Annotated in this window: 64 protein-coding genes (2 of these 64 cut by a window edge); 39 read left to right on the forward strand and 25 right to left on the reverse strand. The window is 67.5% G+C overall.

Annotated elements, in window-relative coordinates; translation table 11 throughout:
* The 6 genes from ACYQ07_RS06435 to coxB all read right to left on the reverse strand — a co-directional run.
* A protein-coding gene (locus ACYQ07_RS06435; protein ID WP_459878964.1) for a GNAT family N-acetyltransferase crosses the window boundary here: on the reverse strand, positions 1–49 show its beginning. Its footprint begins 704 nt before the window's first position; 49 of the gene's 753 nt are visible here — the first part of the coding sequence; the start codon lies at positions 47–49; its stop codon lies off the left edge, out of view.
* Positions 50–223: 174 nt separating this feature from the next.
* Positions 224–496, reverse strand: a complete 273-nt coding sequence (locus tag ACYQ07_RS06440) for a cytochrome C oxidase subunit IV family protein (RefSeq protein ID WP_459878966.1) — start codon at positions 494–496, stop codon at positions 224–226.
* Between the two features lie 35 nt (positions 497–531).
* Positions 532–675 carry a hypothetical protein gene (locus ACYQ07_RS06445; RefSeq protein WP_459878968.1) on the reverse strand — a complete coding sequence of 48 codons (144 nt, stop codon included), beginning with the start codon at positions 673–675 and terminating at the stop codon, positions 532–534.
* A 79-nt stretch (positions 676–754) separates the two neighbouring features.
* Positions 755–1,258: a DUF7575 domain-containing protein gene (locus ACYQ07_RS06450; RefSeq protein WP_459878970.1), complete on the reverse strand. Its 504-nt coding sequence runs from the start codon at positions 1,256–1,258 to the stop codon at positions 755–757.
* Positions 1,259–1,454: 196 nt separating this feature from the next.
* Positions 1,455–3,965, reverse strand: coding sequence for a cbb3-type cytochrome c oxidase subunit I (locus ACYQ07_RS06455; RefSeq protein WP_459878972.1), 2,511 nt, complete (start codon positions 3,963–3,965; stop codon positions 1,455–1,457).
* The gene (coxB, locus tag ACYQ07_RS06460; protein WP_459878974.1) at positions 3,965–4,747 is read right to left on the reverse strand and encodes a cytochrome c oxidase subunit II; all 783 of its coding nucleotides are present in this window, start codon (positions 4,745–4,747) and stop codon (positions 3,965–3,967) included. The genes ACYQ07_RS06455 and coxB overlap by 1 nt, the downstream gene beginning before the upstream one ends.
* Before the next feature lie 137 nt (positions 4,748–4,884).
* On the opposite strand from coxB, the gene ACYQ07_RS06465 reads away from it, so the two are divergent.
* From ACYQ07_RS06465 to ACYQ07_RS06485, 5 genes are all read left to right on the forward strand, one after another.
* Positions 4,885–5,340, forward strand: a complete 456-nt coding sequence (locus ACYQ07_RS06465) for a hypothetical protein (protein WP_459878976.1) — start codon at positions 4,885–4,887, stop codon at positions 5,338–5,340.
* Between the two features lie 166 nt (positions 5,341–5,506).
* The gene (gene tnpA, locus ACYQ07_RS06470) at positions 5,507–5,896 is read left to right on the forward strand and encodes an IS200/IS605 family transposase (protein ID WP_459878978.1); all 390 of its coding nucleotides are present in this window, start codon (positions 5,507–5,509) and stop codon (positions 5,894–5,896) included.
* Positions 5,893–7,131 (forward strand): RNA-guided endonuclease InsQ/TnpB family protein, encoded by a 1,239-nt coding sequence (locus ACYQ07_RS06475; RefSeq protein WP_459878980.1) that lies wholly within the window; start codon positions 5,893–5,895, stop codon positions 7,129–7,131. Before tnpA ends, ACYQ07_RS06475 begins: the two co-directional genes overlap by 4 nt.
* Positions 7,132–7,476: 345 nt before the next feature.
* Positions 7,477–8,160, forward strand: a complete 684-nt coding sequence (nth, locus tag ACYQ07_RS06480; protein ID WP_459878982.1) for an endonuclease III — start codon at positions 7,477–7,479, stop codon at positions 8,158–8,160.
* A 127-nt stretch (positions 8,161–8,287) separates the two neighbouring features.
* Positions 8,288–8,530, forward strand: coding sequence for a hypothetical protein (locus ACYQ07_RS06485; protein WP_459878984.1), 243 nt, complete (start codon positions 8,288–8,290; stop codon positions 8,528–8,530).
* Positions 8,531–8,547: 17 nt separating this feature from the next.
* Here the strand turns inward: ACYQ07_RS06485 and ACYQ07_RS06490 are convergent, their stop codons facing one another.
* Positions 8,548–9,018 carry a DUF7321 family protein gene (locus tag ACYQ07_RS06490; protein WP_459878986.1) on the reverse strand — a complete coding sequence of 157 codons (471 nt, stop codon included), beginning with the start codon at positions 9,016–9,018 and terminating at the stop codon, positions 8,548–8,550.
* A 188-nt stretch (positions 9,019–9,206) separates the two neighbouring features.
* Here ACYQ07_RS06490 and ACYQ07_RS06495 point away from each other — a divergent pair, with 188 nt between their 5' ends.
* The 7 genes from ACYQ07_RS06495 to ACYQ07_RS06525 all read left to right on the forward strand — a co-directional run bounded on the left by ACYQ07_RS06495 (position 9,207) and on the right by ACYQ07_RS06525 (position 13,638).
* Positions 9,207–10,103, forward strand: a complete 897-nt coding sequence (locus ACYQ07_RS06495) for a DUF7319 domain-containing protein (protein ID WP_459878988.1) — start codon at positions 9,207–9,209, stop codon at positions 10,101–10,103.
* 85 nt (positions 10,104–10,188) lie between these two features.
* Positions 10,189–10,842, forward strand: coding sequence for a halocyanin domain-containing protein (locus ACYQ07_RS06500; RefSeq protein ID WP_459878990.1), 654 nt, complete (start codon positions 10,189–10,191; stop codon positions 10,840–10,842).
* The gene (locus ACYQ07_RS06505) at positions 10,839–11,228 is read left to right on the forward strand and encodes a DUF7318 family protein (protein WP_459878992.1); all 390 of its coding nucleotides are present in this window, start codon (positions 10,839–10,841) and stop codon (positions 11,226–11,228) included. The genes ACYQ07_RS06500 and ACYQ07_RS06505 overlap by 4 nt, the downstream gene beginning before the upstream one ends.
* 7 nt (positions 11,229–11,235) lie before the next feature.
* A complete protein-coding gene (locus ACYQ07_RS06510) occupies positions 11,236–12,045 on the forward strand; it encodes a cytochrome b (RefSeq protein ID WP_459878994.1) in 810 nt (269 codons plus the stop codon).
* 4 nt (positions 12,046–12,049) lie between these two features.
* The gene (locus ACYQ07_RS06515) at positions 12,050–12,838 is read left to right on the forward strand and encodes a cytochrome b family protein (RefSeq protein ID WP_459878996.1); all 789 of its coding nucleotides are present in this window, start codon (positions 12,050–12,052) and stop codon (positions 12,836–12,838) included.
* A gap of 94 nt (positions 12,839–12,932) precedes the next feature.
* The gene (locus ACYQ07_RS06520; RefSeq protein ID WP_459878998.1) at positions 12,933–13,364 is read left to right on the forward strand and encodes a DUF7315 family membrane protein; all 432 of its coding nucleotides are present in this window, start codon (positions 12,933–12,935) and stop codon (positions 13,362–13,364) included.
* Between the two features lie 4 nt (positions 13,365–13,368).
* Entirely contained in the window at positions 13,369–13,638 is a 270-nt protein-coding gene (locus tag ACYQ07_RS06525) for a DUF7314 family protein (protein ID WP_459879000.1), read from the forward strand.
* Between the two features lie 790 nt (positions 13,639–14,428).
* On the opposite strand, the gene ACYQ07_RS06530 is transcribed toward ACYQ07_RS06525, so the two are convergent.
* The 4 genes from ACYQ07_RS06530 to ACYQ07_RS06545 form a co-directional block, all read right to left on the reverse strand.
* Entirely contained in the window at positions 14,429–14,872 is a 444-nt protein-coding gene (locus ACYQ07_RS06530; protein WP_459879002.1) for a DUF7313 family protein, read from the reverse strand.
* A 49-nt stretch (positions 14,873–14,921) separates the two neighbouring features.
* Positions 14,922–15,620 carry an NAD(+)/NADH kinase gene (locus ACYQ07_RS06535; RefSeq protein WP_459879004.1) on the reverse strand — a complete coding sequence of 233 codons (699 nt, stop codon included), beginning with the start codon at positions 15,618–15,620 and terminating at the stop codon, positions 14,922–14,924.
* An 87-nt stretch (positions 15,621–15,707) separates the two neighbouring features.
* Positions 15,708–17,024, reverse strand: a complete 1,317-nt coding sequence (locus ACYQ07_RS06540; RefSeq protein ID WP_459879006.1) for a M28 family peptidase — start codon at positions 17,022–17,024, stop codon at positions 15,708–15,710.
* Positions 17,025–17,139: 115 nt separating this feature from the next.
* Positions 17,140–17,727: a DUF420 domain-containing protein gene (locus tag ACYQ07_RS06545; protein WP_459879008.1), complete on the reverse strand. Its 588-nt coding sequence runs from the start codon at positions 17,725–17,727 to the stop codon at positions 17,140–17,142.
* A gap of 124 nt (positions 17,728–17,851) precedes the next feature.
* Between ACYQ07_RS06545 and ACYQ07_RS06550 the strand changes: the two genes are divergently transcribed.
* The 6 genes from ACYQ07_RS06550 (at position 17,852) to ACYQ07_RS06575 (ending at position 22,770) form a co-directional block, all read left to right on the forward strand.
* Complete coding sequence (locus ACYQ07_RS06550) at positions 17,852–18,802, forward strand: calcium/sodium antiporter (RefSeq protein WP_459879010.1); 951 nt, start codon at positions 17,852–17,854, stop codon at positions 18,800–18,802.
* Positions 18,803–18,881: 79 nt separating this feature from the next.
* Complete coding sequence (locus ACYQ07_RS06555; RefSeq protein WP_459879012.1) at positions 18,882–20,363, forward strand: D-aminoacyl-tRNA deacylase; 1,482 nt, start codon at positions 18,882–18,884, stop codon at positions 20,361–20,363.
* Between the two features lie 155 nt (positions 20,364–20,518).
* Positions 20,519–21,676: a cell division protein FtsZ gene (gene ftsZ / locus ACYQ07_RS06560; RefSeq protein WP_459879014.1), complete on the forward strand. Its 1,158-nt coding sequence runs from the start codon at positions 20,519–20,521 to the stop codon at positions 21,674–21,676.
* 155 nt (positions 21,677–21,831) lie between these two features.
* Positions 21,832–22,080: a hypothetical protein gene (locus ACYQ07_RS06565; protein WP_459879016.1), complete on the forward strand. Its 249-nt coding sequence runs from the start codon at positions 21,832–21,834 to the stop codon at positions 22,078–22,080.
* Positions 22,081–22,138: 58 nt separating this feature from the next.
* Positions 22,139–22,318, forward strand: coding sequence for a protein translocase SEC61 complex subunit gamma (locus ACYQ07_RS06570; protein WP_459879018.1), 180 nt, complete (start codon positions 22,139–22,141; stop codon positions 22,316–22,318).
* Positions 22,318–22,770, forward strand: coding sequence for a transcription elongation factor Spt5 (locus ACYQ07_RS06575; RefSeq protein ID WP_459879020.1), 453 nt, complete (start codon positions 22,318–22,320; stop codon positions 22,768–22,770). Before ACYQ07_RS06570 ends, ACYQ07_RS06575 begins: the two co-directional genes overlap by 1 nt.
* Positions 22,771–22,821: 51 nt before the next feature.
* Here ACYQ07_RS06575 and ACYQ07_RS06580 read toward each other — a convergent pair whose 3' ends face one another.
* Positions 22,822–23,283 carry a DUF302 domain-containing protein gene (locus ACYQ07_RS06580; protein WP_459880253.1) on the reverse strand — a complete coding sequence of 154 codons (462 nt, stop codon included), beginning with the start codon at positions 23,281–23,283 and terminating at the stop codon, positions 22,822–22,824.
* Between the two features lie 85 nt (positions 23,284–23,368).
* On the reverse strand, positions 23,369–23,653 hold the full coding sequence (locus tag ACYQ07_RS06585) for a DUF5789 family protein (protein ID WP_459879022.1): 285 nt from the start codon (positions 23,651–23,653) through the stop codon (positions 23,369–23,371).
* A 143-nt stretch (positions 23,654–23,796) separates the two neighbouring features.
* On the opposite strand from ACYQ07_RS06585, the gene ACYQ07_RS06590 reads away from it, so the two are divergent.
* The gene (locus ACYQ07_RS06590; protein ID WP_459879024.1) at positions 23,797–24,828 is read left to right on the forward strand and encodes a cell division protein CdpA domain-containing protein; all 1,032 of its coding nucleotides are present in this window, start codon (positions 23,797–23,799) and stop codon (positions 24,826–24,828) included.
* 52 nt (positions 24,829–24,880) lie between these two features.
* Here ACYQ07_RS06590 and ACYQ07_RS06595 read toward each other — a convergent pair whose 3' ends face one another.
* A complete protein-coding gene (locus ACYQ07_RS06595; protein ID WP_459879026.1) occupies positions 24,881–25,408 on the reverse strand; it encodes a Mut7-C RNAse domain-containing protein in 528 nt (175 codons plus the stop codon).
* Positions 25,405–27,180, reverse strand: a complete 1,776-nt coding sequence (gene polX / locus ACYQ07_RS06600) for a DNA polymerase/3'-5' exonuclease PolX (protein WP_459879028.1) — start codon at positions 27,178–27,180, stop codon at positions 25,405–25,407. Before polX ends, ACYQ07_RS06595 begins: the two co-directional genes overlap by 4 nt.
* Positions 27,181–27,330: 150 nt before the next feature.
* Between polX and ACYQ07_RS06605 the strand changes: the two genes are divergently transcribed.
* The 4 genes from ACYQ07_RS06605 to ACYQ07_RS06620 all read left to right on the forward strand — a co-directional run bounded on the left by ACYQ07_RS06605 (position 27,331) and on the right by ACYQ07_RS06620 (position 30,944).
* Positions 27,331–28,059 (forward strand): metal-dependent transcriptional regulator, encoded by a 729-nt coding sequence (locus tag ACYQ07_RS06605; protein ID WP_459879030.1) that lies wholly within the window; start codon positions 27,331–27,333, stop codon positions 28,057–28,059.
* A gap of 130 nt (positions 28,060–28,189) precedes the next feature.
* A complete protein-coding gene (locus ACYQ07_RS06610; protein WP_459879032.1) occupies positions 28,190–28,885 on the forward strand; it encodes a LysE family translocator in 696 nt (231 codons plus the stop codon).
* An 80-nt stretch (positions 28,886–28,965) separates the two neighbouring features.
* A complete protein-coding gene (locus tag ACYQ07_RS06615; RefSeq protein WP_459879034.1) occupies positions 28,966–30,012 on the forward strand; it encodes an NAD(P)-dependent glycerol-1-phosphate dehydrogenase in 1,047 nt (348 codons plus the stop codon).
* Between the two features lie 86 nt (positions 30,013–30,098).
* Positions 30,099–30,944, forward strand: a complete 846-nt coding sequence (locus ACYQ07_RS06620) for a shikimate dehydrogenase (protein ID WP_459879036.1) — start codon at positions 30,099–30,101, stop codon at positions 30,942–30,944.
* A gap of 30 nt (positions 30,945–30,974) precedes the next feature.
* Here the strand turns inward: ACYQ07_RS06620 and ACYQ07_RS06625 are convergent, their stop codons facing one another.
* Entirely contained in the window at positions 30,975–31,433 is a 459-nt protein-coding gene (locus ACYQ07_RS06625) for a transporter (protein ID WP_459879038.1), read from the reverse strand.
* 153 nt (positions 31,434–31,586) lie between these two features.
* Between ACYQ07_RS06625 and ACYQ07_RS06630 the strand changes: the two genes are divergently transcribed.
* From ACYQ07_RS06630 to ACYQ07_RS06645, 4 genes are all read left to right on the forward strand, one after another.
* Positions 31,587–32,111: a helix-hairpin-helix domain-containing protein gene (locus ACYQ07_RS06630; protein WP_459879040.1), complete on the forward strand. Its 525-nt coding sequence runs from the start codon at positions 31,587–31,589 to the stop codon at positions 32,109–32,111.
* A gap of 97 nt (positions 32,112–32,208) precedes the next feature.
* Positions 32,209–33,846: an anthranilate synthase component I family protein gene (locus ACYQ07_RS06635; protein ID WP_459879042.1), complete on the forward strand. Its 1,638-nt coding sequence runs from the start codon at positions 32,209–32,211 to the stop codon at positions 33,844–33,846.
* Positions 33,839–34,483, forward strand: a complete 645-nt coding sequence (locus ACYQ07_RS06640) for an anthranilate synthase component II (protein WP_459879044.1) — start codon at positions 33,839–33,841, stop codon at positions 34,481–34,483. The genes ACYQ07_RS06635 and ACYQ07_RS06640 overlap by 8 nt, the downstream gene beginning before the upstream one ends.
* Complete coding sequence (locus ACYQ07_RS06645) at positions 34,480–35,403, forward strand: aminotransferase class IV (protein ID WP_459879046.1); 924 nt, start codon at positions 34,480–34,482, stop codon at positions 35,401–35,403. The genes ACYQ07_RS06640 and ACYQ07_RS06645 overlap by 4 nt, the downstream gene beginning before the upstream one ends.
* Positions 35,404–35,415: 12 nt before the next feature.
* Here the strand turns inward: ACYQ07_RS06645 and ACYQ07_RS06650 are convergent, their stop codons facing one another.
* Positions 35,416–35,796, reverse strand: coding sequence for a VOC family protein (locus tag ACYQ07_RS06650; RefSeq protein WP_459879048.1), 381 nt, complete (start codon positions 35,794–35,796; stop codon positions 35,416–35,418).
* Between the two features lie 78 nt (positions 35,797–35,874).
* Between ACYQ07_RS06650 and ACYQ07_RS06655 the strand changes: the two genes are divergently transcribed.
* A complete protein-coding gene (locus ACYQ07_RS06655; RefSeq protein WP_459879050.1) occupies positions 35,875–36,345 on the forward strand; it encodes a Rieske (2Fe-2S) protein in 471 nt (156 codons plus the stop codon).
* Between the two features lie 96 nt (positions 36,346–36,441).
* Here the strand turns inward: ACYQ07_RS06655 and ACYQ07_RS06660 are convergent, their stop codons facing one another.
* Positions 36,442–36,855 carry a DUF5788 family protein gene (locus tag ACYQ07_RS06660; RefSeq protein ID WP_459879052.1) on the reverse strand — a complete coding sequence of 138 codons (414 nt, stop codon included), beginning with the start codon at positions 36,853–36,855 and terminating at the stop codon, positions 36,442–36,444.
* A 734-nt stretch (positions 36,856–37,589) separates the two neighbouring features.
* A complete protein-coding gene (locus ACYQ07_RS06665; RefSeq protein WP_459879054.1) occupies positions 37,590–38,003 on the reverse strand; it encodes a MarR family transcriptional regulator in 414 nt (137 codons plus the stop codon).
* Positions 38,004–38,352: 349 nt separating this feature from the next.
* Between ACYQ07_RS06665 and ACYQ07_RS06670 the strand changes: the two genes are divergently transcribed.
* Both ACYQ07_RS06670 and ACYQ07_RS06675 read left to right on the forward strand, forming a co-directional pair.
* Positions 38,353–39,123: a YkgJ family cysteine cluster protein gene (locus ACYQ07_RS06670; protein WP_459879056.1), complete on the forward strand. Its 771-nt coding sequence runs from the start codon at positions 38,353–38,355 to the stop codon at positions 39,121–39,123.
* Between the two features lie 96 nt (positions 39,124–39,219).
* Complete coding sequence (locus ACYQ07_RS06675; protein WP_459879058.1) at positions 39,220–39,630, forward strand: TRAM domain-containing protein; 411 nt, start codon at positions 39,220–39,222, stop codon at positions 39,628–39,630.
* A 37-nt stretch (positions 39,631–39,667) separates the two neighbouring features.
* Here ACYQ07_RS06675 and ACYQ07_RS06680 read toward each other — a convergent pair whose 3' ends face one another.
* A complete protein-coding gene (locus ACYQ07_RS06680) occupies positions 39,668–40,468 on the reverse strand; it encodes a class I SAM-dependent methyltransferase (RefSeq protein WP_459879060.1) in 801 nt (266 codons plus the stop codon).
* A gap of 275 nt (positions 40,469–40,743) precedes the next feature.
* On the opposite strand from ACYQ07_RS06680, the gene ACYQ07_RS06685 reads away from it, so the two are divergent.
* Positions 40,744–41,016 carry a MarR family transcriptional regulator gene (locus tag ACYQ07_RS06685; protein ID WP_459879062.1) on the forward strand — a complete coding sequence of 91 codons (273 nt, stop codon included), beginning with the start codon at positions 40,744–40,746 and terminating at the stop codon, positions 41,014–41,016.
* Positions 41,017–41,178: 162 nt separating this feature from the next.
* Positions 41,179–42,099, forward strand: coding sequence for a glycosyltransferase family 2 protein (locus tag ACYQ07_RS06690; protein ID WP_459879064.1), 921 nt, complete (start codon positions 41,179–41,181; stop codon positions 42,097–42,099).
* A gap of 15 nt (positions 42,100–42,114) precedes the next feature.
* Here the strand turns inward: ACYQ07_RS06690 and ACYQ07_RS06695 are convergent, their stop codons facing one another.
* Complete coding sequence (locus ACYQ07_RS06695; protein ID WP_459879066.1) at positions 42,115–42,621, reverse strand: winged helix-turn-helix transcriptional regulator; 507 nt, start codon at positions 42,619–42,621, stop codon at positions 42,115–42,117.
* 117 nt (positions 42,622–42,738) lie between these two features.
* Between ACYQ07_RS06695 and ACYQ07_RS06700 the strand changes: the two genes are divergently transcribed.
* Positions 42,739–43,110 carry a DUF7471 family protein gene (locus ACYQ07_RS06700; protein ID WP_459879068.1) on the forward strand — a complete coding sequence of 124 codons (372 nt, stop codon included), beginning with the start codon at positions 42,739–42,741 and terminating at the stop codon, positions 43,108–43,110.
* Between the two features lie 73 nt (positions 43,111–43,183).
* Positions 43,184–43,333, forward strand: a complete 150-nt coding sequence (locus tag ACYQ07_RS06705) for a hypothetical protein (protein ID WP_459879070.1) — start codon at positions 43,184–43,186, stop codon at positions 43,331–43,333.
* A 766-nt stretch (positions 43,334–44,099) separates the two neighbouring features.
* On the opposite strand, the gene pan1 is transcribed toward ACYQ07_RS06705, so the two are convergent.
* Positions 44,100–45,317 carry a proteasome-activating nucleotidase Pan1 gene (gene pan1 / locus ACYQ07_RS06710; protein ID WP_459879072.1) on the reverse strand — a complete coding sequence of 406 codons (1,218 nt, stop codon included), beginning with the start codon at positions 45,315–45,317 and terminating at the stop codon, positions 44,100–44,102.
* A gap of 170 nt (positions 45,318–45,487) precedes the next feature.
* On the opposite strand from pan1, the gene ACYQ07_RS06715 reads away from it, so the two are divergent.
* The 4 genes from ACYQ07_RS06715 to rad50 all read left to right on the forward strand — a co-directional run bounded on the left by ACYQ07_RS06715 (position 45,488) and on the right by rad50 (position 50,216).
* On the forward strand, positions 45,488–45,751 hold the full coding sequence (locus ACYQ07_RS06715; protein WP_459879074.1) for a MarR family transcriptional regulator: 264 nt from the start codon (positions 45,488–45,490) through the stop codon (positions 45,749–45,751).
* A gap of 111 nt (positions 45,752–45,862) precedes the next feature.
* Positions 45,863–46,213, forward strand: a complete 351-nt coding sequence (locus ACYQ07_RS06720) for a DUF7966 family protein (protein ID WP_459879076.1) — start codon at positions 45,863–45,865, stop codon at positions 46,211–46,213.
* The gene (gene mre11 / locus ACYQ07_RS06725) at positions 46,210–47,523 is read left to right on the forward strand and encodes a DNA double-strand break repair protein Mre11 (RefSeq protein WP_459879078.1); all 1,314 of its coding nucleotides are present in this window, start codon (positions 46,210–46,212) and stop codon (positions 47,521–47,523) included. Before ACYQ07_RS06720 ends, mre11 begins: the two co-directional genes overlap by 4 nt.
* Entirely contained in the window at positions 47,520–50,216 is a 2,697-nt protein-coding gene (rad50, locus tag ACYQ07_RS06730; RefSeq protein WP_459879080.1) for a DNA double-strand break repair ATPase Rad50, read from the forward strand. Before mre11 ends, rad50 begins: the two co-directional genes overlap by 4 nt.
* A gap of 4 nt (positions 50,217–50,220) precedes the next feature.
* On the opposite strand, the gene ACYQ07_RS06735 is transcribed toward rad50, so the two are convergent.
* From ACYQ07_RS06735 to ACYQ07_RS06745, 3 genes are all read right to left on the reverse strand, one after another.
* A complete protein-coding gene (locus ACYQ07_RS06735) occupies positions 50,221–50,667 on the reverse strand; it encodes a DUF7346 family protein (protein ID WP_459879082.1) in 447 nt (148 codons plus the stop codon).
* A gap of 26 nt (positions 50,668–50,693) precedes the next feature.
* Complete coding sequence (locus tag ACYQ07_RS06740; RefSeq protein WP_459879084.1) at positions 50,694–51,101, reverse strand: DUF7322 domain-containing protein; 408 nt, start codon at positions 51,099–51,101, stop codon at positions 50,694–50,696.
* 78 nt (positions 51,102–51,179) lie between these two features.
* Positions 51,180–51,323, reverse strand: a complete 144-nt coding sequence (locus ACYQ07_RS06745) for a DUF7331 family protein (protein WP_459880255.1) — start codon at positions 51,321–51,323, stop codon at positions 51,180–51,182.
* A gap of 222 nt (positions 51,324–51,545) precedes the next feature.
* On the opposite strand from ACYQ07_RS06745, the gene ACYQ07_RS06750 reads away from it, so the two are divergent.
* Positions 51,546–53,830, forward strand: partial view of a DNA polymerase domain-containing protein gene (locus ACYQ07_RS06750; RefSeq protein WP_459879086.1) — the 5' portion only. 3,019 nt of this gene lie beyond the right edge of the window; 2,285 of the gene's 5,304 nt are visible here — the first part of the coding sequence; it begins with the start codon at positions 51,546–51,548; its stop codon lies beyond the right edge, outside the window.

A 53,830-nucleotide genomic window follows, 5' to 3' on the forward strand; every position in this document is an offset into this window, starting at 1 on the left:
CCTCGCGCACCGACTCGACGTCCTCCGGCGTGGCCGCTCGCAGTTCCATACACGTACCGTCTCCGGCCGACTACAAAAATCTCCCCGCCGGTTACGGGTCGCCATCGGTGGCGACGGCGAGCACGGAGGCGTCGCTCACGGACGGACGCACGGGGTCAGCATCGCGGTCGTCCCCAGCGACGCCGGGAAAAGCGACGGCGAACGGGGCGGTGGTCTCGGAGCGTTACGTGATGGAGTACGTCGCGGCGGCCATCAGCAGCATGGCCAGCGCCAGCGCCAGCAGCATCAGGTACGTGAGCGACTTGTTCTCCCAGCGAAGGTGCTGGTAGTAGCCGACGATCAGCACGGACTTGAGCGCGGCTGACACCATCGTCCCCGCGAACGCTTGACTGTAGCTGAAGAACTGGTCGAACTCGAAGAAGACGAACTTCGAGAGCGCCAGGAGGACGAGGGCGACGTAAATCGCCGTGTAGAGTTTCACGGAGTCGGACGCCATTCTTCAGATGAGAGTTGGTTCGCGTGCTTAAAGAATTAACCATCCGAACGCGGGCCGTTCTCCCCGCGCCACTTCTTCCAGTAGTGGTTCGCAATGACGAACCCCACGGACCAGAAGGCGACGGCGAACAGTGCGAACGCCAGCCCATACAGCAGCTGTCCGACCGGGAATCCGCTCATATCCGTAGTCGGGTCGTGGTGCCTATAAACGCACCGAGGCGTCACAGCACCCACAAGCCTCCACGGCGGTTCCGTTTCCCTACTCCTCGTCCGCGCCGGGGAGCGGCTCGGTACACCAGTGACAGAAGTCAAGCTCGGCGTCGACCTCCCGGCCGCAGTGCGGACAGTCGGTCACGGGCGGCTCGTCGCCCGCGTCCGCCGTGCCGGCACTTCCCCTGACGTTCAACGCTCCCGCGCCGGTCGCCGCCGAGCCCGACTCGTTCGGGCCGTCCGCCGGCGCCGTCGTCGCGTCGCCCGCGCGCTCGACCGTCCGGTTGTGCCGGACTGCAAGCAGGTACGCGTCGGCAACGCTCGCCACCGCGACGGCGAAGATGGGGAACACCTCGCCGAGCGGCGGGATTTCCGATCCGGCGACCAGCTGGTCCAGCGCCGCCTCGGGAACGAGCAGGTACGCCGCGACCAGCTGCAACAGCAGCCACCCGAACGCGCGCCCCCACCGACGGAGATACGCGTGACCCAATCCGGTGAACACCACCGCCAACAGCGCCGCAAGCCACGGGCGGCGCCTGCTCGTCTCGCTCATACTGGAGAGTGCGGCAGGGCGGTATTCAGTATTGGGTCTCCGGCTGCGGAGAGCACGCCCGGCGTGCGACCGCCGCGCTCGGCGGGCGCAGGCGAACGGAACGAAGCGGCGGGAGTACGAGGAAGCGGCGGGAGTACGAAGCGAACAAAAAGCGGCTGTCGGTCGAACGCCGGTCAGGGTGTCGTCCCGCGTTCCCTCAGAAGAGGTAGAACAGCGGGAACAGGAACACCCAGACGATGTCGACGAAGTGCCAGTAGAGGCCGAAGTACTCCACCGGCCGGCCGTCCTCCATGTACGCGCCCTGGTAGGCGCGGTAGAAGAGGAACGCCGCGATGAGCAGCCCGCCGACCACGTGGATCGCGTGGAGGCCGGTCGTCACGAAGTAGACCGACGCCTGCACGTCCGTGTACGGCAGCCCCTCGGAGACCGTGCCGATGAAGACGCCGTCGACGTAGATCTTCTCCCACCACTCCCAGGCTTTCACGCCCAGGAAGGTGAGCCCGAGCAGGGTGGTCGCGCCGAGCGTCGCCAGCAGCCCTTTCCGGCTCTTCCGGTGGGAGGCGACGAGCGCGAGGATCACCGTGAACGACGAGGTGAGCAGCACGAACGTGTTGATCAGCCCGGGAAGCGAGTCCGGAATCGGCTGCCACGTCATCCAGCCGGCGTTGTACCGGATGAAGACGGCCGCGCTGATGAACGCGCCGAAGACGATGACGTCGGACGCCAGGAAGAACCACATTCCCAGCTTCACCTTCTCGATGCCCTCGAAGGGCCACCGCTCGGCGAACTCGCTGGGCGGGGCGTAGAAGTCCTCCATCCCCCACTCCCAGCCGGTCCAGATCAGCCCGATGAGGCCGACGACCGTCAGGATCGGGTACATCGCACTGCCGACGAGCGCGACCTCGATACCGGCGATGGAGTCACCGGGCGACACCGACAGCGACTGGCGGATACCGGAGAGGCCCAACAGCATGATCCCGGTCGCCGCCGACAGCAGCAGCGGCCAGACGGAGGCGTGACTGGCATGTTTGTCCCAGTAGGGGTAGCTCTTGATGTGGTCGTCGTGGTGGTCACCGCCGTCGGTGGCGACCGCGCCGTCGGTGTTCCCTTTCACCGAGGGACCGCCGTCGGTCGCGCGGTCCTTCACGAACTCGAGTTTGCCGGAGGCGTACGACGGCCGACCCGGCCAGTTCTCCAGCGGCGGGGGTGAGGAGACCGCCCACTCAGCCGTCCGCGAGTAGTCCCACGGGTTGTCGCCGGCGGGCTCCCCGGAGACGTAGGACTTCGCGAAGTTGTAGAACATGATGAAGAACGACAGCCCGAGGACGAACGCCCCGATGGTGCCGAACTGGTGCATCGCCTGGAATTCGGGGTTGTACTCGAACACCCGGCGCGGGGTCTCCCACGCGAGGAACATCGAGAAGTACACCGCGTTGAACCCGATGAAGAAGATCACGAAGTGGACCTTCCCGAGGAACTCGTCGTACATCTTCCCCGTCATCTTCGGGAACCAGTAGTAGGCCCCGCCGAACAGCGCGGTCGCGCCGCCGAACATGACGTAGTGGAAGTGGGCAACGACCCAGTAGGTGCCGCGGAACTCGTAGTCGAGGACGATGGCGCCGAGGAAGACGCCGGTGATGCCCCCGAGGATGAACAGCAGGAGCGCGCCGAACGCGAAGAGGAACGGCGTCGTGAACTGGATGCGCCCCTTGATCAGCGTGTAGATCAGCGCGAACACCAGCAGGTCGAAGGGCAGGGAGATCCCGATGGTGGTCGCCATCATCAGCGTCTTGATCTCCAGGTTGATCGTCGTCAGGAACATGTGGTGCATCCACACGAGGAACGACTGCACGGAGATCAGACAGATGGCGATGATCACCCACTTCCGACCGACGAGCCGCCGACCGGAGAAGGTCTGGAACAGCTCCAACATCACCCCGAGCGCGGGGAAGAACACGATGTACACCTCCGGGTGTCCGAAGAACCAGAATAGGTGGCCCCACAGCAGCGAGCCACCCTCGGTCGCCGAGAAGTAGACGCTGCCGAGCACGCGGTCGGACGCGAGAATGAGCCCGACGGCAAGCAGGGCCGCGAACGCGAACAGCATCATCCAGACGGTCGCGAGCATCGACCAGGTGAACATCGGCATGTCCATCAGGCCCATTCCCTCCGCACGCGAGTGGTGTATCGACGTGAGGAAGTTCACCGTCGACGCGGTGACGCCGACGACGAACATGAACAGCGCGAGTACCGCGCCCGTCGACCCGATGCTCGGGGTGTACATGGGGACGTTCAGCGGCGCGTACATCGTCCAGCCGGCGTCGAGCGTGCCGCCCTGGAAGAAGCTGATCCCGAGCAGGATCCCCGAGAACAGGTACATCCAGTACGACAGCGCGTTCAGCCGCGGGAACGCCAGGTCGTCAGCCCCGATCTGCAGCGGGACGAAGTAGTTCGCGAAGCCGAACGCGAACGGCGAGAGGAACCAGAACACCATGATCAGCCCGTGGGCGGTGACGGCCTCGTTGTACGCCAGTCCGGACATCACCTGGCTTGCGGGGTCCCAGAGCTGCAGGCGGATCAGCAGCGCGAGCACGCCGCCGAACAGCAGGAAGAACAACGCCGTGATCGTGTACATGATCCCGACGTCCTTGTGGTTGGTCGTCACCAGCCAGCGCTTCAGGGAGGTCGTGGGCGGAAGTCCGGCCATTAGGCGTCACCTCCGTCGAACTGCTCGTCCCACTCCTCGGCGGCCTCCTCGTCACCCTCCGTCTCGTCGTACCACTCCTCGAACTCGTCGGCGGGCATCACGGTGATCTGGCCGTCCATCTGGGAGTGCCCGGTGCCACACAGCTCGAAGCACTCGACGAGGAACTCGGCGCGCTCGCCGTCGGCGGTCGACTCGAGCTCCGAGGAGTCGACGGAGAACCAGGTGTACGCCGTCTCACCAGGGATCGAGTCCGCTTTGAACCTGAGCTCCGACGCACCGAAGTTGTGCCAGACGTCGCGAGACGTCACCGCGATGTCTATCCGTGTGTCCGCGGGAACGACCAGCTCGTTGGTCTCGGAGTGTCCGTTCGGGTAGATGTAGTCCCAGCCGAACTGGTAGCCTTCGACGACCACTTCGAGACTCTCTCCCTCCATTTCGATCTCGGACTGTGCGTCCGGCCCCTCTTCGACGTAGAGGAGCAGCCCGTAGGCGTAGACGACGAGGCTGATGACGACGATGGCACTCAGCCCGAACGAGAGAAAGAGCTTCTTGGCTTTCGGACCGCCCTGTCCAGTCGGAAGCTCGCCGACCACGGGTGCGTCGAAGTCCTCCTTCGGCTCGCTCCCGTCGTCGCGGTACTTGTACGCGTTCCACAGCGTGTACGCGACGACGATAACGCCGACGAGCGTCCCGAGCGCGAGAAAGACGAAGAAGATCTCGTCGAACACCTCCGCCTGCGCGCGCCAGTCGGTCCCTTGTTGCAGGATTAGTGACTCTATCATGTTGGTCGCTCTGCTCTTGTGTTGACCTTGGCGAAGTCGCACTTAGCTCTTTTGTAGCGCGTCCGGCGTCCCGCCCCGTGATGACATACGAAGGCTATTTGTACGCGCGAACGGACCCTTTCGACAACGAGGAATCCATGGTCCAGCTCACACTTTTGAGTACGGTGTTGATGGGGCTGCTCGTCGCGGCCACGTTCGTGGCCGTCGCGAAGATCGGCGCCAAACGGGAACCGCCCCGTGGAGAGGAACCGGCGAGCAGATACGACGCGATCACGGAGTCGCTGTCAGACCTCGCCCGGACGCCGGCGGTCTGGTCGCTCGCGTTCGTCGTGATCACCCTCGGCGTCGGCCTCACCGCGCTGCTCGCGGTCGGCGACTTCGGGCTCCCCGAGGGGCTGACGGACACGCTGCTGTCGCTCTCGTTCGGCTTCCTGGGCGTGCTCATCACCGGGTTCGTCTTTCTCGGCGCGTACTTCGGCGCCCGCGGTCGCGGGCTCGGCAACGCACACGGCGTCGCCGCCGGCTCCTTCGCCGCCGGCCTCGTCTTTCTCGTCCTGGTCTCGGCACAGCTGCTCGTCGGCGTCATCGGCTGACCGGGTCCGTTCCGCCGTTGATACAGATCGATAGCGCATACCTCCGTCTTCAGGCGGAGGTCAAGCGATAGGCATAGTGTGTCAATCTACGACACCAGCTATTACTTGATTTCCCACACCTCACCAAAAATATTAACACGCTGACGAACTATAGTGTACAACACGGATGAAGACCACACGGCATGCGACCTACAACCTCAATTACCACATAGTGTGGTTGCCGCAGTACCGCAACTCGGTACTCGTCAACGAGGTCGCCGCCCGTGTGCGAGACATCCTCCACGAAATTGCCGACGACAAGAGTTTAGAGATAATCGACCTGACCGTACAACCGGACCACATCCACCTGTTCGTCAGTAGCCCACCGAAGCACGCACCGTCGCTTCTCGCAAACTGGTTCAAAGGTATCTCCTCGCGCAAGTACAACCACCGATACGCCGACCACGACGGCGAGAAAATCGGATGGGCACGGGGATACTACGCAGGAACCGCCGGGGACGTTTCGAGCGAGACAGTTGAGAACTACATCCAACAGCACAAGGAGAGCGACTCGTGACCGAACTCACGAAGACGCTCGAACTCAAACTGGTAGAGCCGAACGCCCACAAGCGGCAGAAACTTCGTGAGACGCGAGAGGCGTACCAGCAAGCCCTTCAGGATGCGTTCAACGCTGGATGTACCACGCAGACCGAAGCGAACGACGTGGTGGTCAACTACGACTTGTCGGGGTACGCGAAGAACGCGCTCAAACAGTACGTGCCGCAGCTGACGACAACGTACAATGCGGAGGGCCTGCATGACGATCATCCGGCTCGGTTCACCAACGAGGGGTTGCGACTTGACCATAAGCCCGAGAACGCAATCGAATGGTACGTCAAGATCCCGCACCATGAGGACTACCACCTCTGGATGCCAGCACAGCCCAACCCCGAACAGCGCGACTGGCTGGAAGCGTTGAACGCTGGGGACGCCGAGATGGGCGAGAGTCGGCTATTCGAGCGGGACGAGACGTGGTATCTCCACGTCACCGCCACCCGCGATGTGGAGGACTGTTCTGAGGCGTCAGCCGACGAACAGACGCCTATCGGAGTGGACATTGGAGAAGCGTCGCTCGCCACGGTGTGTCACCGCGACAAGCATGGTTCTCCAACCCGCCCCGAGTTGTGGGCCGACGAGGGCAAGACCGTCCGTCGGCTACGCAAAACCTACTTCACCGCCACACGGCGACTTCAAGAACGCGGAAGCGACTGCATCGCCGAGTCGTTCGGTGACGACTTATGGAACCAAATAGACGACGTGTTCCACCGTGTCACCCGTGAAGTCGTGGAATACGCCGAATCCGTCAAGAACCCCGTTCTCGTTCTGGAAGACCTGACGTACATCCGGGAGTCGATGGACTACGGCGCGTACATGAACCGCCGTCTCCACGGATGGGGATTCGCCAAACTCCACGCGCAGATACGCTACAAGGCCGTCGAGAAGGGCATCCCTGTCGAGACTGTGAACCCGCGTAACACCTCGAAGGAGTGCCATGCGTGTGGTGAGGTTGGTTACCGCCCGAAGCAGGCGACGTTCAAGTGTACGAACGACGACTGTTGGATGGGCGAGTACCAAGCGGATGTGAACGGAGCGGTGAATATCGCGGATCGCTACCTCAGCGGAGAGAGTCGTTCCAGAGAACACACGAACGACGATGACTCGGCTGAGGATGGGGCGCGGTTGACCGCGCCACAAGACAGCCAAGCCGATGCTGAAATCCAGCAGGAGACGCTTGGAACGAATGCGTCTTGAAACCACAGGGTCGTTGCACTCGATCTGAAATCCCATGGCGGGATTCCCGCGTCTTCAGGCGCGGGAGGAGGTCAATTTTGAACGCGCACGCGCCACGCGGAGATGCGTCGCGCGACGACTACGGGATTCCCGCCAGCGAGCCGGGAGCGTGCGGGCGCCGCGGGCGACGGGCGTACGCGGACGCCGGCCGACCGACGACGGGAACGGGTCACGACGAGGGAGTCGTATTATTGGGGCCTGAAACCTGCGATAACGGGAGAGTTAGCGGATGGCAGAGTGTCCGAAGCTGCCGCGGCGGCGCGCCGGTTCCGAACCGTTCAATGCCGGTCGCTCGCAGGGACGTGTATGGGAACGTCGCTCGACTCGCGCGAGGCGCAGGTGGAGGCAGTGCTCGACAGACTGTACGAGGAGTATCCCGACTCCGCCATCTCGCTCAACTACTCGAACCGGCTGGAGCTGCTCATCGCCGTCGTGCTCTCCGCGCAGTGTACCGACGAGCGGGTGAACACGGTGTGTGCGGAGCTGTTCAAGACGTACGACTCCGCGGCCGAGTACGCGAACGCGGACCAGGAGGAGCTGGCCGAGGAGATCAACTCGATCACCTACTACAACAACAAGGCGAAGTACATCCGCTCGGCGTGTGCCGACATCGTCGAGAAACACGACGGCGAGGTGCCGGACACGATGTCAGAACTCACCGACCTCGCGGGCGTCGGGCGCAAGACGGCGAACGTCGTGCTCCAGCACGGCCACGATGTCGTCGAGGGAATCGTCGTCGACACCCACGTCCAGCGGATCTCCCGGAGACTGGGGATCACCGAGGAGACGTCGCCGGCAAAGATCGAGGAGGACCTGCAGTCGGTCGTCCCTGAGGAGGACTGGCAACAGCTCACCCACCTCTTCATCGATCATGGGCGCGCGACGTGCACCGCGATCAACCCGGACTGTGACGACTGCGTGCTGGAGGACCTCTGTCCCTCCTCGAAGGAGGACGCCGACGTCGACCTCGCCAGCGGCGAGGCGTGGTGACGACGCGCGCGACTGCTGGGGTGTGTGACTGCCGGCGCTCGGCGACCGCTCGACCGCGCACCGACCGACGACTCTTATAAAGGCGGCCGGAAGGTGTAACAGGCACCCGTCCGTCATTCCCGACGCTATGACCGACGGAGATTCCGAGATTCCGCCGGCGATCCGCGAGCGCATCGAGACGCACGCCCGCGAGAACCCGGAAGCGGAGTCGTTCGAGGATTTCCCCGAGGAGGTTCGTGCGGAGATCCGCGAGGCGGAGCGGGAACACGACCAGCACATCGCCGAACAGAAGCTCTACGAGTTCGCCGAAGACGAGCTGCGCACGGCGAACACCGACCTTCGTCGCGACCGGCCGCCGGAGGACAGCTGAGGCGTCCTCCCTTTTACTCAGAAGTAGAGCACTGTGAACCGGTAGATGCCGGTGAGCCACGCGCAGATCCAGAGGATCAGGAACCCGGCCACGCCGATCCGGAGTCGGGCGCGCCAGTGGCCCATGTTCTCGCCGAGCTCGTCGATGTCCGCGTCGGCGTCGTGGTAGGCGCCCGCCGCGTGCTTCGCCTGGAAGATCCGGACGATGCCGGTGAGTCCGAACAGGAGGAGGGCGTACGCCTGAAGCCCGAAGAAGGCGTGAATGACGGCGTCGCCGGTCATCTGCTGCAGGACTCGCGGGAGCATCCACGTGACGACGGGCACCGTCGTCAACAGGAGCCCGACCGCGACGAACTTGAGGTGGTAGACGAGCACATCCCACGTCACCGTCTCGGCGTCGACCATGATCCACGCCCCGTACAGCAGGAAGGGGAGACTCGCCGTCACCGACAGTCCGGCTATCGTCGCGGCGACCGACGGCTCGACCATACGCGCCGTTCGGGTCGGGGAGCGTAAAACTCCCCGATCCGTCTCCGGGCGGCGGGGTCGCTCTTTCCAGACGGCGGGTCACTCCAGCGATCCCACGCGACGTTCCGTCCGACGGCGCTCGCCGGCGGGCGCTTATAAGCGGCGACCGGACGAAAGTCGTTAGCGTTCGGAGCACCTACCCGCACGTAATGGACGACGCTTCGACGCGGTCGGACGCCGGTGACAGCCGGGATGCGGCCGACGCAGCGGAGCCGTCATCGGACGGTGCGGAGTCGGCCGACTCCGGCGACGCGGAGCTCGACGCGCTTCGCGAGCAGGTCGAATCCGAGTACGACTTCGACGACTTCGGCCCCGAGGACATGGCGCGAATGTCCCCCGAGGAGTGGGACGCCGCGTTCGATCCCGAGACGTGGATCACTGGCGAGCGCCTGCTCGACCGCGTGGAGGCGGAGCTGAAAACGCGGATCTCCCGTCGTGAGGTGTTCGGCGTGCTCGAACGCGTGCGCGATGCGGACGGCGAGCGCGTGGTCGTGTACTCCGACGAGGGGTACGCGGTCGTGCGACCCAGCGGCGAGATCACGGGTGAGGGGACGGTGTTGCGGGACGTGGAGCCCGTCGTCGCGCTCGCGGCGATGGAGGAGTACGAGGTGTCGGAGCCGCCGGACGACTGGTCGCTGCCAGATCCCGACTCCGTCCCGCAGGGGTCCGGCGAGTTCGGCAACTGGATGCTCCAGATCGTGGCGGCGGTTCAGCTCGTCGCCGGCCTCGCGCTCCTCGCCGGCTGGCTGTTCTTCGGCGTCGACACCATCGTCGCTCCTGCGGCGGCGCTGTTTTTCCTCCTCATCGGCGTGTTCCTGTTCGCGATGGTGGCCAACGCCCGACTCTCCGACCGATTCCGTGCCGAGGAGTACCGCGAACGACTCCGGGCGCTGCGGGAGGCCGAACGACGCCCGGAGTTCGTGCCGATCGACGACGATGCGGAGTCCGTGCTGACCGACGACGCGGAACGCCCGTCGGCGTCCGACGAGCGGGACGAAAACGGCTCCGCACCGGGACGTAAGGGTGACGAGCGAGACGCCCGATAACGGGGGACTCAAGGGGCGTAACCGCGTCCCATCGGCCGATGTTAGTCGGTGGGTTTAAGCGCGCGCCGTCCTGACCTCGCAGTGTATGAAACGGCGGGACTTCCTGCGAACGGCCGGCGGTGCCACCGCCGCGGTCGGCGCCTCGACCGCAGCGACCGGAACGGTCGCGGCCGAGGACCGGCCCGACTTCGAGGGGTATCTCGACGGGGTCGACGGAGGGTTCGCTGACCTCCGCGGCCAGGACGAGGTAACCGTCGAGGTCGGCGCGCCCGGTAACGGTGGCGACCTGGCGTTCGAGCCGGCCGCGATCTGGATCGACGAAGGGGCGACGGTGGAGTGGGTGTGGACGGGCGACGGCGGCGCGCACAACGTCATCGCCGACGAGGAGAACACCGACTTCGAGAACGAGCACACGGACCTCGACAGCGGCAGTCCGGTCGACGACGAGGGGTACACCTACGAGTACACCTTCGAGGAGGGCGGTCGGACGGGGTACGTCTGTGCTCCCCACCGCGGCGTCGACATGTTCGGCGCGGTCGCCGTCGGCGACGACGTGCCCATTCAGGAGGCCGCCCCGGACACGGGATGGCCCGAGGATCCCGGCCAGTGGGGCGTCCCGATCCACGCCCACTGGGTGGGCGTCGCTGCGATGTTCGGCATCGTGCTCACGTTCGTGTTCACGTTCTACGTGCTGAAGTACGGCGAGTCCGCACACACCGGTCACGGAGGGAACCAATGAGCTCCGGTGGCTCCTCGTACGGTGACATCCACCGGTACGAGCCGGCCCGCGAGAGCACCGCCGCCGCCATCGCCATCGTCATTCTGACGGTGATCGAGGTCGTCTTCGTCTCCATCTTCGTTTACGGACTGATGTCCGGCTGGGCGTCCACGGAGTACGGGAACATGTACATGGGCGCGCTGCTCGCGCTGGTGTTCATCGACCTCGGCTTCATCCTCCTGTTGTACCGCAAGGAGTTCCTCCCCGACGTGATGATCGTCAAGAAGCGCCGGCGCAAGTGGGAGGACCTCTACGTGCGCGAAGACCAGAAGGACGGCGTCGAGGTCGACGCCGGCGACGCGTGGGACACGGTGAAACGCGCGATCTACCCGTACTACAAGCGGTGACCACACAATGAGCCTCAAAAAACAAGACGAGATGGACCACAACGCGTGGCTCAAGAGTCAGGATCTGACGGTCATCGAGACCGCGTTCCTCACCACGCTCATCTGGATGGACAAACGCCTCCGCATCGTCGACTATCTCGAGCTGCTGGAGACGATGTACTACCGCGCGAACCTCCAGATGCCGAAAAGCCACACGGAGCAGTACGACCTCGACAACAAGTTCTGGTACTGGTACCCGCTGTACTCGCTGGGGTCGCTGTCGATCATCGCGTACCTCGTAGCAGCGGTTTCCGGCGCGCTCCTCGGCTTCTACTACTCGCCGTCGACCGCCGGCATGGCCGCACAGGGCGACCCGACGGCGGCGTACGACTCCGTCGTCGAGATCATGCAGGACGTGCAGTTCGGCTTCATGCTCCGGTCGATCCACCGCTGGGCCGCCCAGTTCATGGTGGCAGCAGTGTTCCTGCACATGCTGCGGGTCTACTTCACGGGGTCGTACAAGGAGCCCCGCGAGGTGAACTGGATCCTCGGCATCGTGCTCATCGGCCTGACGCTGATGTTCGGGTTCTCGGGGTACGTCCTCCCGTGGAAGCAGCTGTCCTTCTGGGCGGCACAGATCGGCGTCGAGATGGCGCTCGCGACGCCCCTCGTGGGCGAGTGGGCGGCACAGCTCCTGTTCGGCGGCTTCACGCTGGGACAGGCGACGCTCGTGAGAATGTACATCCTGCACGTGTTCATCCTGCCGTTCGTGGTGACGGGACTCATCGCGCTCCACGTCGGCATCGTCTGGGTGCAGGGGATCGCGGAGCCGCACTAACGCAATGACCGACACCAACGACCCAACCACCGACGGAGGAACCGACGGCGAAGCACGCACCGACGGGGGACCGCCGGCGACCGTGCCGCCGGACGACGAGACGCCCACCTGGAGCGAGCGCAAGGAGCGCTCACAGGGGCTCTCACAGCTCACCTACCAGTACTTCGAGCGCTCCCGGCGTGAGGACGAGAACCTGCGTGCGGAGTCGACGTACGTCGAGCGCGACGTGCTCGGCTTCCCCGCGTGGCCCCATGAGACGATCCGCAACCTCGCCATCACGAGCTTCTTCGTGGGCGTCATCCTGCTCGTCTCCGCACTGCTGCCGCCGCATTTCGGCGACCCGGCTCACCCCGGACAGACGCCGTCGATCATCCTGCCCGACTGGTACCTCTACTGGTCGTTCGGGCTGCTTCACCTCGACCCGATCAACCCCGAACTCGCCATCCTTGGCGGTGACAAGGTGATGTCCGACGAGCTGTACGGGCTGGTTGCGCACGGCGTCGTGATGGGCTTTATCACGCTCGTGCCGTTCCTCAACAAGGGGAGCGCCCGCCGGCCCGTCGAGGAGCCCATGTGGGCCTCCATCGGCGTCGCCGGCGTGATCTTCTCGGTCACCATCGGCATTCTCGCCATCCAGAACATGGTGCCCATCGAGCTGGACCTCCTGCTCAACCTGGTGTTCCTGCTCCCAGTACTGGGCGGCATCGTCACCTACGCGGTGTTGAAGACGATGCGCGAGGGGTACATGTACGACCTCAACCGCCGGTACTACATGCTGCGTCCGCCGAAGTAGGGGCTGCGGGCTGATCCACCGACGCGCAGTCACGCGCACACTCTCACGCGCCCCTCCCGCCCCCCGCCGACTTCTCCCCTCCCCCTTCCCACAGATGGCACCCACAGACGACGCCGACGAGCATCAGGCGGTCGACGAGACCGGCGACCCGATCGCGAAAGACGACGAGTCGGACCCGCGAAACGAGCCGCTCGGCGTTCGGAGCGGGCCGGACGGTCGCGAGGTCGTCGTCCCGCTGCGGCTGTTCAAGACGGTGATGGTGTTCTCGACGCTGGCGGCGGTGGTCACCTTCTTCGTCGGCTTCACCCTCATCGACGCCGCGACGCTGCAGTTCAGCTTCATTCGAACGACGATCGAGTACGTGTTGGCGTCGATCGGCCTGTTACCCCCCGAGGACGTGCTGACGGCGTTTCTGGCGATCGCCGGGTTGCTGTCGATCCTGACGGGAACGGCCATCTACGTCCTCGGAACACGGTTTCGAGCTCAGGGAATGGGAAAGCCTCAAGAGGATTCCAGCGAACAGTAAGCCAATGGCAGACGAGTTCATGAAGGGTCTCGCCCTGTTCACCCTCGGGGGACTCGGGTGGTTGACGTTCGCCGGATGGTACCGCACGCCGAGTTTCTACGATGTCGGGCAGCTGTTCGCCGAGCCGCAGGCGGCAGAGAGCGTCTACGACCAGATCGGCATCTTCGCCGGCGACGCCTTCTTCTGGTTGATGGTGATCGGCGCGCTCACCTTCTGGGTGCTCGTGCCCGCGACGCGCGAGCTCCGCCGCTCGCGCGGTGACGCGGCGAACTGAGCGCGTCGGTCGATCCGGTTGCGGTTTTTCGGGTTCTGGTTCTGTTGAACGTTCGTGCGTTAGCCGCACTTGTGGCTGAACCACCCGGTCTATGAGTGCAGTTTGTTGACCGACTTCGGGAGTAGGTGTGGTACGTAGTTGGATGAGGCGTTTATAACTGAGACGTTGGTGGAGGTGTGTTTCGTTTATAAGGTGCGTTTGTTCGGTGAGTCGCTGATGATTCGATGATGGAGACCGCCTTCAAAAGCCCCAGCCGGCTCCGGTCGAGGGCCTCGCTGCGCGCTCAAAAGGCCTCTCCGCACCGCCCGGCCTTTTGAGTGCTTACGTCGCCCGTCTTCCCGGAGCCGGCTGCCCCTTTCAGTCCCACCCCGCACAGCAACCGCACCTCACGCCTCCCCAGCCTCGGTCGGCGGCGGCCGCGGGACCGCAACGCCGCGGCCGCCGCCGACCTCCCTCGCGCGCCGACGAGCGCCCAGCGGGCGCTCGCCGGGCGCGCCACCGCACCGCCCGTCCGTTTATAAAGAAGCCGTCGTAACCGCTCTCGGACGTTTATATGCCACCTCGCCGGCGACGATCTGCAACACTCACTCCCGATCTCGCTTATCGAGGATCCGAGACTGGCCACGAAGGGACAACTGTGTCTCCCACGAAGAGCGTCACCAGTTTCGAGCACCGTGCGTCCCACCGAGCACGCCGGCGCGAGGGACTCGGCCTCGAAACTCGCGCGGCGACGCCGCGGCTGACCCGGCGGGCTCTCGACGGAACGAACGGAAAAGGAACTTCGACGGCGTTACGCGACGACGAACTCGCCCCAGAAGTCGGCCACGACGAAGAACAGGGCGTAGTAGACGGCGTACAGCACGACGAGACCGGAGCTGACGAGCGCGCTTTTCGGGAGCTCGACGGTCATGTCGTTGCGCGCCTCGACGTTGCGCGCCTCGAACTCGAAGAGGTCGGCGACCAGCATCGTCACCACGAGCAGCGAGAGGATCACGCCGCCGGTCGGCGAGTCGAGCGTGAACAGGAGACTCAACAGCAGGAGCCCGACGTTCGTGAACACGTGTGGCGTGAACTGGTCGACGCTGTCGCCCGCTTCAGCCTGCTCGACGTGCTGTTTGTGCGCGAGGTGTCGGGTAGCGAGGTTCGCGAGCGCCATGACGAGGATCGCGAACGGCAGGATCGGCCCGACGACCTCGATCCAGTCGAGGGGGACGAGGAACTGCAGTGGGTCCATACAGGTCACTCGGTCCACGACTCATTAGAGTTTTTCCAATCGGCCGCGCTTACGGCCCGGTTTGCTCGGTCCCCATCGACAGGACGGTCACTCGGTCGTCGACCCGGACCGTCACGGGCTCGTTCGGGGGGACCTCGCCGTACTCCTCGCCGTCGAGCACCAACGACACCCGTTCCTCGTCGCGCTCGACGGTCACTTCGAGCGGCGCGCTCGCGACCCACGTGTCGGTCGTGGTCGAGAACGGTGCGACGGGAACGATGGAGAGGCCGGTGTCGGGCCCGAGCACCGGGCCGCCCGCCGCGGCCGCGTAGCCGTCGCTTCCGAGCGGCGTGGCGACGACGACGGCGTCGGCCCGGAACGATTCGCGACCCTGATTCGGGAAGGTGACGGCATATTCGGAGATTCGGGCGGGTTCGGCAGTGACGAGGGTGGCGTCGAACACCGCGGTTCCCTCGCGCTCGCCGGCGATCTCGACCGACAGCACCGGGTGACCGGCGCGCTTGGTGTCGCCGTCGAGCAGTCGCTCGACCGCGGCCCCGGCGTTTTCGGACGAGGTAGCGTGCCGACCGGCCCCCACCGGGAGCACGGGAACGTTCACGTCGGCAGCCACGCGGATGCCGTCGGGATCGGCCGCGACGATGGCGTCCGCCGTCGGGGGATCGACGACGGTCGCACCCCGTTTCCGCAGGGCGGCGGTTACCTCGTCGTCGTCCCCGACAACCGCGACTCGTCGCACCGGCTCGCTCATGCGCGGACCTCGGGCGGCGCCGGGAAAAAGCCACGCGGTTCGGGAGGGTGGGGGGCGGCTATCGACCGGCCGTCCGTCACACCCGTCTCAGAACGGCCAGTCGCCGGTGATCTTCATCCCGGTCGCCTTGTCCTCGGCTTCCAGCGCGGCGGCGATCGCGTCGGTGTCGCGGCGCTCGACGGTCACGTCCGCGCCGGCGAGGTCGACGACGAGCTCGGTGAGCAGTACCGACTGCTCGCGGAGATTTCTGGACTCCAGCTTGTCGAGCGTGTCGGCGGCGGTGTGGCCCCAGCCGCGCCCGCGGTCGCTCGTCTCGCCCGAGACCATGTAGCCGGGGATGCCGCGCTGGACGAACGGCCAGTGGTCGCTGTGGGGGACGACTGCCCCGTCGGTGGAGACGGGATGGTCGAACCGGTCGCTCACGCGCTCGGCGGCGGCTTCGAGCTCCGGGAAGTCGTGGTGGTCGAGCTTCAGCGTGCGGCCGAAGACGTTGCTGTCGACGTTGACGACGGCTTTCACCAGCTCGGGGTCGGCGGCCTCGGCGGCAACGGACGACCCCACGAGCCCGACCTCCTCCGCGCCGAAGCCGACGAGCTTCACGCGGGTATCGAGTTCGTCCTCGCGCGCGGCGAGCGCCTTCGCCACTTCGACGACGGTGGCGGTGCCGGCACCGTTGTCCATCGCGCCCTCCGCGATGTCGTGGGCGTCGACGTGTGAGGAGACGACCACGTACTCGTCCGTGTCGGGGCCAAGCTCCGCGACGACGTTCCCGCTTTCCGCGGCGGGCGTCGCACAGTCCACGGCAACGGTGAGCTCCTCGCCCTCGAACCGGCGGGCGAGGCGGGCGTCGGTCTCCTTGCTCACGCCGACCGCGGGGATGTCGCCGACGGGTGCGTCCGCGGTGCCGACGCTCCCCGTAGGCGGCAGCTGCCCCTCGACGTGATTGGCGAAGACGAAGGCGGCCGCGCCCGCCTCGACGGCGTGGTAGTACTTCTCGCGGCGGTGGATGAAGCGGTCGAAGGAGTCCGGTACCGTCGAGGAGACCATCACGACTGCGCCCTCCAGGTCCGCCTCGAAGTCCTCGGGGAGCCCGTAGCCGAGGTCGACGAACTCGCCGGTCACCTCGCCTGCGGGGCTCCGTGGGAGCGCGATACACTCGTTGTCGCCGCTCGCTTCGGTGGTGCCGTCGTGTCGGATGGCGCTGTCGCCGCGCTCCCAGCCCTGTACGTCGAACGGCTCGATACGGGCGTCGCGCGCGCCGACCGCCGCGAGCGTGTCGCGGGTGAGCGCCAGCGCCTCGTCCTCGCCGTCGCTGCCGGCCATGCGGTTCCCGACTGCGACGAGGTCTTCGAGGAAGTTCCAGCCCGTCTCGCTCGTGAAGGCGTCACCGATCCACTCGGTCATGGTCCCCCCTGTTCGGGGAAGCGCGTTAAGCCGTTCGGTGGCGGATGGGACGGCCGGGAATGGGGGCACAGCGAGCCGACGGCGGTCGCGAACAGTCGACGGCGGTCGCGAACGCTCAGTAGGTGTAGCCGTACACGTGGTTGAGCATGAGGTAGGTGACGACGCCGAGCACCAGCGAGAGCAGCCACGAGGCGGCGGCGATCCGGCCGACGCGTGCGTGCGGCGTCTCCTGACGGAGCTCGCGCTCCGAGTGCGTGGCGCCGAGGATGATGGCGTAGAGCACGACCGGGACCGCGAGGATGGACAGCAGGATGTGGATGGCGAGCATCAGGAGGTAGGCGTAGCCGATCAGCTCCGGGCCGTCGAAGTACTTGGTGCCGCCGCCGGCGACACGCGGGACGTAGATGCAGAGGAACAACAGGATCAGCCCGAAGGAGGTCACCATAGCGCCGGCGTGCTTTCGGGTCTCGCCCTTGCGGATCCAGTACCAGCCGAGCGAGAGCGTGAGGATCGTGAGGCTGTTGACGACGGCGATGGCGTGGGTGAGCAGGTCGACGGTTCCGGTCGAGAGGTCGGGAAACAGCGCGGCGAACTGCGGGACCAAGAAGACGCCGAGTACGACGCCGTAGCCGACGACGGTGAGGAGCCCGGTGAGTGCGAGCGGGCGCTCCTTCGCGAACGCGCGGACGCTGGCGACTGACATGGTCGACGATTGCGCCGGACGGATAATCCCTCTTCGGGTTTTCCTGCCGACTGGGACCGTGGTCAGTGTCGGTCGAGAACCACCTACCACGTCGCTTTAGTGTGAACCGGGAGAAGGAGCCGGCGTGCCGCTCGGGTCACCTCTCACCGAAATCCTCCTGCTCGCCGCGGGCGTCGTGCTGCTGTACGCCGGCGCGGAGCTGCTGGTCGACGGCGCCGCGGATCTCGCGCTCGCCGTCGGGCTGAAAGCCTCCACCGTCGGGGTGACGGTGGTCGCGTTCGCCACAACTGCCCCCGAGCTGTTCGTCGCCGTACTCGGCGCGCTCACCGTCTCAACGGACATCGGGCTGGGCGCCATCGTCGGATCCAACATCGCCAACATCGGACTCGTGCTGGGCATCGCCGCGCTCATCCGGCCGATGGACGTCTCCGACACCGTCCTCAACCACCACGTCCCGTTCATGGTGCTCGCCGCCCTCCTGCTGGTCGCCGTGGGATGGAACGGGCGGATCGGTGCGGTCGACGCCGCCATCCTGTTGAGCGCGTTGGTCGCGTTCACCCTCGTGGTGATGCGCCGGATCCGGCGCACGCAGTCGGGGATCACCGCCGCCGACCGCGAGGAGATGCCGGACGCGAAGCTTCGGGACGTGGCCGCCGTGCTCGGCGGCATCGTCGCGCTCGTGCTCGGCTCTCGCTGGCTGATCGAGGGCGGTCGGGAGCTGCTGGCGGCGGCGGGCTACTCCGACCTGTTCATCGGGCTGACGGTGCTCGCCATCGGCACGTCGCTGCCGGAGCTCGCCGCGAGCGTCGTCGCCGCCGTCCGTGACGAGGCGAGTTTCAGCGTCGGCAACGTCGTCGGCTCGAACATCTACAACGTGCTCGCCGTGATCGGGATTCTCGCGCTGATCGCCCCCGTCGACGTGAGTCCCGGCGTTCGGGCCTTCGAGTTCCCGATGCTGGTCGGGTTCACCGTCCTGCTGGTCGGGTTGATGTACCGCGGGCGCCGGCTCTCCCGGCTCGACGGCGGGGTGCTGGTAGTCGCATACGCCGTCTTCGTCTATCTGCTGTTCCCCTAGAGACTCTGCCTGCTGTTCCCGTAAGCGTCGTCGCCCGGATCCGACGACTATTCGACCCCGGACGCCTCATGCTCCGCCAGTGATCGCCATCGTCGTCAGCCGGGCTGACAGCGCCTCCGCACACATCGGGGAGCGCCTGCTGGACCGCGCCGAGTGGGAGGAACGGACCGACGAGGAGCTTTCCGACGCGGAGGGAGGCGGGACGTACTTCCGGCGGCCGGGCCTCGAACTCCGGGAGTTCGACGAGATCCACGTCGAGCTTGACGATCCCGCGACCGCGTTCGTGGGGGATGCGGACGATTCGGCGGCAAATCCCCGCGCCGGCGACCCCGCCGACCGGCTCGACTGTCTCGCGTTCGTCTCGCGGCACTCGGGCGAGACGGGACCACTCCTGACGGCGCACTTCACGGGGAACTTCGGCGAGGCGAAGTACGGCGGGGAGCCCGACGCCCTCTCCGAGACCGCGCCCGGCGCCGCAAAGCGGGTAGTGGAGCACTTCACGGAGCACGCGCCGGAAGGGTACGACGCCGCCGTCGAGTGCACGCACCACGGCCCGACGAACGTCTCCGTCCCGTCACTGTTCGTCGAGTTGGGCTCGGCCGAGCCCCAGTGGACGGACGCCAAGGCGGCGGGCGTGGTTGCGGACGCCGTGATCGGGCTCGCGAGCACCGGTCCGGACCTCGTCGGCGAAGACGGCTGCCCGCGCCACGTCGTCGGGTTCGGCGGGGGCCACTACGCGCCGCGATTCTCGCGTATCGTCGCGGAGACGGACTGGGCTGTGGGCCACATCGGCTCCGAGTGGAACCTCGCGGCGATGGGGGCGCCGGACGCCAACCGGGACTTGCTCGACCGGGCGTTCGAGGCCAGTCGCGCGCGCCACGCGGTCGTGGACGGCACCCACCCCGAACTGGTTGAGACGCTTACCGACCTCGGCTACCGCGTCGTGAGCGAGACGTGGGTGCGGGAAGTGGGCCGGACGCCGCTCGCGCTGGTGTCGGTCGTGGAGGACGCCGTCGGGCGCATCGACGCCGGACTTCGGTTCGGCAAGGTTCGCCCGGCGGTCGACTACGCCGGCGACGACGCCAGCGACGACGCCCCCGAACGGGTGCGTGAGGCGCTGGAGGTGCTCCCGCTGCCGGCCGATCTGCTCGCGGCGGCCCAGGGAGTCGACGCCGACGGCGCCCGCGACGCCATCGAGGAAACGACCGTGGCGTTCGACACGGAGCACTCGGGGAGCCGCGCGGGGGGCGATGCCGCGTTCGCCGTCGACGACGCCCTGCCCGGGTACACCGACCTCGTGAACGGGCTCGCGGACGTGCTGGCTGACGGCTACGACGAGGTGACCGTCGAGCCGGATGCCGTCGTCGCCGTCGAGGAGGCGTTCGAGCCGTCGCTGGCGGCGAAAGTCGGCGTCCCCGAGGGACCGGAATTCGGCAAGCTGGCCGCGGGTGAGGCCGTCGAGGTCGGCGACCGAACGATCCCGCCGGAGGCCGTCCGCCGCGAGCAGGAGACGCGGTTCCCGGTCGAGCGGTCGCCGGCGGGGGACGCGACCGGGGAGTGAGGTGGGTGGCGGTGGGGCGGCGGTGAGGGGGCGGTGAGGGGGCGGTGAGGCGCCGGTCACCCTCCAACCCACGGAAACGAACCGCAGGGGGCGTCCGACCCGCGTCTGACGATTGGGCAAAGATAAATAGGCCAGGGTCGCAACCGTTCCCTATAATGGACTCTATCGTGGACGATGCTATCGACGAAGCCGAGGAGTCTCCCGACGAGGAGGCCGACGGGTTCGGCGAGTCGTCCGGCGAGGGAGGCCCCGCGGGCGGTGCCCCCCGAACCGGAACGATGACCGACGACGAACTGCAGGACGTTCTCAAGGACCTTCAGACCAACATCACCGTGGTGGGCTGTGGCGGCGCCGGCGGCAACACGGTCAACCGCATGATGGAGGAGGGGATCCACGGCGCGAAGCTCGTGGCGGCCAACACGGACGTTCAGCACCTCGTGAACATCGAGGCCGACACGAAAATCCTGATGGGCCAGCAGAAGACGCAGGGGCGCGGCGCCGGCTCGCTCCCGCAGGTCGGTGAGGAGGCGGCCATCGAGTCCCAAGAGGAGATCCAGGACGCCATCGACGGCTCCGACATGGTGTTCGTCACCGCCGGGCTCGGCGGCGGCACCGGAACGGGCTCGGCGCCCGTCGTCGCCAAGGCCGCCCGCGAGTCGGGCGCGCTCACCATCGCCATCGTCACCACCCCCTTCACCGCGGAGGGTGAGGTGCGCCGCACCAACGCCGAGGCCGGTCTCGAACGGCTCCGCGACGTTTCCGACACGGTCATCGTCGTCCCCAACGACCGACTGCTCGACGCCGTCGGCAAGCTCCCCGTCCGGCAGGCGTTCAAGGTCTCCGACGAGGTGCTGATGCGCTCCGTGAAGGGGATCACCGAGCTGATCACCAAGCCCGGCCTGGTCAACCTCGACTTCGCCGACGTTCGCACCGTGATGGAGAAGGGTGGCGTCGCGATGATCGGCCTCGGCGAGTCCGACTCCGACTCGAAGGCGCAGGACTCCGTGAAGTCGGCCCTTCGGTCGCCGCTCTTGGACGTCGACATCTCCGGCGCCAACTCCGCGCTGGTCAACGTCACCGGCGGACAGGACATGTCCATCGAGGAGGCCGAGGGCGTCGTCGAGGAGATCTACGACCGGATCGACCCCGACGCGCGGATCATCTGGGGCACCTCCGTCGACGAGGAGCTCGAAGGCGAGATGCGCACGATGATCGTGGTCACGGGCGTCGAATCCCCGCAGATCTACGGCCGAAACGAGGCCGAGCGCGAGCAGGCCGCAAAGCAGATGGAAGACATCGACTACGTCGAGTAACGCAGTCGTCCGGGAACTCGGTCCGATCCGGGTCGTTCGCTGCGGCCACCCCCGCTCACCTCCCAACCCGGACCTTCCACCCCGAACCTCCCACCCTCCCCCACCCACCACCCTGCCCCAACTGTTGCGACGTTCCCGGTTTCCGCAACCCTCCCATGTCCCCGACTCCGTTCACGACCGGCGCCGACCGCGATACAGTGCCGACGGTGAACGCTCCGGATCCGGACACTGACCGCGGGGTGTCGAACCGGACCGAGCGGCTCCTCAGCGGGGCCGTGTCGCTCGTCGCGGTCGTGGTGGTCGCAGCGCTGCTCGGCGATCCGCTGACGTGGAGCGACGCGACGCCGGCGCTCGCCGGGGTGGCGACGACGATCGCGGTCGCGTCCGCCGTTCGCGGCGTGTGACGACCGGCCGTCCCGCATCAAAAGGTAAAAACCGTCGCGTCTCGAAGCCGCTCGTAACATGGACGTTCCGTACGACCTCAACAGCTACATTCGCGTGCTGAAGCTCGCCAGCACCCCCAGCACCGGCGAGTTCCTCCAGGTGTCGAAGATCGCCGGGGCCGGCATTCTGCTGATCGGCTTCCTCGGGTTTCTCATCTTCACGATCATGAGCCTCCTGCCGGGGGTCGGGGCAGCGTAATGCCGATCTTCTCGGTCAAGACGACCGCGAGCCAGGAGCGGACCGTCGCCGACATGCTCGCCGAAAAGGAGATGCCGGAGATCCACGCGGTCATCGCTCCCGACCAGCTCACCAGCTACGTGATGGTCGAGGCGTCGGACGGCAGCGTGTTCGCCCGGGTCCTCGACGAGATCCCCCACGCCAGTGGCGTCATTCAGGGCCCCGACGGCCCGGCGGAGAGCCCGTTCTCGGAGGTCGAGCACTTCCTCTCGCCGACCCCTGACGTCGAGGGGATCGCCGAGGGCGACATCGTCGAGCTGATCGCCGGGCCGTTCAAAGGGGAGAAGGCCCGCGTCCAGCGCATCGACGAGGGCAAAGACCAGGTGACCGTCGAGCTGTACGAGGCGACCGTCCCGATTCCGGTCACCGTTCGGGGCGACCAGATCCGCGTCCTCGACTCCGAGGAGCGGTAGACGGCCCGCGGCCCGCGGCCCGCGGCGCCGCCGGCGCCACACTCGCGGTTTCTAGCTGTCGTTCTCGACGCTGTCGAGGTTCGCGTACACGGCGTCGACCATCTCGCCGGTCTCCTCGATTATCGCGTCCATCTCCTCGTCGTCGGTCGGGAAGCCGAGCAGCCGGGCGATCTTCATGATGGAGACGTGGTACACCTCCTGGGTGCCGGGCTCCAGCTGGCGCACCACCATGTTACAGGGGAACAGCGCGCCGATCCGCTCGTCGGTGGCGTCGAGCGCCCGGTTCGCCATCGCGGGGTTGCAGGCGCCGAGCACGTAGTAGGGGTCGCGGTCGGCGTCGACCTTCTCGTTGAGCATCTTCGAGGGGGAGAACTCGCTCGGGAAGCCGAATCCGGCGTCCGTACAGACCTCACGGACGTGCTCGATCGCTTCCTCGTGGTCCATCGCCAGCGTTGCCCGTTTCTCGCCGTACGCGTCGGAGTCGAGCTCGTCGGGATCGAAGGGGAGCGTCACGTCCGGATCTGGGTCCGGTCGCACAAAAGGGAGGGGGACGCCGGCGGTTTGGCGGTGATCGGTGGCGGCGAAGGCGGGTGCGGAACTACTCGGTCGCGACCGGGCCGGAGCCGACGACGGCCTCGACGGCCTCGACGAAGTCGCCGCGGGTCTCGAACAGCGCAACGTCGGACTCCGCGAGCACGTCGGCGAGCTCGCGGGGGCCCTCGGGCGTGCGGATCGTGGCGTCGCCCTCGACGGCGACGACATCGCTCTGCTGTGCGGGCCAGGTGAGTCGGGCGGCGACGCGCGCCACCGGCTGCCCCTCGACGTCCGGTCCCTCGCCGAGCTCGACGGCGGGTTCGGCTTCCTCCTCGTCGTTCTCGCTCATACGTCGCGGTTCCGCTGGCGCGACGGTAATACTTTCGATAGCCCGCGATCCGCGGCCGGTATTGAGGGCTCGTCGTCACCCGTGCTACTTCGTCACACGAACGTCTGACGTACTGTTTTCACAGAGGAGGTTGTAGGGCACTTATGACCAGTCTCTCGGAGGTGTACGGCGGGCGGGGTCGTCAGGAGACGGACCTCCGCCGACTCTACCTCGGGGTCTCCCTCTTTGCCGCCGGGACGCTGCTGCTCGTCGCCGGCATTCTCGCGGCGGGCACGGAGATGTTGACGGCTCGCGGCTACACGCTTGGCGATGCGCGGCTCTACGGCGGGGTGCTCGGCGGGCTCGGCGTCCCGACGCTCCTGCTCGGCGTGATGACGGTGCTGCCGGCCGACCGGAACACGCGCGCCGCCGCACTCGTCGGCGCCGCAGTGATGGGACTCGGCGTCGCGATGTTCGCACACGCCTACCCCGGCCAGTGGATCGGCGGCACGGTCACCCACGCGGACAGCATGGACCTCACGCTGCCGACGGCGGGGCTCTACTTCCTCGGCGCGGCGACGACGTTCTGGTGTCTGTTCGTCGGCATTGCGAACTTCAAAACCCGCAACGACCCCGGCGGCACCGTGACAATGGAGGTGACCCACAAAGGCGAGACGAAGATCATCGAGGTCGACCGCGGCCAGCTCGGGAGTATGGGCGGCGTCGGCCTGCTCGGCGGCACGCCCGACGGCGACGTGGAGACGCAGACCAACCGCCCCGGGACGGCCGGGGCGGACAATTCGGAGAGCTCCGGAAAGTCCGGGCACTCGCGAGGTTCGAGCGGTTCGAGCGGTTCAGGCGGAGCCGGCGGCGCGCTGACGAGCGGCCCCGGCGGCACACAGCAGGTGAGCGACGGCGGGAGCGCCGCCGAGCGCATCACGTCGCCGATCGACGGCGACGCAGGGTCTGACGGATCGGGCGCCGGCGGCGCGACCGTCCTGACGGACAGCCAGTCGGCGTCCGCCGGCGACGCGGAGCCATCCGCGTCCCCCCGCGACGGCCCCGGCGACACCTACTGTGGCAACTGCGCGAAGTTCGACTACGCCCGCACCGACGAGGGGATGCAGCCCTACTGCCGGAAGCACGAGGAGGTCATGGACGACATGGACGCCTGCGACGCCTGGACGCCGCGGTAGGCGCCCAGCTCGTTTTCGATTTCGACTTCAACTCCGACTTCGCCTCCGCCTCTCAGACGCCGTCCACCCGCTCGGCCACCCGTTCCCAGTGGCCCCCCTTCCAGAATCGCTGGCCGCAGTCGCGACACTGCCACACCGGGTGGGCGTCGTCGGGGACGTAGTCGGGGCGGTCCGCGGCCGCGGTGTCGTCGCGTTCGACCGGGCCGTTACACCGACCACAACGACGCGGCTCGTCGGCGAGTTCGACTGGGAGACCGGCCGCGCGAAGCTCGCGGAGCTGGTCGAGCACGTCGCGCTCCCGCAAGAGGACACCGTCGGTGTCCTCACGAGCGTCGGCTCGGGCGGCCAGCTCGCGGTCGCGCGTGACCAGCAGTCGGTCCTCCTCGGCGGCGATCGCCAGCAGGCGGTCGTCGGACTCCACGTCGCGGTCGAGCGCGTAGGCGGCGTCGTAGCCGCAAAACCGGAGATAGGTGGCGAGCGTGCCGCACATCACGTCGAGGAGGACCGCTGGGGGCGTCCCGCTCTCGTCCCCGCTCTCGCCCGCGTTCCCACCCTCCCGGCGGTCCGCGCCGTCCGTCACTCCAGAAACGCCCGGAGCTCCTCGGGCGAGCGCGTGTTGAGCACGTCGGCGCGCTCGGCCCACCCTCGTCGGGCCGTGTGGACGCCGTAGCGGACGTGATCGAACTCTCGCGGAGTGTGAGCGTCCGTGTTGACGGCGATGGTCGCGCCCGCGTCGAGGGCCATGCGGACGGCGTCGCCGTTGGCGTCGAGCCGCGCGGGGTTGGCGTTCACCTCGATGGCGGTGTCGGCGTCGGCGGCGGCCGCGGCGACGCGCTCGAAGTCGGGGGCGACTCCCTGCCGGCTGTTGATGATCCGCCCGGTTGGATGGCCGAGCACGTCGACTTCGGGGTGTTCGACCGCCCGGACGAGCCGCTCGGTGGCGGCGTCGGCGTTCTGGTCGAGCGCGGAGTGCGGGGAGGCGACCACGAGGTCGAGGTCGGCGAGCGTCTCGTCGTCCGTCGTGATCGCGCCCTCGGCGTCGATGTTAGCCTCGATGCCGTGGAGCACGCCGATTGGGGCCTCCTCGGCGACCGCGGCCACCGCCTCCGCTTGCTCGGCGATGTCGGCCTCGTCGAGGCCAGTGTTGCCGAAGATTCCGGGGCCAGCAGCGTGGTCAGTGACGACGTGGTAGTCGTAGCCGCGGTCGGCGGCGGCCGCGACCATCTCCGCGATCGTGAACGAGCCGTCGGACCAGTCGGTGTGGGTGTGGAGGTCGCCACGGATGTCGCTCGTTTCGACGAGGTCGGGGAGCGAGCCGTCCGACTCGCGGCCCGCGAGGTCGACTTCGCCGTTGTTCTCGCGGAGTTCGGGCGGCACCCACTCCATGTCGAGGGCGTCGTACACGCCGGCCTCCGTCTCGCCGGCGACGCGATCGCCGACGCGCTGACCCTCGCCGGGGGCGTCGCTGCCGGCCGCCTCGTCCACCTCGCTCACGTCGAAGACGCCGTACTCGTTCACCTTGAGGTCACGGTCGATGGCGCGGTTGCGCACGGCGATGTTGTGGTCGCGCGAGCCGGTGAAATACTGGAGGGCGGCGCCGAACTCCTCGACGGCCACCACCCGGAGGTCGACGCGCATCCCGTCGGCGCGCACGCTGGACTTGCCGGTGCCCGCCTCGATGACGGCGTCGGCGGCGGGCCAGTCGGTGAACGACTCCACGACGGACTCGGGCGCGTCGCTCGCGACCAGCACGTCCACGTCGCCGATGGTGTCCTTCCAGCGGCGGATCGAGCCGCACACCTCCACCTTCGAGACGGCCTCGACGTCGGCGAGGTACGACAGTGCGGCGTCCGCGACGGGGCGGGCGTCGCCCAGCCGGTCGCGCTGTTGGGCCTCCCGGGCGAAAGGGATGTTCTCCAGAATGTTCGTCTCCGTCTTGGGGCCGAACCCCTTGATCTCGCGGATCCGCTCGTTCTCGGCGGCGTCCTCCAGCTCGTCGAGCGTGGTGATGTCAAGCTCCTCATAAAGGGAGCCGACCGTCTTCGGCCCGACGCCCTCGACGCTCGTGAGCGCCGCCATGTCGACCGGGAGCTCCTCGCGGAGCTCCTCCAGCTCCGCGACCGACCCCGTCTCGAAGTACTCGACGATCTTCGAGGCGATGGCGTCGCCCACCCGGTCGATCTCGTCGAGCGCGTCGGTGCCCTCGCCGGCGAGATTCTCGACGGGTGCCGGGTGGTCGCGGACGTTCTCGGCCGCTCGGCGGTACGCCGTCGGCTTGTACTCGACCCCCTGCGCCTCCAGGAGGTCGGCGAACTCCTCCAACCAGTCCGCGACCTCGTCGTTCCGGCTCATCTGTCGTCCTCCGGTTCGCTCGGGGGCGCCTTATAGGTGGCCGGCGACCGACGACCGGTGACCGGCCGGTGATAGCGACCGACGACCGGCGACCGGTGGAGACTCCCTCCTCCGGTAGCTATTTCCGCCCGCCTCCGCAACTCCCTTTAAATGCTCAGCGACGTCATGGAGGACTATCTGAAGGCGATCTACGTCCTTCAAACGGAGGAGGGGCCGCCGGTCTCGACCTCGTCCATCGCGGAGTACCTCGACAAGACGCCGCCGACCGTGACGGACATGCTGGGGAAGCTCGACGACCGCGGGCTCGTCGACCGCGAGCCGTACAAGGGCGTCGAGCTCACCGCGGAGGGCGAGGCGGTCGCGCTGGAGGTCGTCCGACACCACCGGCTGCTGGAGGCGTTTCTCGCCGAGCGGCTCGACTACGACTGGAGCGAGGTCCACGAGGAGGCCGACGCGCTCGAACACCACATCTCCGAGGAGTTCGAGCGCCGGGTGGCGGAGGCGCTCGGCGACCCGGAGTTCGACCCCCACGGTGACCCGATCCCGAGCGCCGACCTCGAACCACTCTCCGATCCCGAACACCCCCGACTGAGCGAGGTCGAGACGGGCGAGACGGTCCAGGTCACTCGCGTCTCCGACCGCGACGAGGCGGAGCTGGACTATCTCGCCGACGCCGGCGTTACGCCCGGGACGGCGGTGACCGTCGTGGACGTGGCCCCGTTCGGGATGGTCACCGTCGAGACGCCCGCCGGCGAGCAGAGTCTCCCGGCGGAGGTCGCCCGCTCGATCCGCGTGGAGCGTGACGAGGACGAGGGCGCGGACGACGGGACGGCGGGCGCGGACGGTACCGGGGACGCCGACGATTCCGGCGAGCCGTAGTCAGTCCGCCGATTCCGATGGACGGATCCCATCTTCAACCCCCGGATCCGTCCGTCAATGTCGGGCTGCGCCCGCCGACGAACACGCCTGCTTCGGGGGGTTTTTGAGGGAACCTGCGCTGTCGAACGACGTGAGTCTCCTCGCGAACGTCGCCGTCGGCGCGCTGTTCGGCCTGGCGCTGGCGGCGCCCCCCGGCCCCATGAACGCGGTCATCGCCGAAGAGTCCGTCCTCCGTGGCTGGCTCGCCGGCGTCAAGGCCGGGGCCGGTGCCGCGCTCGCGGACGTGCTGTTCTTCGCGCTTGCGTACGTCGGACTCGTCGGCGCCATCACGGCTCTCCCGCGGCTGCAGGCGGCGATGGTCGCGGTCGGCGGCGTCCTCATGTGCTACTTCGCGCTCGACGCCGCGCGCTCCGCGCGGGCGTCGTTCCGTCCCACGTCGGGCGACGAGCCGCGGCTGGAAGCCGGGAAGGGGTTCCGCAAGGCGTTCGCGCTGGCGTTGACGAACCCCTACCAGATCCTCTTCTGGCTGACGGTCGGGGTCGGCCTGCTTCGGCCCGGGACGCTCGACGTGCTCTCGTATCTCCCAGTCGTCGGCACCGAGCTGACGGGCCTTCTCGTGGTCACGACCGGCTCGCCCGCGCTCGTCGGCGGCTTCTTCGTCGGCGTGTTCGGCTGGGTGCTGGCGTTTCCGGCGGGGCTCGTCGCCGCCGAGAGCCGGATCGAGACGTTCGCGCCCGTCGTCGCCGTGGGATCCGCGCTGGTGCTGGCTGGATTCGGAATTTTCTTCCTCGTCGACGCCGCGACGACGCTTCTCGGGTTCTTGTAGCGGATTCGCGGCCAGGGGTCGCCACGCGTCGCCCCCTAGGGAGTGACAACGGCTTTGGGCCGCCGGCGTGTGCCACCGGTATGTTCGAGAAAGCGAAGTGGATCAAGCTGCCCCGGTCGGTGCTGCTCGGTCACGGCGTGGTCGACGAGCTCGGGGCGGCGGTCGGCGAACTCTACCTCACGGGCCGACCGCTGATCGTGACGAGTCCGACGCCGAACGAGATCGTCGGCGACCGCGTCCGCGCGCAGTTCCCGGACGCCGCGACTGCGGTCGTCGAGGAGGCCTCCTTCGACGCCGTCGAGCAGCTGAAGGACACCGCGGAGGCGGTCGACCCCGGCTACCTGATCGCGCTCGGCGGCGGCAAGCCGATCGACACCGCGAAGATGGCTGCCGACCACCTCGGCGTCGGTTTCATCTCCGTCCCGACGGTTGCCTCCCACGACGGCATCGTCTCCGGGCGGTCGTCGATCCCGGAGGGGGATACTCGGCACTCCGTCGCCGCCGACCCGCCGCTGGCGGTCGTCGCCGACACGGAGCTGCTCGCGGACGCGCCGTGGCGGCTGACGACCGCGGGCTGTGCGGACATCATCTCCAACTACACCGCGGTGAAAGACTGGAAGCTCGCCCGCCGCCTCCGGAACGTGGAGTACAGCGAGTACGCCGGCGCGCTCTCGGAGATGACCGCGGAGCTGCTCGTCGCCAGCGCCGACTCGATCAAACCCGGGTTAGAGGAGTCGTCGTGGATGGTCGCGAAGGCGCTCGTCTCCTCGGGCGTCGCGATGTCGATCGCCGGCTCCTCGCGGCCCGCCTCCGGCGCCGAACACCTGATCTCCCACCAGCTCGACCGGATCGCGCCCGGCAAGGCGCTCCACGGCCACCAGGTCGGCGTCGCCTCCATCATGACGGAGTACCTCCACAGCGGCGAGGACGGCCAGTGGATGGCGATCCGCGAGGCGCTCGACGCGCTCGACGCGCCCACGACCGCCGACGAGCTCGGCGTGCGCGACGAGGAGCTGATCGAGGCGTTCACCGGCGCCCACGAGATCCGCGACCGCTACACCATCCTGCAGGGTGGGATCAGCGAGGAGGCCGCCATCGAGGTCGCGACGACGACGGGCGTTCTCTGAGGCGGCGTCGCCGCGCTCGTTTCCACCGTCGGCGAAACGACCGCCGCAACGGCGGCTTTTTTGCCGGAGCGGAGCAGCCTCCGCGTATGGACGTATACGGACTGATCGGCAACCCGGTCGGCCACTCACTCTCCCCGCCCCTCCACGAGGCGGGCTACGAGGAACTCGGGCTGGACGCCCGCTACGTCACCTTCGAGCCGGGGAAGGATGACGCCATCCGGGCAGTCGAGGGCGCCGCCGCTCTCGGTGTCAGCGGCCTCAACGTGACGATTCCATTTAAACAGGACGTGCTGGACGCCGTCGATGCCGACCCGCTCGCCGAGCGCATCGGCGCGGTGAACACGGTCGACTTTGGCCCCGTGGTCGACGGCGATTCCGAGGCCTCTCCCGACGACCCCGACGCCCGCCCCGTGGGGTACAACACCGACGCCGCGGGCGTCACGCGGGCGTTCGCCCACCACGACGTAGAACTCGACGGTCGGGACGCGGTCGTGGTCGGCGCGGGCGGGGCCGGCCGTGCGGCCGCCTTCGCGCTCGCGGACGCCGGCGCCGACGTGACGGTCTGTAACCGCACCGTGTCGACGGCCGAGGCCCTCGCCGCGGACGTGCCGGGCGCGACCGGAACGGGACTCGACGCGCTCCCCGAGGCGGTCCCCGCCGCGGACGTGCTCGTCAACGCAACCAGCGTCGGGATGGAGAGCGACGAGACGCCCGTCCCCGCCGAGCTCCTCCACGCTGACCTCGCCGTGCTCGACGCGGTGTACACCCCGATCGAGACGCGCCTGCTCCGGGAGGCGGCGGACGCCGGCGCGACCACCGTCGACGGCGCGTGGATGCTGCTGTTCCAGGGGGTCGAGGCGTTCGAGATCTGGACCGGCGAGACGGCGCCCGTGGAGGCGATGAACGCGGCGCTCAGGGCCGAGTTGGAGTGAGGAACTGCGGCGCCGGTGCAAATCGTCTCTTTAAAAGGCGATCGGGGCGGCCAGCAGGCCGGCCGTGACGATCAGGCCGACGGCGGCCGCGGCGGCGCCGTAGTAGAAGGGCTTGGCCGCGCGGGCGGGTTCGCGGAGCTTGCCCGCGTCGAGCCCGCCGGCGATCTTCCCGGTGCCGATCTCGACGAGCGCCGTCCCGACGAGCCAGAGCACGATCATCGTGAGCACGAGGTGGCCGCGTCCGGAGCCGAACAGGGTGTCGGCGGTGTAGAGGTTTCCAGCCATGTGGCCGCCCGAGACGATGAACGCGACGGCGGCGATGCGGGTGATCCACCGCAGCCGGCCGACCGCGTGCCCGAGGAACTCGTCGTCGACGTTCCCGCGCATCGCGGGCGGGAGCACGGCGCTCGCGACGAACAGCACGCTACCGGTCCAGAACACGGCGAAGCCGACGTGGATCGTCCACATCACTGCGTTGATCAGGTCCATGTGGGGAGATGGGGCTGACCCGACTTATAAGCCGGAGAAAGCGGCGGACGGCGGTTCCAAGCGGAGCGGTTTTCGATGGTACACGCCCGAGAACCGGCTGCGTTTGGCGCCCGCCGCCGGCTTTTAAATAGCCGCCACCCATAATCCACGCTGATGGCGCTACTAAAGAAGCTCAAGGAGAAGCTCGGGTTCGGAGGCGGCGACTCCGAGCGCGGCGGAGCCGAGACGGAGGTAACCGTCGAGCGCGAGTCGGGCGAGAGCGCCGACGCGGGCACGGCGGCGGAGTCGGACGGTGACGAGGGGGCGTCGGCATCGTCCGCCGAGGAAGCCGAGCCGCCGGCCGACGAGGCCGACGAGCCGGTTGCCACCGAGACCGAGGCGGCCGCCTCGACCGAGTCGCTCGTCGACGAGGAGGAGGCGTCGGTCGACCCGACGGAAGCCGCGGAGCCGGCCGAGGCCGCCGGCCCCGACAGCGAGGACACGGAGGTCGCCGGCGACGACGCCACGTCCGTCGACTCGATCAAGGGGATCGGCCCGGCGTACGCCGAGCGGCTCGCGGACATCGGGATCGACACCGTCGGGGATCTCGCGGGCGCCGATCCCGCGGAGGTCGCGGAGGGGACCAGCGTGGGCGAGAAGCGCGCGGCGAGGTGGATCGACCGCGCCAAGGAGTTCTGAGCTCGGCCGGCCCGCTCCCGATGGCGGCAGACCGGACGGGCGTTTCGCAACCGCCGGCGACCACAACCGTTTCATCGTAGCCGGCGAAGCGTGACCCATGCGCAGTTTCGTCTACACCGACCGCGAGCGGTTCCGCGAGGTCGCCGACACGGCGCCCGCGGGCGCTCGCGTCCCGGTCGAACTCCGGGTCACGGTCGAGGCCCCGTTCGACGCCTACCGACGCGCCCGCGACGGCCCGGGCGGCGTGTTCTACGAGACGACGGGTGGCCAGTCCGGCTGGGGCCACTTCGCCGTCGATCCGGAGTCGCGACTGACGGTATCCGCGGACGCCGTGGTTGCGGACCGCCAGGTCGCAACCGCCGACTCACCCACTGGCGACTATCGCCGCGAAACGCCGACGCTCTCCGCGCTCGACGGCCTGCTTGCCGACGAGACGCTGGTCCGGGGCGACTGTGACGTGCCGTACCCGTGTGGCGTGTTCGGCTGGCTGTCGTACGACGCCGCCCGCGAGCTGGAGGACTTCCCGCCGGCGTCGCCCAACGGGCCGGGTGCGGTCGACGACCGGGGACCCCCTCGGCTGCAGGTCGCGGCGTTCGACCGCGTGGCGTCGTGGGAGTGTCCCGTTCCCGACGAGGGCGACGAACCGGTCACCCTTCGGGTGACGGTGTGTCCGCGGATTCCGGGAGAGAACGCGGAGTCCGACGCGCTCGACGCGTGCTACGACGAGGCGGTCGCCCGTGGCGAGACACTCGTCGAGCGGATCCGCGAGGGCGACCCCGCGACCGGGCCGGCGCCGGCACCCGGCGACACGGCCACCTTCGAGAGCGACGTGGGTGCCGAGGCGTACGCGGACGCGGTCCGGGCGGTCAAGCAGTACGTCCACGACGGCGACACGTTTCAGGCGAACGTCTCCCAGCGGCTCCGGGCGCCCGCGGCCGTCCACCCGGTCGCGGCCTACGGCGCGCTCCGGGACGTGAACCCGGCGCCGTACTCCGGGCTGGTGGAGTTCGGCGACCTCCCGGGCGGCGGCCCCGACCTCGTGAGCGCGAGCCCCGAGCTGTTGTTGGAGCGGGTGCCTGACGACACCCATCCGGACGCCGGCGCTCGCCTCGTCACGGAGCCCATCGCCGGCACCCGTCCCCGCGGAGAGACGCCCGAGGCGGACGCGGCGCTGGAGGCGGAGCTCACCGGCGACGAGAAGGAGCGAGCCGAGCACGCGATGTTGGTCGACCTCGAACGGAACGACCTCGGGAAGGTGTCGCAGTTCGGGACCGTCGACGTGTCGGAGTACCGGCGGGTCGACCGCTACTCCGAGGTGATGCACCTCGTCTCCGTCGTAGAGGGGCAGGCTCGACCCGACGTGAGCCTCTCGGAGGCGGTCGCCGCCTGCTTCCCCGGCGGGACCATCACGGGCGCGCCGAAACCCCGGACGATGGAGATCATCGACGAGCTGGAGCCCACTCGACGGGGGCCGTACACCGGGTCGATGCTCGCCGCGGGCTACGACGGGCGTGCGACGCTCAACATCGTGATCCGAACGCTCGTCCGGCACGCCGACGAGTACCACCTTCGGGTGGGTGCGGGGATCGTCCACGACTCCGACCCGGAGGCGGAGTACGAGGAGACGCTGGCGAAGGGGCGCGCGCTCGTGAACGCGATCGACGAGGCGCTGGAGGCCGGCGAGATGGCCGTCGAGGGAGACGGCGGGACGAAGGGGGGTGCCGGCGATGCCTGAGCACGCCGCGAGGAGCTCCGATCCCGGCGCCGGCGACGCCGCTGCGCGGATCCTCGTCATCGACAACTACGACTCGTTCGTCTACAACCTCGTCCAGTACGTGGGGGAGGTCGCCGGCGCGGTGACGGTTCGCCGGAACGACGCGGTCGATATCGGGGAGATCCGCGAGATCGACCCGGACGGGATCGTCGTCTCGCCCGGCCCGGGGACGCCGTCGGAGGCGGGCGTCTCGACGGACGTGTTCGCGCTCCACCGTCCCGTTCTGGGCGTCTGTCTCGGCCATCAAGCGCTGTGTGCGAGTCTGGGTGCGCCCGTCGGGCACGCGCCCGACGTGGTCCACGGGAAGCCCTCCGTGGTCACCCACGACGGCGAGGGCGTGTTCGCCGGACTCCCCGACCGCGTCGAGGTCGGGCGCTACCACTCGCTGTGTGTCGAGCGGGAGGACCTCCCGGAGGAACTCGTCGAGACGGCGACGACGGAGGACGAACGCGAGGTCGTGATGGGCGTCCGCCGGCGCGACCGGCCGCACGTCGGCGTGCAGTTCCACCCGGAGAGCATCCTCACTCCTGTGGGCAAACGCATGGTTGGGAACTTCGTCGCGATGTGCGATCAGGAAGGAGAGGGACCGACCCCATGACCGACGACACGTCGACCGACGACCAGCTCCACTACCACGTGAACGACGAGCTGGTGCCCGCCGACGAGGCGACGGTGCCCGTCACCGACCGCGGGTTCATGTACGGCGACGCCGCCTTCGAGACGCTTCGCGCGTACGGCGGCAACGTGTTCCGGTGGGAGGCCCACGCCGAGCGGCTCGCGAACACCTGCGAGACGCTGGCGCTCGATCACGGGCTCGCGGACGACGACCTGAAACGCCGGATCGACGAGACGCTGGCGGCAAACGACCTCGCAAACGCCTACGTGAAGCTCTCGGTCACCCGTGGGAGCCAGCCGGGGACGCTCGACCCCCAGCCGGAGGTCGACCCGACAGTCGTCGTGGTCGTCAAGCCCCTCGCGCGCGGCGGTGTCGACTCGGCACCCGTCTTCGACGGCCCCGCCGCGCTCCAGACCACCAAGACGCGCAAACCCTCCTCTCGGGCGCTCCCCGCGGATGCGAAGACGCACAACTACCTCAACGGCATCCTCGCCCGGCTGGAGCTGCGGGTGACCGGCGCCGACGAGGCGCTAATGCTCGATCCGGAGGGGAACGTCGCGGAGGGAGCGACCTCGAACCTCTTTTTCACCGACGGCACCGCCCTCAAGACGCCGTCGCTCGACGGGCCGATCCTTCCCGGCGTCACCCGAAAGACCGTCCTCGAACTGGCCGATGAGGAGGGGATTCCGGTCGAGGAGGGGACGTACGCACCCGACGCGGTTCGCTCGGCCGACGAGGTGTTCCTCACGAACTCGACGTGGGAGATCCGGCCGGTGGCGACCGTGGACGGCATCGCGGTCGACGGCGACGGCGAGGGAACCGCCGGCCCCGTTACGACCCTGCTCTCGCGGCTCTACGACCGGCGGGTGGAGGCGGAGTACTACGACGGCGAACGGCTCTGAACTGCTGTCTGCCTACTCGTACGTCGCCACCTCGATCAGACTCCCGTCGGGATCCCGGAGATAGACCGAGGTGAGCGGTCCGCGGGCGCCGGTGCGCTCTACCGGGCCGAGCTCCACGTCGAGGCCGGCGTCCTCTACCTCCGCGAGAAGGTCGTCGGCCGGAACGTCCGTGAGCAGACAGAGGTCGGAGTCGCCGGGCTCCGCCTCGGGCGCCCGCGGCTCGATGGGGTCACCGGCCTCGTGGAGGTTGATCTTCTGATCGCCACACTGCAGCGCGTGGCGGTCGTCGCCGTAGGTGACGTGCTCGATGCCGGGCAGCCGGCCGTAGAAGTCGACGGCGGCGTCGAGGTCGGAGACGGTACAGACGACGTGGTCGATGCCGGTGACGGGCATACCGGAGCGAGGACGCCCGCGCGCTTATAAGCGACCGCCGCGCGCAACGTTGAAACCGGCTGCGGGCCACCCTCCGACATGGACGCGGACCGGCGGATCGTCGACGTGGAGGAGGTTCCCGAGGACGGCACCCTGCTCGCCACCGTGCGCCCGCTGGCGGACGACGTGCTCGGCGACGGCGAGGGCGACGTGGGCGCCGGCGAAGACGGCACCCCGGAGGCGGAGATCCTGCTGATCCGCCTGTCGGACGGCGTCGCCGCCTTCCGCAACTACTGTCAACACTGGACGGACGTGCGCCTCGACAAGGGCGACGGCGCGTTCGTCCGCAACGGCGAGATCTTCTGTCAGAAACACGGCGCCACCTTCGAGAAGGAGAGCGGCTACTGCAACTTCGGGCCGTGTGAGGGCTCCGTGCTGGAGACGGTCGACGTGAGCGTCACGGATGGCGGCGTCTACCTGACCGACGAGGACTACGCGTTCGTCCGGCTCGGCAAGGCGACGCGCGACGACGAGGCCGGCGGCTCACGGATCGACTTTACGGGGAACTGAGCCGGGCGTAGAGGTTTAAAAGCGTGTACGCCCGCCTCCGGCGTGCGCTAGCGACTTCCGCCGCTGGCGACCGTCGTCCACACCCGCCGACCCACCCTACTCCCGGCCGAGCGCCTTCTGCAGGAAGTTCATCCAGCGTTTCCGGTCCATCGTCTCCTGGCGTTGCGCCTCCGTCTCTGGGTCGGGGTCGCCGAGGCTCTCCAAGGCGTCGAGCGCGCGGTCGATCCCGATGACGGCGGCCGCGAGCTCCTCGCCCTCCTCGTAGCTGATGTCGCCCTCCTCGATCCGCTCGACGCGCTCGATCCGCTCGCGGCGGAGGTTGCGCTTTGCGGTCTCGACGCGCTCGCGCTCGCCGGGCGGGATCGAGTCTCGACGGCCGACCTCGAAGACGAACGACTGGAGCTCGAGCGTCTCGCCCTGGATCTCGATCTCCTCGGGAATGTCGACGCCGACCGTCGACGCCTCCCGGTTGACGCGTTCAAGCAGCCCCTTCCGCTCGTACTCCTTCACGCTCCCTCGTAGGTGACTTGGCCACTTCGCTCCTTCGCTCGTGGTTGCCAGGGCGGTCGCCGCGCTCAGTGCGTGCTTATAGGAGCGCTCTTCCGTAGGAGATTGTTGATACAGTCACCCGTTACAGATCTCATTCAGTAGCCGGCCGTCAGAACCGCTGAGTCGTACGTTCTCGATCCGATCGATCCACCACGGAATCGCAAGAAGGCTCTCCATCAACAATGTGCTACACAAGAGCGTATAGGAGATATGGCTCTGTTGCAATCCTTGGAGAGTGACACGTTTGTCACCCCTGTGGTCAGTACAGGTGAAGTAGGCACCACTCAGTGTATGGTTCGTTTCACTACGAGTTGCTTCAAGCTGGTTCAATTAGGCTGTGCCGGCTGCCACAGTCTACTAGTTATGGAATGAGAGAGATTAGTGACTTTTTCACCAGTCTCCGTCCATCTTCTGTAAGTTCACCTTTTGTCTTCCCGTTCATGAGTGATCCCGGTGCAATTGTGTAGAGGGCCCATGGCATCAGGTACGACGTTTCATTGAATGAGATATCGTTGAGGTGCTTGTCTTTGAGTTCAGGTGTGGTTTGCTGGTACTTTCCGGCGCTCGTCCCGATACACATAACAGTACAATCAGTGGCACTGAATGGGTGTGTATCGTGAGCTAAGACGATGATTGGTCTCTGAGGATGGGCATCCGTTGGGTCTCGTGCCCAGCAAACGTCTCCTGCTGATAGTTTACTCATCGAAGCCGCCACTCTCGTCTTCTAACTCTGCGAGTTCTGCGTCGAGATCCTCGTCAGTGCGACCCTCGCCGATTTGTTTCTCGGGTTCTTCCGGAGTGGCGTCCACATCGCGGTGGTGACCGAACAGCCGGTGCACTTGGTCGAGACTAGAGACATACCGTCCGATGTCTTCTCGTTCGCTCAGAGCGTGGTAGTAGCCGTCGTCGGTTTTACCAATGTAGTCGTCGTCGTAGAGGCGTTTGAGTGTAGTTGTGGCGGTCCCTCGGGGGATGTCAAGAGCCTCCTTGAGGTCCTTCGGGGAGTATCCCCACTCCGGATTCCGGTACAGGTACGCCACGATGTCTGACTTTGTGGTTCCTGGCCGAAGGTCGAGTTCAGAGTCGTGGTCTTTGAGCAGGACCGGCATAGTGTACCCGAATGTAGTCAATTGTATCACAAAGATGTTTCGGTCAATTCGCAGTTCTCACCGATTGGCGGTTTCAGGCGGGAATATGTTTGAATGAGAGGGTTCAACAGAGCCGGGGATGTGGGATCCGGATGCTCCTCGAGGCCGGAGGGCTCCTGTGCGGCCCGCACAGCCCCGCACCTCACGCCTCCCCAGCCTCGGCGGCGAGCGCGCCGGCGGACCGCACCGCCACGCCGGCGCGCTCCCGCCTCCCTCGCGCTCCGCGGGCGCGCCGACGTGCTTCCTGATACCGAGGATGCGAGGACGTGGAAGGGACGACGTTAACCCGCCGGCTCCCGTTCCGGCGTGCATGGAGGGCCTCGAAGCCGAGCTGGAGCGCGCCCGCGAGCTCGAGGTGTCGGCGCTGGCGGACGCCATCGAGACCATCGGCTTCGAGTGCACGCGCTGTGGCGGCTGCTGTACGGGCTACGAGACGGCGTCGGAGGCTGGGGCTGTGTCCGAGGATGCCGAGGAGGAGGCGGCCAGTACGGACGACGACGCCTGTCACGACGACCGCGAGCCCCACACGGCGACGGTGTTCCCGGATGAGGTTCGGACCCTGCAGGCGGCCGCGGAAGCCGAGTTCGGCGAGGAGTACGACTGGCGCGACGCCGCGCGCCCGATGCCGTACGGACTCACGGAAGACGAGGACGGCGAGCCCGTCGGCGAGACGTTTGAGTGGGCCATCGCCACCGACGAGTGCGGGGACTGCACCTTCTACGATGACGGCGACGGCGGGCCGGGCGCCTGCACGGTCCACGACGCGCGCCCGCTGATCTGCCGGACGTACCCGTTCAGCATCGCGCTCGGCGGCACCAGCCAGCCGATGGGCGAAGCGGTCGACTCGGCGGGGATGGTCCGCGCACACGAGTGTGAGGGGTTGGGTCGGGACATCGACCGGGAGGCGGCGGAGTCGCTGGCGGACGCCCTGAAGGAGCGCGCCGTGCGCGAGCTCAAGGAGGCGATCGCCGTGCGCGACGGCTACGACCCGACGGCCGCGGCTCGCACCGATTCGGAGGTGGTGGTTCACGACTCCGAGGGGGCGAAACGCCCCGATGGAACGCCGATTCCCGAGGAGTAGGGGGTTTGGCAGGAGCTGTGGAGGCGACGACTCCCACTGACCGATGTCGGCGATACAACTATATTCGGCGGTCCCAACGTTCGGGTGGAGTCTACTATGGAAATCTCCGAGAAGCTCCTTTGTCTGTTCAGTGCCGATGTACGTGAGGAGGGAGACAACTACGTCGTCGAGGTGCCGCGCCGTGAGGTCGAGACCGGCTCCATCGAGCCAGGGGACACCTACCGCGTCGCGCTCATCTCGCGTGGCGGCGGCGACGCCTCCGTCGACGGGAGTGCCGACGCCTCGCCGTCGCGCTCGAATGACGGCCCACAGCCGCCGGTCGAACCGGGCGAGCTGCGCTACGTCGAGATCGAGGATCTCGGCAAGCAGGGCGACGGCATCGCCCGCGTCGAGCGCGGCTACGTCATCATCGTCCCCGGCGCCGAGGTCGGCGAGCGGGTGAAAATCGAGATCACGGAAGTGAAGTCGAACTTCGCGGTGGGCGAAGTTATCGAAGAAGACGTCTAACGCGCCGCCGAGCGCGGCGGCGCGGTGTCGACGACACCTACGCGGAGTCGTCGACAGCGGTTTCGTCGTCCGCATCGCTTGTTTCGGCTGTCTCGTTCGGTTCGTCAGCGGCGGATTCCAACGCCGACTCGGGGACGCGCGCGTCCCAGTAGGAGACGGACGCCACGTAGTCGCCGGGGACCGTGTTGCCGATCAGCTCGTCGAGCGCCCGGAACGGCTTCGCGACCGCACCGGGGAGCTTGCGATAGAAGCCGTACGGGAGCACGAAGTCGTGCTCCTCGCCGGCGAGGCTCATGTCGGCCGCACGCAGCATCTCGACGACCTGGTCTTCCGAGTAGAGGCGCGAGCCCATCGGCAGCAGCCAGGTGTACAGCGCGCGCAGGCTCCGGCGATTGAACGTGTCGAAGAACACCTGCTCGCTGCTCACACGCTGGAGCTCCGTGATGAACGGCGCCGGCTCCTCCATCAGGTGGAAAAAGCGCATCGCGACCACCGAGTCGAAGTGGTCGTCCGGGAACGGGAGCCGTGAGGCGTCGCCACGCAGGAACTCGACCGTGTCGGACAGCCCGGCATCGGCCGCCTTGGCGCGGCCCTGTTCGAGCATCTCTCGCGAGATATCGAGCCCGATGATGTTCGCACCCTGGTCGGCGAGCATCGTCGTAAACCGGCCGGTACCGCAGGCGACCTCCAGCACACGGTGGCCCTCCTCGATGGGTCCGAGCGCCGACAGCACGGCTTCCTTCTCGCGCCGATCGATGAGCGCGCCGCCGCCCGTGAACCGAACGTCGTCGTACTCCTCCGCGACCTCGTCGGCCTGATACCAATCCTGTCCTTTCACGCTACCCCATTCTCCACGCCCCGGCAACAAAACCGTACTGGAAGCCCGTGACGGGTTGCCGTCGCCGCCGCGCGCTCGCGGTTGCCGGCGGATCGGGTCGCTCGCCGGCGGTCGCGAGCGCGAGCGGCCTCCGGCGACCGTATCCCGGCCCCAACCCACACGAACGATCACTTATGAGAGATATGGAACATGTGATAATAGGTCATTATATTATCCGTATCGGATTGGCCCATATGGAGACAACCTTTACCAACTCCGACCGGGTTTCGTGGGACATGAGTACCAGTCACGTGGAGGTTGCTGACCAGGACCGTCTGAGCGAGAGCGAGTACCGCGAACGTCTGCGCGAACTCCCCCCGAGTGCCAAACTCGTCGCCAAAGTGCTGGAGAGTGACGCCCCGCTCTCGCAGGGCGGGCTCGCCGAGGAGTCGCTGCTGCCCGACCGCACGGTGCGGTACGCGCTCAACCGTCTCGAGGAGGAGTCGCTCGTCGACTCCCGCTACAGCTTCAAGGACGCTCGCAAGCAGGTGTACTACCTCACCGTCTGAGCGTCGCCGTCGCTGTTTCTCCGCGATCGCGTTGGCCGCCAATCGCCTGCTCCCGAGCAACCCGAGCGACGGTTCCGGCCGAAGGGAGCCGGCGTGCTCCCGGCTCCCACGCCGCGTCACACCACGGGTGCTTTTTAAGTCCCCGGTCCCTCAAGGGCGACTATGACGCTCTCGGTCGTGGTCCCGACGCTCAACGGACGGGACCAGCTTGCCGCCTGTCTCGACGCGCTGGCGGCACATGCGCCCGACGCGGAGGTGGTCGTCGTCAACGGTCCCTCCGCCGACGGCACGACCGGAATGGTCCGCGACCGCGACGACGTGGACGTGCTCGTGGAGGTCGCCGACCGCACGGTCAACGTCGCCCGCAACGCCGGCATCGAGGTGGCGTCCGGCGATGCGGTCGCGCTCGTTGACTACGATAACCGGATCGACGAGACGTGGGTCGCCGGCGTCGAAGCCGGACTCGAAGAGGCCACCGTCGTGACGGGGCCCGTTCACCAGGATCTGTCGGCTGGCGAGGCCACTGAAACTCCCGAGCGCCGCACGATCGGCGGACGGGAGGTCGCCTACGTCAAGGGTGGCAACGCCGTCTTCAGCCGGGAGGCGCTCCGCGACCTCGACGGCTTCGACGAGTACCTCCACGTTGGCGGCGCTCGTGATGCGGCCCACCGGCTCGCGGGCATGGGTCACGAGGTTGCATGGGAGCCCGATCTTGCCGTCACTCGCGAACCGCCGGCGACGACCGCGGCCGACGGCGGTCGCGAGACCCGCGACTGGGGCTGGAAGTACCGCGGACTCGCCTACCGGCTCGCGAAGAACTACGGCGTCCGACCGACCGTGTTCGGCCGGGCGGTGACTCACGCCGTCTCCGACGCGTTGTCGGTCGCTCGCGATGTGGTCCGTGGCGAGGCAACGCCCTCCAGTTGGGCCAGTAACGGTCGCGATGTCGTTGTGGGAATGGCGTCCGGCGCTTCCGACGGGATGATGGCCCGTGCGAAAGACCGGTCGCCGGCGCGCAACCCGAACGGTATCTCCACTCGTGCGGATCGTGCGGTGGCAAAGTACGACGATCGGTCACCGTAGCCGCCACGCCCCCGATTACCCGTCGAGCAGCCTGTCGACCGTCCGGATGAACCTGTCGACGACCCGCTCCGGGAGCGACGGCGACACCGCCTCCAGCAGCGCGGCAGTACGTTCGGGGTCGACGAGCGCCACCCGCATCGGCCCGTCCGTCTCCCGTTGGATCACGTCGTCAGCGGCGAGCTTGTCGACGTGGTACGCCACCGTGCTCCGAGCGACGTCGAGGTCGGCGGCGAGATCGGTGGGACGTGTCGCCCCCTCGGCGTGGAGGCGAACGACGATTCCGCGAGCAGTTTCCCGTCGGAGGTACGCCACGGTTCGGCGCTCCCACGGATCGAACGTCGGTGCGAAGTAGTGGGTGCGCCCGCCGACCTCCTCGCGGACGACTTCGCCGTTACGAACGAGCCGCCGGAGATGGTACTGGACCTGGCCGGTGGCGAGGTCGAGCTCCCGCCCGACACGGCTGAAGTGGACGCCGGGCGTCTCGTGGACGTGTCGGCGGATGCGGTCGCGGGTCGACGCCATGATCGTTCCGGTCTCGGCGGCGGTTCCCTAAAAGGGGCTCGTCGCTTCCCGGCCGATGCCAACTCGGACTCGGCGGGGACGGGTTCTTAAGCGACGGTCACCGACAAACGGTGACTCGTGACGTTCGTTTCCGCACCTCCGGCATCGTTCCACCCCGCGCTCCACCCTGAGTGGTGGAGTGTCGAGGGGTCGCTCCCGCTGCTCGTCGTCGTGGCGGTCGCTGGCCTCGGCACCGGGATCCTGTTCGCCGTCAGCCTGGTCGCGTATCAACGCCGGCGCTCTCGGCAGTTTCTGCTCGTGAGTGTGGCCGTCGGCGCGCTGTTCGCACGCTCTCTCGTCGGCGCCGCCACCGTGCTCGGGGTCGTGCCGATGCCGGCGCACCACTTTCTCGAACATACGCTCGACTTTCTCATCGCCGCGCTCGTGCTGTACGCAGTGTACGCGCACGCACCCGGCGCGCTCCCCGCGGAGCCGTCGGACGAGGAGTAAGGTCCGGGTGGACCGTCGGCACGACCGCGCCGCCCCACGTCACCTTTAAGCCCCGACCGACGGAGTGTCGGGTATGTCCCTCGACGGCTCCGCGGTGACCGACGCGCTCGCCGACGACCGCTGGCGGTCGCTCGCCGGCGTCGGCATCGGCTACGGACTCGCCTGCGCGCTGATCTTCGTGTTGTTCTTCCTCCTGCCGTACGCGATGCTGGCGGCCTTATAAGACAAAACGGCTCCGTTGAAATCCTCACTCGGTGACAAGCCCTGACTCGGTTGCGGTCAACACGGAATCCTCGGTGAGTGATATCGGGAGTGAGTGTTGCAATCGGCGTCATCGGTGACTACTGATAAATGACCATCAGCGATTCCGCTGCTCTCCTTTTAAATTCCAGCTGCGGTCGGCGCGCGCGAGAAACGCGCGCGAGGGAGGCGGCGGGCCGCCGCGGAGCGGTCCCGCGGCGGCCCGCCCGCCGAGGCTGGGGAGGGCTGAGGCTGCGGTGCTGTGCGGGGCGGGGTGGGGCTCAAAGGGGCAGCCGTTCCCGCCGCAGGCGGGAAACAGCGAGACGGTCCCCCGGACCGTCTCGCCCGTGGTCCGGGACGACGGGCGACGTAAGCACGTTGCAGGGCGTCGGGCTGTGCGGAGAGACGCCCTGCAACGCGCGCAGCGAGCGTCCCGCGAGCCTGCGAGCGGGACGACGGAAGTCGCAGCCCGCGAGCGTAGCGAGCCGGAACGTCTTCCGGAACCCTCGACCGGAGCCGGCTGGGGCTTTGGAGGTGTTTGTCGCTGTACTCACTCAAATAGTCACTTATAAACGACTCACAGCACCACCGAGGCCCCACTAATAAACGACACACCAACTCACATGACACACCTACTCCCGCCCTCGATCAACAAGCGCTCCTCATTAACCGGCTGATTCAGAGACGTTTGCAGCTGCACAAGAGGATTGCAACGGACCCAACAAACGCAAAAACGGGGAGTTGCCCGATCAGGCGAACGCCAGCGCGTCGTCGCCGCCGGAGTCGTCCGACTTCGAGAGCTTCTCGTACGCTTCGAGGAAGTCCTCCATCGTGACCTCGGTGCGGTCGTCGCGGATGGCGAACATCCCGGCCTCGGTGCAGATCGCCTTCACGTCGGCGCCGGAGGCGTCGTCGGCCATCTCGGCGAGCTCGTCGAAGTCGACGCCGGCCGCGAGGTTCATGTTACGCGTGTGGATCTGGAAGATGATCTCCCGACCCGCGGTGTTCGGCTTGGGCACCTCGATGAGGCGGTCGAAGCGACCGGGCCGGAGAATGGCGGGGTCGAGCATGTCGAAGCGGTTGGTCGCCGCGATGATGCGGATGTCGCCGCGCTCGTCGAAGCCGTCCATCTCCGAGAGCAACTGCATCATCGTGCGCTGGACCTCGGCGTCGCCGGAGGTCTTCGAGTCCGTCCGCTTCGAGGCGATGGCGTCGATCTCGTCGATGAAGATGACGGCGGGCTGGTTCTCGCGGGCGACCTCGAAGAGGTCACGCACGAGCTTTGCGCCCTCGCCGATGAACTTGTGGACGAGCTCGGAGCCGGCCATCTTGATGAAGGTGGCGTCGGTCTCGTTGGCGACGGCCTTCGCGAGCATCGTCTTGCCCGTGCCCGGCGGCCCGTACAGCAGAACGCCGCTCGGGGGCGTGATGCCCACGTCCTCGAACATGTCCGGGTGCTCCAGGGGCATCTCGACCGTCTCGCGGACCTCCTGCATCTGGTCTTCGAGACCGCCGATGTCGGCGTAGGTGACATCCGGGGAGTGTTCGACCTGCATGACGCGGGCGCGAACGTCGGTCTCCTTCTCAAGGGTCTTCACCACGGACAGCGAGTTGTTGACGGCGACCCGGTCATCCGGCGAGAGCTCCTCGCGCATCTCGTCGGTGACCTCGGTCAGCGCCTCCTGGTTGTTGCCGTGCTGTTTGATGACGGCGCCGTCCTCGGTGACCTCCTGGACGGTGGCGACGAACAGGGGTGACTGCTTGAGCTTCTTGTTCTCGTGGGTGAGTCGCTCAAGCTTCTGCTGGTACTTGTTGTTCTCGGCGTTCGCGTCGAGGAGTTTGTCCCGCATCTCCTCGTTCTGGGACTCTAGGACATCGAGCCGTTCCTGGAGGGACTCGATCTTCTCCTGACGAGACGCCGACTCATCGTCGTACGGCATGTCGACGTCCTCAACCGTATCACTCATTGCCGAGTTTTAGGCGGGTGGCGGATAAGAGGCTTCGGGTAGGGGTACTCCCCGTTTCGTCCGCGTCGGCCCCGCGGAGCGCGCCGGCACCACGCCGCACCGTAATGTCCAACAGTAATCAATCTGGATAGTAAATATTATCTTCCAGCATGACACAGAACGAGATACGCATGAGCACCACTGAGGCCGTCACCGCCGACGATGACACCACGGACCGCTGGGAGGACGTTCGCGACCTGCCCCCGAGCGCGAAGCTCGTCGCAAAGGTTCTTGACTACAACGACACGCTGACGCAGAGCGAACTGGCGGAGGAAACGCTCCTGCCGCCCCGCACCGTCCGCTACGCGCTCTCGCGGCTGGAGGAGGCGGAGGTCGTCGACTCCCGGTTCTCCTTCGCCGACGCGCGCAAGCGGCTCTACACCCTCGCGGTCTGATCGGCGCGTTTCCGTCAGTCCCGTCTCTCCGTTCTCACTCGGTTCTTCTCTCCGGCCGCCGGCGCTCCAGCGCCACCCACACCTTTTGTGTGAAGCCGCGGCAGACCACCCGTGGTCACCACCGACGCCGTCAAGCGCGCGCTCGCCGCGCTCGCGAACCGCACCGACACCGCGACACGCCCCTACGTGGCCGTCCTGCGGGAGGCGGACGCCGCGCGCGACGACCTCCGGCGAGCCGCCGGCTTTCTCGACGCGGTGGGCACTGACCGACTCCGCGAGGCAGTCGCCGCCGCCGAGCGCGACGGTCGGACCGACCTCGCGAACCGAGGCCAAGCGGCGCTCGACGACTACCGGGACCTGCAGGCGGCGGCCCGTGGGGAGTTCCCGGCTGAGCAACCCGCCCGCGGAGATCCCGCCCCCGGAACCCCTAAAGGGGTTAGCGGCCAAGGGTCGACCCAATGACGCGGGTGATTCACACCGGCGACACCCACATCGGGTATCAGCAGTACCACTCGCCGGTTCGACGACAGGACTTCCTCGACGCGTTCGCCGCGGTGGTCGACGACGCGGTCGACGACGAGGTGGACGCGCTGGTCCACGCCGGCGACCTCTTCCACGACCGCCGCCCGGAACTGTCCGACCTGATGGGCGTACTCGGCGAGCTCCGACGGCTCGACGACGCAGGCGTGCCGTTCCTCGCGGTCGTCGGCAACCACGAGTCCACCCGGGGGGGCCAGTGGCTCGACCTCTTCGAGAGCCTCGGACTCGCCACCCGACTGGGCGACGAGCCGACCGTGGTCGGCGACACCGCCTTCTACGGGATCGACCACGTTCCCGTCTCCCGACGTGACGAACTCGACTACGAGTTTGCCCCGCACGACGCCGACTACGCGGCGTTGGTCTCTCACGGTCTGTTCGAGCCGTTCGTCCACGGCGACTGGGACACCGAGGAGGTGCTCACCGAGAGCACCGTCGACTTCGACGCATTGCTGCTCGGTGACAACCACAAACCCGACCGCGCGGAGGTCGCGGACACGTGGGTCACCTACTGCGGCTCCACCGAGCGCGCCAGCGCGAGCGAGGAGGAGGGCCGCGGCTACAACCTCGTCACCTTCGACGAGGAGTCCGCCGGCGGCGACGACCGCGTCGAGATCCGCCGGCGTGCCATCGACACTCGGGAGTTCGTGTTCGTCCCCGTCGAGCTCCATGAGGGTGAGGGCCTCGCTCGCGTCCGAGAGCGCGTGGGCGAACACGACCTCGACGACGCCGTCGTTCTCGTCGAGATCATCGGCGAGGGAGACCCCGTCACGCCCGCCGCGGTCGAGGAGTACGCCGACGAGCACGGCGCCCTCATCGCCCGCGTGACGGACCGCCGCGAGGTCGAGACCGACACCGACATCGACGTGAGCTTCGCGGACCCCGAGGACGCCGTCCGCGAGCGGATCGACGACATGGCGCTGTCGACGGCCGCCCTCGACGTCGACGAGACGATCCGGGCGAGCAAGGTCGCCGACAGCAACGTCCGCGAGGAGGTGAAGACGCGCGTCGCCGAGCGCCTCGCGGACGACCCCGAGAGCTTCGAGCACGCAGGGGGCGACGGGGAGGGTGGCGAGGAGAGCGAGGAGGGCGAGACTGACGAGATCGACACAGCACCGGAACCCGACGCCGAGACGGAATCGGTTCCCGACGCCGAGACGGAATCGACGCCCGACGCTGAGGTGGACCCGGATGTCGGAACTGACGACCAGGTCTCCATGGAGGACTACCTGTGAGATTCGACCGCATCCGGCTGTCGAACTTCAAGCCGTACGCCGACGCCGACCTCGATCTCACCGACGGCGTCACCGTCATCCACGGACTCAACGGCAGCGGAAAGTCCTCGCTGCTGGAGGGGTGCTTTTTCGCACTGTACGGCTCGAAGGCGCTCGACGGCACCCTCGACGACGCCATCACCAACGGCGAGGAGGAGACGGAAGTCGAACTCTGGTTCACCCACGACGGCGTCTCCTACCACATCGAGCGACGCCTCCGGGACTACGACGGACGAGTCGACCACCAGTGCACGCTGGAGGCGACCGCGGGCGCCGACGTGACCCGCGACGGGGCGACCGCGGTGCGGGCGTTCGTCACGGAGCTGCTCCGGATGGACGCCGAGGCGTTCGTCAACTGCGCGTACGTCCGGCAGGGTGAGGTGAACAAGCTGATCAACGCCTCGCCGAGCCAGCGTCAGGACACCATCGACGACCTGCTCCAACTCGGCAAGCTTGAGGAGTACCGCGAGCGCGCCGGCGACGCCCGGCTCGGCGTCGAGGACGTGCGCAACTCCAAGCGAGCCGTCCTCGAGGAGAAGGACGCCCGCATCGCCGAGAAGGAGGACGCGAACCTCCACGGCCGGCTCAACGACCTCGAAAGCGACCTCGCTGAAGTGGAGGAGTCGATCGAGAACTACGAGCAGCAGCGCGAGAAGGCGCGTCAAACTCGCGATGAGGCGGCCGCGGTGCTGGAGACGCACGCCGAACGCCGCGAGGAGCTGGAAGAGGTCGCCGGGGAAGTCTCCGACCTCGAAGAGCGGGTCCGCGAGACCGAACGGGAGCGCGACGAGCTCAAAACCCGGATCCGCGAGACGCGCGAGGAGATCACGGAACTGGATTCCGAGGCGGAAGAGCGGCTCGACGATGCGGGGCTCGACGCCGCCACGACGGAGGCGATCACGGCGCGCCGCGCCGAACTAGAGGACCAAGAAACGGAGCTGACCGACGAGCTCGACGACCTGCGCGTCGAGGCGGAGGCGTTCCGGAATCAGGCGAGCAACCTCGCCGAGAAGGCGGACGACCTCGCGGAACGTGCCGCCGACGCCGAATCCCGTGCCGAGGAGTTGGAGAGCGCGGCCGAGGAGGCCGAGTCCGTCGCGGACGAGCGCGAGTCGTCACTTGAGGATCTCCGGACGGAAGCCGAATCCCTACGGGAGCGGTTCGAGAACTCCTCGTTCGACGTGGAACGCGGCGAAGCCGCCGATCGCCGCCGGGAGCTTCGAGAGGACCGCGGCGACGCCCGCGAGCGCGTGGCCGAACTGGAGGCAGACCTCTCGAACGCCCGGGAGCGAGTGGACGAGGCCGAGGAGCTCCTGGACGCTGGCAAGTGTCCCGAGTGTGGACAGTCCGTCGAGGATTCCCCGCATGCACACCGGGTCGAGGACGACCGCGAGCGCGTGGCCGAACTGGAAGACGAACTCGAAACGGCCCGCGAGCGCGTCACGGAGCTCGCCGACCGGATCGAGGCGCTCGACGCGCTCGTCGAGGCGGAGGAACGGCTGGCCGAGATCGACTCCACGACCGAGATGCTGGCAGAGCGCGTCGAGGAGAAGCGTGAGGAGGCGGCCTCAAAGCGGGAGCAGGCGAGCGAGGCACGCGAGGAGGCCGCCGAGCTCCGCGATCAGGCCGAAAACACACGAAACGTGGCCGACGAGAAGCGCGATCAGGCGGCCGAAACCGCCGAACGTGTGGCCGAACTGGAGGAGCAACTGGAGGCCGTCGATCGCACGCGCTCGGCGGTCGACGCCGTCGAGGAGCGGCTGGACGCCGTCGCGGACGCCGAAGACCGGATCGAGCGACTCCGCGAGAAACGCGAGAGCAAGCGGGAGACGAACGACGAGCGACGCGAGCGGTTGGCCGACAAACGCGAGCGGCGCGACGAGCTTCGGGAGGCGGTCGACGAGGAGGCCGTCGAGACGGCGAAGACTGACAAACGGAACGCGGAGGAGTATCTGGAGCAGGTCGTGTCCGAGTTGGAGCGGCTCGACGACCGCCGCACGGAGCTCCAGAACGCGATCGGCGGCGTCAAAGCCGACCTCGAGGCGCTCGATCAGCTTCGCGAGGAGCGAGCCGAACTGGCCGAAGCGGTCGACGCGCTGGAGACGCTCCACGAGGAGACCGCCGAGCTGGAGTCGATGTACGGCGACCTTCGCGCGGAGCTTCGCCGGCGGAACGTCGTGGAGCTGGAGCGAATGCTCAACGAGACGTTCGAGTTAGTGTACGGCAACGACGCCTACTCGCACATCGAGCTCGACGGCGAGTACGATCTGACCGTCTATCAGAAGGACGGGGAGGCGCTGGAGCCGGAGCAGCTCTCCGGCGGCGAACGCGCCCTGTTCAACCTCTCCCTTCGCTGTGCGATCTACCGGCTGCTCGCGGAGGGGATCGAGGGGTCGGCGCCGACGCCGCCGCTCATCCTGGACGAGCCGACGGTGTTTCTCGACTCGGGCCACGTCTCCCGGCTGGCCGACCTCGTCGAGGAGATGCGCGGCTTCGGCGTCCGACAGATCATCATCGTGAGCCACGACGACGAGCTGGTTGGCGCCGCGGACGACCTGGTTCGGGTGGAGAAGGATGCGCGCACGAACCGGTCGTCGGTCACCCGAGAGGACCCGACCGAGGCGGTCGACCTCGCGGAGCTCGCCGACGACTAACGGACTACCCCGTGTCGTCCGTTGTTTTCCCGTCGCGAAGGAACGCAGCCGCCGACATGGCGATTTCGGTCGCCTCGTAGCCGCGGCGCCCGGCGGCGTCGGCCTCCCTCACCAGCCCCGCGGCGCGGAACTCGGAGAGCGTCCCGTGGAGGTCGGACTCACACATGTCGTAGTCGTCCATCAGCGCCAGTACGGACACCGGGCCACGGTCGACGACTTCCAACAGCAGTCCCAGCGAGCGGTCGTTGTGGGTCGCTTTCAGCACGCGTCGAGCGGCTGCCGGGACGCCGCGCGCGGCGGTCTCAAGTGGGGACTCGCCGTCGACCATGGTGAGATCGTCGTTGTCGAGGTAGCGCTCCTCGCCGGTCGCCGGATCCCGCACGCGGCTGGACTCCTTGGAGCGTTTCACGAGGAGGAACTCACGGTCGTCGGCGTCACGAACCGTCTGCATGGTGGACCCGAGGGGGAGCGGCCGGATTAGGATTGCGGGGCGTCGCCGTCCTCGGAGTCGTCATCGTCGTCCTGCTCGAGCCGCCACTCTCGGTGCGTCTGATAACAGCGTGCGCCCGCGAGTCCGCCGAGCAGGAGCAACCCCTGGCCGAACCGCACTCGGCCCTCGAAGTACCAGAACAGGGTCCCGAGGCTGACGAGGAGCACGGCGGCGTTGAGGTAGATGACACACCGCACGAACGCTTGGAGCGTATCGCCGTCGACGTCTCCGATGTTGCCGAAATCCTGATCGAAGTCCTCGTCGTCGGTGCCGAACGTGTCGACGCTCGGCGCGACCGGGATCTCGGGGCCGGACGCGTCGTCCGTCTCGGCATCGGAGGCGGCGTTCTTCTCGAGGGCGAGCTCACCCTCGTTCTCCTCGTCGAGCGGGTTCACGGCCGGGTTTGGGGGGCAGACAGGAAAGCGGTTTTGTCTCGCGTACGGTGGCGTCCGCTACGACGCCGGCGCCGATCGTCAGGCGGCGTCGTGGAGCGGGACGGTTCGGCTCGCCTCGACCCACGCGAGGGGGTTTGCGGCGTCGAAAAACACCACGTTTCCGTCGTCCTCGTAGGCCTCCACCTCGGAGTCGGTGGCTTCCGTGTCACCGGAGCGCTGCATCCCGTCGTCCGCATGTGGATTCGAGGTCACGACCGTGTTACGACATACCATAATAAATGCCTTTCCGTCCTTTGAACGCCGACGAGGCGCATGGCGGAGTCGCGGTTCCAGCCACATCGAACCCCGCCATGCACCGGCGCACGCCGGCGGGGGCAGCGTACGGGCGGCCTCCAGCAGGGCCGGAAAGCCGAGCTTTTTAGCCGGGTGGGAGAAAGACCCACCATGAACCAGTCGGGTCTCACCGATTTCTCCACCCCCGACGACACGGACGGGTCCGACGCCACGGACCGGGACGACCACGCCGCCGCGGAGGCGAAGGTCGTCGCCGGCGGCGGCGACGGGCACGTCAGCGACGTCGTCGACGTCGACGAGGCGAAGTTCCCCGAATCGACCGGGACGGTCGAGCTGATGATCACCCAGGTCGACTACGCCGTCGAGGGATACGGCGCGGACGAGTATCCGGTCGTGCACGTGTTCGGCCGGCGACCGGCGAGCGCCACTGAGGGCGACGACGCCGAACTCGAACACGTCCGCGTGCTGGGCGTCGAGCCCTACTTCTACGTGCCGACCGACGAGCTCGACGCCGACCCCGTCGAGGAGCACGACGCGGTGATCGGGACCCGCGAGGAGCGCCCCGACGGCGAGCCCTACGAGTCGATCCGCGGCGAGAAGCTCACCCGGATCATCGGACGGACACCACGGGACGTGGGACAGATCCGTGACGACTACGCGACGACCTTCGAGGCGGACATCCTGTTCCCCAACCGGTTCCTCATTGACAACGGAATCAACGGCAGCATGCGCGTCGAGGAGCGCCGGCTGGAGGACGGGACGATCCAGGTCCACGAGGGGATGCTGGAGCCGGCCGATGTCGACGCGCCGATGCGAGTGAACACCTTCGACATCGAGGTCGACGACCGCCGCGGCTTTCCCGAGGACGGCGAGGAGCCGATCATCTGTCTCACCAGCCACGACTCCTTCGACGACGAGTACGTGGTGTGGCTGTACGACGCGCCCGAGGCCGAGGTGCCGGCGCCCGAAAACCTGCCCGACTACGAGGGGATCGTCGGGGACGGCGAGCTCGACTTCCGGGTGGAGACGTTCGACACGGAGGCGGGGATGCTCGACGCGTTCGTCGACTACCTCGACGACACGGACCCTGACGTGCTCACCGGCTGGAACTTCGAGGACTTCGACGCGCCGTACCTGCTCGACCGGATGGAGGTGCTGAACGACAGGCCGGACGTCGACGCCGATCTGACGCCCGACCGGCTCTCGCGTATCAACGAGGTGTGGCGCTCCGGGTGGGGTGGCCCGGACGTGAAGGGGAGGGTCGTCTTCGACCTGCTGTACGCCTACAAGCGGACGATGTTCACGGAGCTGGAGTCGTACCGGCTGGACGCCATCGGCGAGCGCGAGCTCGGCGTCGGCAAGGAGCGGTATGCCGGCGACATCGGCGACCTGTGGGAGCAGAACCCCGAGCGGCTGTTGGAGTACAGCATCCGCGACGTGGAGCTGTGCGTGGAGATCGACCGCACCCAGGGCGTGATCCCGTTCTGGGACGAGGCGCGCAAGCTCGTCGGCTGTAAGCTGGAGGATGCGACGACGCCCGGCGACGCCGTCGACATGTACGTGCTCCACATGGCGTACGGCAACTTCGCGCTCCCCTCCAAGGGGCAACAGGAAGCCGAGGACTTCGAAGGCGGCGCCGTCTTCGACCCGATCACCGGCGTGCGCGAAATGGTGAGCGTGCTCGACTTGAAGTGCTTCAGCGGGGATACGGAGGTTGCGACTCCCTCCGGACTCCGAAACATCCAGGAGCTCGAGGTCGGGGACCCCGTGTACACGCTGGACCCCGAGACGTTCGAGTGTGAGCTCAAGCCGGTTGTCGACACGCAGTCGTACGGCAACAAGTACGGTGAACTCCACCACGTCTCCGGCAACACGCACGATTTTAAGGTGACGGAGAATCACCGGTTCTTGCTCTCGAAGACCCGAGGCTGGGACGGTCTCGACCCGTCGGATTACGCGTTTTCGGAGTACCGTGATGTCCCGGAGGCGGAGCGGTTTGCCTTCCCGAACCACGAACCGATGGCAGGAGAAACCCGCGACCAATTCCGGTTATTCGAGGACGTCGATGGCGGGCACGCGGTCATCTATGCACACGACGGACTCACAGCGTTCCGTGCCGCGATGCCGGGCGGCGTCGAGTCCGAACTCGACTGGGCGAACGGGTCATCACGGCTCGCAGCTACCGAGGAGAAGACTGGCAAGTACCTGGTCCCACTCGAAACGTTTCGCGAGAATCGAGCAGTCATCGAGAGACAAGCGGACGAGGTCTTCCTGAAACACGACCGCGGACACGCCGAAACGCCTCTTTCGTTCGAGATGGACGACTGGCTCGAACTCGTCGGATGGTTCGTCACTGAGGGAAGTTTCGTCCGGGAGTCGCCCGGAATCGTTCTCCACCAGCAGGACGAGGGCGGTCGCGAGCGGATCGGGAACCT

The organism is Halorubrum gandharaense, from assembly GCF_054654575.1.

Coding starts and splice junctions, on each gene's coding strand:
- ACYQ07_RS06695 (WP_459879066.1), bottom strand. CDS start 42,621: ATGGCGTCGACCCGCGACCGCATCCGCCGACACGTCCACGAGACGCCC.
- ACYQ07_RS06565 (WP_459879016.1), top strand. CDS start 21,832: ATGTCCCCGACTCCGTTCACGACCGGCGCCGACCGCGATACAGTGCCG.
- ACYQ07_RS06640 (WP_459879044.1), top strand. CDS start 33,839: ATGCCTGAGCACGCCGCGAGGAGCTCCGATCCCGGCGCCGGCGACGCC.
- ACYQ07_RS06735 (WP_459879082.1), bottom strand. CDS start 50,667: ATGCAGACGGTTCGTGACGCCGACGACCGTGAGTTCCTCCTCGTGAAA.
- ACYQ07_RS06440 (WP_459878966.1), bottom strand. CDS start 496: ATGGCGTCCGACTCCGTGAAACTCTACACGGCGATTTACGTCGCCCTC.
- ftsZ (WP_459879014.1), top strand. CDS start 20,519: ATGGACTCTATCGTGGACGATGCTATCGACGAAGCCGAGGAGTCTCCC.
- ACYQ07_RS06670 (WP_459879056.1), top strand. CDS start 38,353: ATGGAGGGCCTCGAAGCCGAGCTGGAGCGCGCCCGCGAGCTCGAGGTG.
- ACYQ07_RS06630 (WP_459879040.1), top strand. CDS start 31,587: ATGGCGCTACTAAAGAAGCTCAAGGAGAAGCTCGGGTTCGGAGGCGGC.
- ACYQ07_RS06490 (WP_459878986.1), bottom strand. CDS start 9,018: ATGGTCGAGCCGTCGGTCGCCGCGACGATAGCCGGACTGTCGGTGACG.
- ACYQ07_RS06485 (WP_459878984.1), top strand. CDS start 8,288: ATGACCGACGGAGATTCCGAGATTCCGCCGGCGATCCGCGAGCGCATC.
- ACYQ07_RS06620 (WP_459879036.1), top strand. CDS start 30,099: ATGGACGTATACGGACTGATCGGCAACCCGGTCGGCCACTCACTCTCC.
- coxB (WP_459878974.1), bottom strand. CDS start 4,747: ATGATAGAGTCACTAATCCTGCAACAAGGGACCGACTGGCGCGCGCAG.
- mre11 (WP_459879078.1), top strand. CDS start 46,210: ATGACGCGGGTGATTCACACCGGCGACACCCACATCGGGTATCAGCAG.
- ACYQ07_RS06615 (WP_459879034.1), top strand. CDS start 28,966: ATGTTCGAGAAAGCGAAGTGGATCAAGCTGCCCCGGTCGGTGCTGCTC.
- ACYQ07_RS06505 (WP_459878992.1), top strand. CDS start 10,839: ATGAGCTCCGGTGGCTCCTCGTACGGTGACATCCACCGGTACGAGCCG.
- ACYQ07_RS06570 (WP_459879018.1), top strand. CDS start 22,139: ATGGACGTTCCGTACGACCTCAACAGCTACATTCGCGTGCTGAAGCTC.
- pan1 (WP_459879072.1), bottom strand. CDS start 45,317: ATGAGTGATACGGTTGAGGACGTCGACATGCCGTACGACGATGAGTCG.
- ACYQ07_RS06650 (WP_459879048.1), bottom strand. CDS start 35,796: ATGCCCGTCACCGGCATCGACCACGTCGTCTGTACCGTCTCCGACCTC.
- ACYQ07_RS06455 (WP_459878972.1), bottom strand. CDS start 3,965: ATGGCCGGACTTCCGCCCACGACCTCCCTGAAGCGCTGGCTGGTGACG.
- ACYQ07_RS06675 (WP_459879058.1), top strand. CDS start 39,220: ATGGAAATCTCCGAGAAGCTCCTTTGTCTGTTCAGTGCCGATGTACGT.
- ACYQ07_RS06665 (WP_459879054.1), bottom strand. CDS start 38,003: ATGCCGGTCCTGCTCAAAGACCACGACTCTGAACTCGACCTTCGGCCA.
- ACYQ07_RS06585 (WP_459879022.1), bottom strand. CDS start 23,653: ATGAGCGAGAACGACGAGGAGGAAGCCGAACCCGCCGTCGAGCTCGGC.
- ACYQ07_RS06575 (WP_459879020.1), top strand. CDS start 22,318: ATGCCGATCTTCTCGGTCAAGACGACCGCGAGCCAGGAGCGGACCGTC.
- ACYQ07_RS06540 (WP_459879006.1), bottom strand. CDS start 17,024: ATGACCGAGTGGATCGGTGACGCCTTCACGAGCGAGACGGGCTGGAAC.
- ACYQ07_RS06685 (WP_459879062.1), top strand. CDS start 40,744: ATGAGTACCAGTCACGTGGAGGTTGCTGACCAGGACCGTCTGAGCGAG.
- ACYQ07_RS06625 (WP_459879038.1), bottom strand. CDS start 31,433: ATGGACCTGATCAACGCAGTGATGTGGACGATCCACGTCGGCTTCGCC.
- ACYQ07_RS06515 (WP_459878996.1), top strand. CDS start 12,050: ATGACCGACACCAACGACCCAACCACCGACGGAGGAACCGACGGCGAA.
- ACYQ07_RS06745 (WP_459880255.1), bottom strand. CDS start 51,323: ATGCAGCGCTCCGGTGACACGGAAGCCACCGACTCCGAGGTGGAGGCC.
- ACYQ07_RS06645 (WP_459879046.1), top strand. CDS start 34,480: ATGACCGACGACACGTCGACCGACGACCAGCTCCACTACCACGTGAAC.
- ACYQ07_RS06495 (WP_459878988.1), top strand. CDS start 9,207: ATGGACGACGCTTCGACGCGGTCGGACGCCGGTGACAGCCGGGATGCG.
- tnpA (WP_459878978.1), top strand. CDS start 5,507: ATGAAGACCACACGGCATGCGACCTACAACCTCAATTACCACATAGTG.
- ACYQ07_RS06520 (WP_459878998.1), top strand. CDS start 12,933: ATGGCACCCACAGACGACGCCGACGAGCATCAGGCGGTCGACGAGACC.
- ACYQ07_RS06450 (WP_459878970.1), bottom strand. CDS start 1,258: ATGAGCGAGACGAGCAGGCGCCGCCCGTGGCTTGCGGCGCTGTTGGCG.
- ACYQ07_RS06545 (WP_459879008.1), bottom strand. CDS start 17,727: ATGTCAGTCGCCAGCGTCCGCGCGTTCGCGAAGGAGCGCCCGCTCGCA.
- ACYQ07_RS06500 (WP_459878990.1), top strand. CDS start 10,189: ATGAAACGGCGGGACTTCCTGCGAACGGCCGGCGGTGCCACCGCCGCG.
- ACYQ07_RS06445 (WP_459878968.1), bottom strand. CDS start 675: ATGAGCGGATTCCCGGTCGGACAGCTGCTGTATGGGCTGGCGTTCGCA.
- ACYQ07_RS06690 (WP_459879064.1), top strand. CDS start 41,179: ATGACGCTCTCGGTCGTGGTCCCGACGCTCAACGGACGGGACCAGCTT.
- ACYQ07_RS06605 (WP_459879030.1), top strand. CDS start 27,331: ATGCTCAGCGACGTCATGGAGGACTATCTGAAGGCGATCTACGTCCTT.
- polX (WP_459879028.1), bottom strand. CDS start 27,180: ATGAGCCGGAACGACGAGGTCGCGGACTGGTTGGAGGAGTTCGCCGAC.
- nth (WP_459878982.1), top strand. CDS start 7,477: ATGGGAACGTCGCTCGACTCGCGCGAGGCGCAGGTGGAGGCAGTGCTC.
- ACYQ07_RS06705 (WP_459879070.1), top strand. CDS start 43,184: ATGTCCCTCGACGGCTCCGCGGTGACCGACGCGCTCGCCGACGACCGC.
- ACYQ07_RS06635 (WP_459879042.1), top strand. CDS start 32,209: ATGCGCAGTTTCGTCTACACCGACCGCGAGCGGTTCCGCGAGGTCGCC.
- ACYQ07_RS06535 (WP_459879004.1), bottom strand. CDS start 15,620: ATGAGCGAGCCGGTGCGACGAGTCGCGGTTGTCGGGGACGACGACGAG.
- ACYQ07_RS06525 (WP_459879000.1), top strand. CDS start 13,369: ATGGCAGACGAGTTCATGAAGGGTCTCGCCCTGTTCACCCTCGGGGGA.
- ACYQ07_RS06590 (WP_459879024.1), top strand. CDS start 23,797: ATGACCAGTCTCTCGGAGGTGTACGGCGGGCGGGGTCGTCAGGAGACG.
- ACYQ07_RS06465 (WP_459878976.1), top strand. CDS start 4,885: ATGGTCCAGCTCACACTTTTGAGTACGGTGTTGATGGGGCTGCTCGTC.
- ACYQ07_RS06530 (WP_459879002.1), bottom strand. CDS start 14,872: ATGGACCCACTGCAGTTCCTCGTCCCCCTCGACTGGATCGAGGTCGTC.
- ACYQ07_RS06510 (WP_459878994.1), top strand. CDS start 11,236: ATGAGCCTCAAAAAACAAGACGAGATGGACCACAACGCGTGGCTCAAG.
- ACYQ07_RS06715 (WP_459879074.1), top strand. CDS start 45,488: ATGAGCACCACTGAGGCCGTCACCGCCGACGATGACACCACGGACCGC.
- ACYQ07_RS06655 (WP_459879050.1), top strand. CDS start 35,875: ATGGACGCGGACCGGCGGATCGTCGACGTGGAGGAGGTTCCCGAGGAC.